Source organism: Pedobacter sp. MC2016-14 (assembly GCF_020991475.1).
Classification (GTDB): domain Bacteria; phylum Bacteroidota; class Bacteroidia; order Sphingobacteriales; family Sphingobacteriaceae; genus Pedobacter.
In genome coordinates, this window is the sequence record NZ_JAJMPA010000004.1 from 57,672 (window position 1) to 115,342 (window position 57,671).

The window sequence follows — 57,671 nt, forward strand, 5'->3', positions numbered from 1 at the left end:
GATGCCTATAAATCTGACAAGAAGTAAGTAATTGACAAAACTTGTAAATGCCCCGAAATTCGGGGCATTTTTTTTGCTTATACTTTTTAGAAATTATGGAAAAACATCAAGAATTTATGCGACTGGCCATCGCCCTTTCTGAACAAAATGTTTTGGAAAGTTTAGGCGGCCCTTTTGGAGCCGTAGTCGTGAAAAACAATGAAATAGTAGCACAGAGTGCCAACAAAGTGACATCAACCAATGACCCTACAGCACACGCAGAGATTGCGGCAATTAGAATGGCCTGTACTGTGTTGAATACCTTTGACTTGACAGGTTGTATAATTTATACCAGCTGTGAACCTTGCCCCATGTGTTTGAGCGCAATTTATTGGGCACATATTGACCAGATCTATTATGCTAATACTAAAAATGATGCAGCAGAAATTGGCTTTGACGATAAGCTAATTTATGAAGAGCTGGAAAAACCTGCAAGTGAACGCAAACTACCCGCTGTGCAATTACTGCGCAACGAAGCTTTAGGTGCTTTTGAGCGCTGGAACCAATCTGCCATGCAAACTAAGTATTAGTAAGATCGTCGATATCTCGCCTGTCTTTTTTTGTAGGTCTTCCTGTTCCCCTATCGCGCTTTAGCATTGGCGCATGGAAAGCAGATTTGTAGGCGTGTGTTTCTTCTAAAGGGGTAATGTCTTTGTACTTGGTGACTGCAATTTTGGCCTCCACTCTGTTGTGCAGCAGCTCTACTACTTCGATGAGTTTTTTTTCTATGCCTTTAGAAACCTGATATACTTCTCCAACTTTAACTACAGCAGAGGCTTTGAGGTTTTGTCCATTAAATTTTATACGGCCTGCCTTACAGGCTTCTGTAGCCAATGTACGGGTTTTAAACAAACGAATTGCCCACAAATATTTATCAATTCTTAATTTTTCCTGTTCTGCCATAAATTCAAAAATACACAGAACCTTCATGAATTGACGAATACAAAATAAAAATTATCAACTTCCATGGCATCAAATGCAAATATTATCTGCCAAAAACGATGCGGGATACATAAAATTGATTTATTTTGTCAAAAATTTAAAATATACGATGATAGCACAATTAAAAAAGTTGGTAGAAGCGGCCTGGGACGACAGAAGCTTATTAGAATACACCGAATATTGCGAAGCAATTGAAACTGTTATTTTGCAACTTGATAAAGGAGAAATGCGTGTTGCCGAACCGATTTTAAACTCTTGGGGTATTAATGAATGGATTAAAAAAGCAGTAATTCTCTATTTCCCAATCAGACAGATGAAGGAAATTGAACTGGGTCCTTTTGTGTACCATGACAAAATGAAACTTAAAACTGATTATAAAGAAACTGGTGTAAGGGTTGTTCCTGGTGCTACCGCACGTTATGGTTCATACTTAGCCAAAGGAGTAATTATGATGCCAAGTTATGTAAATATTGGTGCATACGTAGATGAGGGTACTATGGTTGATACCTGGGCTACTGTTGGTTCTTGCGCACAAATCGGAAAACATGTACACTTGAGCGGTGGCGTTGGTATTGGTGGGGTATTGGAGCCTATCCAGGCGGCACCGGTAATTATTGAAGACAACTGCTTTTTAGGTTCACGAGCTATTGTTGTTGAAGGTGTACGTGTAGAAACTGAAGCTGTATTGGGCGCTAATGTGGTATTAACTGCTTCTACCAAAATCATTGATGTTACTGGTGATACACCTGTAGAATACAAAGGAATAGTGCCTGCACGTTCTGTAGTAATACCAGGTAGTTATACAAAGAAATTCCCTGCGGGAGATTATCAGGTACCTTGTGCTTTGATTATTGGAAAGCGTAAAGAATCTACAGATAAAAAGACATCCCTAAATAATGCATTAAGGGAAAATAACGTAGCTGTTTAACTACGATGAATATTGGTTTTGATGGAAAAAGGGCTGCAAACAATACAACAGGCTTAGGCAATTACAGTCGCTCGCTTATTGAACAACTTGCTCATTTTTTCCCTCAAAACCGATATTTGCTTTATACGCCAAAAGTTAAAAAGACGCGTCAGGTAGATGCTTTTTTTAAACTGCCCCAGGTGTTGCTTCAATTGCCAAAAACAGGGGCAGGTGTACTTGGCAAGCTCTTATGGCGAAGTATAGGCATAAAAAGACAGCTCATGGCCGATAAAGTTGATCTTTATCACGGCTTAAGTAATGAAATCCCATTAAGATTAAAAAATGAGCTAAAAACGGTAGTAACTATCCACGATCTGATCTACCTCCGTTTCCCTAAAAACTACAGATACATTGACCTTAAAATTTACGACTTTAAAAGTCGCTATGCTTGTGCAAATGCAGATCGCATTGTAGCCATAAGCGAACAGACGAAAAATGACATCATTGAGTTTTATGGTACAGAACCCTCTAAAATAGATGTAATTTATCAGAGTTGCGACGATAGTTTTAAGCTGCTGCTGTCTGCTGAGGAAAAGGAGCTGATTAGGAAAAAATATAATTTACCTGAGAAGTTCTTGCTGAATGTAGGGACAATAGAAACCAGAAAAAATTTGCTGCTGGTGGTAAATGCGCTTAAAAATATACCTGCATCGTATAAACTGGTAGTAGTTGGTAAAGAAAAGGACTATGCTACCCAGGTTAAGAAACAAATTGCTTTACAAAAACTGCAAGACCGGGTTATTTTTTTAAAAGATATTCCATTTACCGACCTTCCGGCTATTTATCAATTGTCTTCAATATTTGTATATCCCTCGTTTTACGAAGGTTTTGGCATTCCTATTATTGAGGCGCTTTTTTCTAATGTACCTGTTATTGCTGCTACTGGCTCATGCCTGGAGGAAGCCGGTGGCCCAGGTAGTTTATATGTAAACCCATCAGATGCCAATGAACTAACAGCTGCCATAAACCGGATCATTGACGACAAGTCCCTTCAGGACGAAATGAAATCTGCTGGTTTGCAGTTTGTACAAAAATTTAACAATGACCCGCTTGCAAGACAAATGATGGATTGTTATTTAAAAACCATACATCCTATTTAAAATCCTGCTACTTTTACGGTATGCTAAAAACAGAAGTAGAAAAAGCGTTAGCGGTTCTAAAAAACGGCGGTGTTATTCTGTACCCGACAGATACAGTTTGGGGTTTAGGTTGTGATGCATCCAACGAAGAAGCTGTACAAAAGATAAATTCAATTAAAAAACGTTCGGAGGATAAGAGCTTCATTGTACTGCTGGAATCTGATGCCAGATTACAGAGTTATGTTTCGGAAGTCCCTGATGTGGCCTATGAACTTATTGAATACGCAGAAAATCCACTGACTATTGTTTTTTCCGGTGCCAAAAACCTTGCTCCGGGCGTAATTAATAAAGATGGAAGTGTGGGAATAAGAATTGTAAAACACCAGTTTTGCGAGCAATTGATCCAACGCTTTCGTAGACCGATTACCTCTACTTCAGCTAATATTTCTGGCGAACCTGCCCCTGCCATTTTTGCTGAAATTAGCTCGCAGATACTTGATGCGGTAGATTATGTTGTAGACTGGGAGCAAGAATTATATACGCCCAAAAAAGCATCTACAATTATGAAATTAGGTGCAGGTGGTCAATTTTCCTTTATTAGAAAGTAACTTTTGTTATTTTTGTAGTTCAATCCCCATCATTCCCTTCAGCAAGGCTTACGAAGGGCTATCATATATATGGAAAAACATTTAGTACATCCTGTTTTTAAGGTACTTGCCAGCATTGCGGATAAACATAATATTGAAGCTTATGTAATTGGCGGGTATGTTAGGGACATTTTTTTAAACAGGCCATCAAAGGATATTGACATTGTAGTACTTGGAAATGGAATAGAATTTGCAGAATTGGCAGGACAGCAACTGAGAACAAAGGTTGCCGTATTTAAAAACTTTGGTACTGCCATGTTAAAATTCCAGGATCTTGAAATAGAGTTTGTAGGTGCCAGAAAGGAGTCTTACAGATCTGATTCCCGCAAACCAATTGTTGAGAACGGAACGATTGCGGATGACCAGTTAAGAAGGGATTTTACCGTAAATGCACTTGCAATTTCTTTAAACGCTGCTAACTTTGGACAGCTTATAGATCCTTTTGACGGAGTTATAGATTTACAAAATAAGCTGATGCGCACGCCTCAAGATCCAGAACTTACTTTTTCTGATGATCCCTTAAGGATGATGCGTGCCATCCGTTTTGCAGCTCAGCTAAATTTTGATATTGATGAAATTGCACTTAAAGCAATTTCAAGGCAAAAGGATAGAATTAAAATTGTTTCCAAAGAGCGTATTACAGATGAATTAAATAAAATCATCCTCTCTCCTATTCCTTCTATTGGCTTTAAACATTTGTTTGACACCGGGCTTTTACACCTCATATTTCCACAGATGGCCAACTTATATGGCGTGGAATACATTAATGGAAAAGGCCATAAAGATAATTTTTACCACACGCTACAGGTGCTGGACAATATTTGTTTGGTAACTGATGACCTATGGCTAAGATGGGCAGCCATTTTGCATGACATTGCCAAACCTGCAACAAAAAGGTTTGAAGAAGGGCATGGATGGACTTTTCATGGGCACGAAGATAAGGGCGCAAGAATGGTTCCTCAAATATTTACACAGCTAAAATTGCCGCTGAATGAAAAGATGAAATATGTTCAAAAGCTAGTTCAGCTACATTTGCGCCCCATTGTACTGGCGCAAGAGGTAGTTACAGATAGTGCTGTAAGACGCCTTCTGTTTGATGCTGGTGAAGATATTGAAAGTTTGATGCTGCTTTGCAATGCAGATGTAACTACAAAAAATGAATATAAGGTAAAAAAGTATAGAAATAACTTTGAACTGGTTAAACAAAAGCTGAAAGATGTGGAAGAAAGGGATAAAATCCGGAACTGGCAGCCTCCAATTACTGGAAACGACATTATGAACACTTTCGGACTGACAGCGGGCAAAGAAGTTGGACTGATAAAAAATGCCATAAGAGAAGCTATATTAGAAGGCGAGATCACCAACAATTACAATGATGCACTGGATTTTATGCTTAGAAAAGCAAAAGAATTTGGATTATTACCAGTAAAGAATAACGCAAATTAAAAGAAAATATATTTTATTATTAATTTTATAAATCAGAAAAAAAGCTAAAATGGCAGTTTATAGATTTAGAGTGAGTTTTGAAGAATTTGATGAGATTGTTAGAGAAGTTGATATCAAAACAACTCAAACATTTGAAGATCTACACCGGGCTATTCAGGGTTCAGTAGGTTATAGTCCTGAAAAATCGTCCTCCTTTTACGTAAGCTCTGATCATTGGATTAAAGGAGATGAAATTGCTTATTTACCAAATCAGCGTAAAATAGACCGCGGCGTTACGCTTATGGAAAAGGCAAAACTAAGCAACTTCATTGACGATCCTCATCAGAAATTTTATTACATCTACAACTTTGACAGGCCATTTGATTTTCATGTGCAATTAATTAAAATTATACTGGAAAATGAACCTGGAAAGGTTTACCCATTTATATTCAAAAGTACTGGGGAAGCGCCAAAGCTAATTGAGAACAATGGCGCAGTATCTTACCTTCTTCAGGCTAAAGAGAAACCAGAAGATTTCGATTTCATGAATGAAGCCGGCTTTGAGGCTGAAGATGCGGATGAGCTGGAAGCAATGACAGCAAGAGATTTTAATGCTGGAGAAAAAGCCGAAGATGCACCAGGTGATGATGATGATAAGGATTCAGACGACTACGCTGAACATGGTGATGACGACGAAGATTATAGTATAGACGACAGCAAAGATGATGATTACTAACTATTTGATGTGGATCATAAAACATTAATTGTTATAGTTGGGCCAACGGCGATAGGTAAAACTGCTTTAGCTATCTCTTTGGCCCAACATTTTTCCACTGAGATCATCTCTGCCGATTCCAGGCAGTTCTTTACTGAAATGGAAATTGGAACTGCAAAGCCTTCGGCATTTGAACTTGCGCAGGCTCCACATCATTTTATAAATTCGCATAGCATCAAGCAACTTTTTAGTACGGGCGATTTTGAGCTCGAAGCATTGCGTATTTTGGAAAGCTTATTTAAAAAGCAAGATATCGCAATCCTGGTGGGTGGTTCTGGCTTATATATAAATGCTGTTTGTAATGGACTAGACGAGTTACCAGACACAGATTTGCAGATCCGTGAGGAATTAAACCAACGCCTGGCCGTAGAAGGGTTAGCAACCATTAAAGCTCAGCTTAAACAGCTGGATCCAGAATATTTTGAACGTGTTGATCAATCTAATCCTCAAAGAATGATTCGCGGACTTGAATTCTTTCTTTCTACTGGTCATAAACTATCTTCCTATCAAACCCACACTAAAAAGAAAAGACCATTTAATATTCTAAAGATAGGTTTGAATCAGGACAGGACTGAGCTTTACAATAGAATTAACTACAGAGTTGATTTAATGATGGAGACTGGATTATTAAATGAAGTTGAAGGCTTAGCACCGTATCGGAATTATAATGCCTTAAAAACTGTAGGATATACAGAATTATTTGATTTTCTGGATGGAAATATTCAGCTACAGGAGGCAATAGATCAAATCAAACAAAATACCCGCCGTTTCGCAAAACGACAACTCACATGGTTTAGGAAAGATGAAGAAACAAAATGGTTTGAACCAAGTCAAACCACTGAGATCATCAACTATATACTTTCAAAAAAAGATTAAGCCTGGGCCGCTGGGCCGCCAAAGTTCATTGGGAAAGCAGTAGGCTCATCATGTGTCTTAATGCGACCATTTTCAGCTTCATATCGCTCAACATTATCTATCATAGCTGCTGTAAGCCTTTTCGCATGCTCAGGAGTCAAAATAATTCTGGATTTCACCTTAGCTTTAGGTATCCCAGGCATGATCCTTATAAAGTCAACTACAAATTCCGTATTGGAATGCGTAATGATGGCCAGATTTGAAAATATACCTTCTGCAATTTCCTCAGAAAGCTCTATATTAATTTGATTAAGGTCTTCAGGTTGTTCCATACAACAAAACTAATGCTTTAATTATAAAATTAATCATCCTCCATAAACAATTGCAAAATTATACCATAAAAAAAGTCCCCCAACTTTTAGAAGGGGGACTTGGTATAACATATTTAGTGTTTTTATGCTTCTACTTCTTCTTGTTTAGAGGCAAGTAATTTATCGTATTCTTCCTGAGAACCTACAATAATACGCTCGTATCCACGAACACCTGTACCAGATGGTATTAAATGCCCAACAATAACGTTTTCTTTCAGTCCCAACATATTATCACGTTTACCTGCAATTGCAGCTTCGTTTAATACTTTAGTGGTTTCCTGGAAGGAAGCCGCAGATATGAATGATTTAGTTCCTAATGACGCTCTTGTAATACCTTGCAATACTGAACTGGCAGTTGCCGGTCTTGCATCACGAACAGTAATCTGCTTCATGTCTTTACGTTTCAATTGAGAATTCTCATCTCTTAATTTACGTAATGAAATGATCTGGCCTGGTTTAACGGTATTAGAATCACCTGCATCTTCAACAACTTTTTTGTCGTAAATCTCATCATTTTCAATCATGAAATCCCAACGATCAACAGAGTTGTTTTCAAGGAATATAGTGTCTCCCGGATCCTCAATGTGAACCTTTTGCATCATTTGGTGAACGATAACCTCAAAGTGTTTATCGTTAATTTTCACACCCTGCAAACGGTAAACCTCTTGTACACCATTAACTAAGTATTCCTGTACAGCAGCCGGACCTTTAATTGATAGGATATCGGCAGGAGAAATAGAACCATCTGAAAGTGGCATACCCGCTTTAACAAAGTCATTATCCTGAACCAGGATGTGTTTAGACAATGGAACAAGATACTTTTTAACTTCACCGTCTTTAGATTCAATGGTCATTTCGCGATTACCACGTTTCACACCACCTAAAGTTACCACACCGTCAATTTCAGTTACAACAGCCGGATTTGAAGGGTTACGCGCTTCAAACAACTCTGTTACCCTTGGTAAACCACCCGTAATATCCCGGGTTTTACCAGTAGAACGTGGAATCTTAACAAGAATTTGTCCAGTTTGAACTGCTTCTCCCTCTTCAATTGCGATGTGGGCTCCAACAGGGATGTTATATCCTCTGATTAATTCACCCTTTTTATCTACAATTCTAACGGATGGATTTTTAGTTTTATCACGAGTATCGATGATTACTTTTTCGCGGTGACCTGTTTGCTCATCAGACTCCTCACGGAAAGTAACTCCTTCGATGATCGCATCAAACTCAATTTTACCTGCAAATTCTGAGATAATTACAGCGTTATATGGATCCCATGAACAAATTCTGTCTCCTTTAACAATCTGAGCACCATCTTCAACATATAAAAATGCACCATAAGGAATGTTATTGGTCATGATTACTTTACCTGTACCAGGCTCAATAATTTTAAACTCACCAGAACGTCCTAACACAATGTTGGTATCACCATCTTCAGTTTTGGTTGATACTGTACGTACATTTTCAAATTCAAGAATACCGTCAAACTTAGCAATAATCTGAGATTCAGCAGCAATGTTAGATGCAGTACCACCCACGTGGAAAGTACGTAATGTTAACTGCGTACCCGGCTCTCCGATTGACTGTGCAGCAATTACACCAACAGCTTCACCTTTCTGAACACGTTTACCGCTGGTTAAATTACGACCATAACATAGTGCGCAAACACCTCTTTTATTTTCGCATGTCAATACTGAACGTATTTCAACACCTTCTACAGGAGATTCTTCAATTGCTTTCGCTACATCTTCATCAATATCCTCACCAGCACCAACCAAAAGTTTACCGTCAAGTGGGTTAAATACATCATGTAGTGAAATACGACCTAAAATTCTATCGTACAACGGCTCAACAATATCCTCATTGTCTTTCAATGCAGTAGTATACATACCTCTTAAGGTACCGCAATCTTCAGCATTAACAATCATATCCTGAGCAACGTCATGTAAACGACGGGTTAGGTAACCAGCATCTGCAGTTTTCAAAGCCGTATCGGCCAAACCTTTACGAGCACCGTGAGTAGAGATAAAGTATTCCAGTACAGAAAGTCCTTCTTTAAAGTTAGAAAGAATAGGGTTTTCAATAATCTCACCACCTGATCCTGACTTCTGAGGTTTTGCCATCAGCCCCCTCATTCCGCAAAGCTGACGAATCTGCTCTTTAGAACCACGGGCACCAGAATCAAGCATCATGTAAACAGAGTTAAAGCCCTGGTTGTCGCTCGATAACTGCGTCATCACGAATGATGTTAAACGGTTATTGATACGAGTCCAGATATCAATAATCTGATTGTAACGCTCGTTATTAGTAATGAATCCCATGTTGTAGTTATTCCTTACTTCTTCTACTTCAACTGAAGCTTGCTCCAATAAAGTATGTTTCTCTACAGGAATGTTTACATCCTGCAAATTAAACGACAATCCACCTCTAAATGCCATTTGGAAACCTAATTCCTTAATGTCATCCAGGAATCTGGCGGCACGGGACATACCAGTAACTTTAACTACACCACCAATAATATCTCTAAGAGATTTTTTAGTAAGCAGTTCATTGATATATCCAACTTCTTCAGGCACCATCTGGTTAAACAGTACACGCCCAACAGTCGTTTCAATTAATTTATTAACAATAGATCCATCTTCTTCTTTAACATTTGCTTTTACTTTAATAAAAGCGTGAAGATCAATTTTCTTCTCATTGTAGGCAATAATAACCTCTTCTGCAGAATAAAATGATGAACCTTGTCCTTTAACAACACGTGTCTCATCAGTTTTACGGCCTTTAGTAATGTAATAAAGACCCAAAACCATATCCTGAGATGGTACAGTAATAGGTGTACCATTCGCAGGATTCAAGATATTGTGTGCAGCAAGCATCAATACCTGGGCTTCCAAAATAGCAGCATGACCTAAAGGTAAATGCACAGCCATCTGGTCACCGTCAAAATCCGCATTAAAAGCCGTACAAACCAAAGGGTGCAATTGAATTGCTTTACCTTCAATTAACCTAGGCTGGAAGGCTTGAATACCTAATCTGTGCAAAGTAGGTGCACGGTTAAGCAACACAGGGTGTCCCTTTAATACGTTTTCTAAGATATCCCAAACTAAAGGATCCTTACGGTCTACTATTTTCTTAGCAGATTTAACTGTTTTCACAATTCCGCGTTCAATCATTTTACGAATGATAAACGGTTTGAAAAGCTCAGCAGCCATATCTTTAGGTAAACCACACTCGTGTAATTTAAGGCTAGGACCTACAACAATTACAGAACGGGCAGAGTAATCCACACGTTTACCCAATAAATTTTGACGGAAACGACCTTGTTTACCTTTCAGAATATCTGAAAGTGATTTCAGGGCACGGTTACCTTCAGTTTTTACCGCATTTACTTTACGCGAGTTATCAAATAACGAATCTACAGCTTCCTGTAACATACGTTTTTCGTTACGTAAAATAACTTCCGGCGCTTTAATCTCGATCAAACGTTTTAAACGGTTGTTACGGATAATTACACGACGGTATAAATCATTTAAATCAGAAGTAGCGAAACGTCCGCCTTCAAGAGGCACTAAAGGGCGCAATTCTGGTGGAATAACAGGAACGATCTTAATGATCATCCATTCAGGATTGTTCTCGATACGTGTTTTTGCACCACGGAAAGCTTCCACCACTTGCAGACGTTTCAAAGCCTCGTTTTTACGTTGCTGAGAAGTTTCGTTTGCTGCCTGGTGACGCAAATTATAAGATAAAGAATCTAAATCGATACGTTTCAATAAATCTTCTAACGCTTCAGCACCCATTTTGGCGATGAATTTATTAGGATCTTTATCGTCAAGATATTGATTCTCTTTAGGCAATTTATCTAAAATATCCAAGTACTCTTCTTCAGTTAAGAAGTCCATATATTGAATACCTTCTTCTTCCATTAAACCAGATTGAATAACTACGTAACGCTCGTAGTAAATAATCAAATCTAATCTTTTGGTAGGAAGACCTAATAAATAACCAATTTTGTTAGGTAAAGAGCGGAAATACCAGATATGCGCAACAGGAACCACAAGGTTAATGTGTCCCATACGCTCTCTACGAACTTTCTTTTCTGTTACTTCAACACCACAACGGTCGCAAACAATCCCTTTATAACGGATACGTTTGTATTTACCGCAATGACATTCGTAATCTTTAACCGGACCGAAAATACGTTCACAAAACAAACCATCACGTTCAGGTTTGTAAGTACGGTAATTAATCGTCTCAGGTTTCAACACCTCTCCGCTAGAACGTTCCAGGATATTCTCTGGAGACGCCAAACTAATGGTGATTGAGGTGAAGTTGCTTTTTAATTTATTATCCTTTTTGTAAGACATAGCTCTTTTTCTAGTTGTAAGTTATAAGTAGAAAGTTGTAGGTGCCAAGCATGACTTAACACCTACAACTTATAACCTAAACTTTAGTCTAACGTAATATCCAAACCTAATCCGCGTAGCTCATGTACCAGTACATTAAATGATTCAGGTACACCAGGTGTAGGAAGGTTTTCACCTTTTACAATGGCTTCATAAGTTTTTGCTCTACCAATTACATCATCCGATTTAACGGTTAATATCTCTTGTAGAATATTGGCTGCACCAAATGCTTCTAGTGCCCAAACCTCCATTTCACCAAAACGCTGACCACCAAACTGGGCTTTACCACCCAATGGTTGTTGTGTAATTAATGAATATGGTCCGATTGAACGTGCGTGCATTTTGTCATCAACCATGTGACCCAGTTTCAACATGTAGATAATACCTACAGTAGTTGGCTGGTCAAAACGCTCACCAGTTAAACCATTATGTAAATAGGTTCTTCCTGTTCTAGGCACACCTGCCTTAGCAATCCAGTCTTCAACTTCATCCAGCTTAGCACCATCAAAGATCGGGGTAGCAAATTTAACACCCAATTCCTGACCGGCCCATGCCAATACAGTTTCATAAATCTGTCCAAGGTTCATACGTGAAGGTACACCCAGTGGGTTTAACACAATATCAACCGGCGTACCATCTTCAAGGAACGGCATATCTTCATCACGAACGATACGGGCAACAATACCCTTATTACCGTGACGACCAGCCATCTTATCCCCTACTTTAAGCTTACGCTTTTTAGCCACATAAACTTTAGCCATTTGTACAATACCTGATGGCAATTCATCACCAACACTAATCGCAAATTTATCACGTTTGTATGCACCAAGCTCTTCGTTTACACGAATACCGTAGTTATGGATTAATAATTTGATCTGATCATTTTTATCATCATCAGTGGTCCATTTGTATGGGTTGATATGTGCAAACTCAAGATCAGAAAGGCTTTTCTGTGTAAACTTAGCACCTTTAGGGAACAACAGTTCTTTATAAACGTTGTAAATTCCCTGAGATGTTTTTCCATTTACAATTTGGAACAGCTTATCTACCAACTCATTTTTTAAATTAGTTGTAGCCAATTCGTAACCTTTATCCAATTTTTCTATAGCAGATTTCTCTTCCGCTTTAGTAGTTTTCTTAGCTCTGGAGAACAATTTGGTATCAATAACCACACCTTTAATAGATGGAGGCGTTTTTAATGATGCATCTTTAACATCACCAGCTTTATCCCCAAATATCGCACGCAATAGTTTTTCCTCCGGCGAAGGGTCAGACTCACCTTTTGGCGTAATTTTACCAATCAGGATATCGCCTTCTTTAACTTCCGCACCGATACGAATGATACCATTTTCATCCAAATCTTTAGTAGCCTCTTCAGAAACGTTAGGAATATCTGGTGTCAACTCCTCTTCTCCACGTTTCGTATCACGCACTTCCAATTCAAACTCTTCAATGTGTAATGAAGTAAAGATATCTTCACGTACAATACGCTCATTGATTACAATCGCATCCTCAAAGTTATATCCCTGCCAAGGCATGAATGCCACTTTTAAGTTACGACCTAATGCAAGCTCTCCATTTTCAGTAGCATAACCTTCGCACAATACTTGTCCTTTAACAACATTCTGGCCTTTTTTAACAATTGGCTTCAAGTTAATACAAGTATTCTGGTTGGTTTTTTTGAATTTAATTAACTTATAAGTTTTGCTATCTCCTTCAAATGAAACCAAACGGTCTGAATCGTTACGAACATACTTGATGGTAATTTCGTTTGCATCAACATACTCAACAACACCATCGCCTTCGGCATTAATCAATGTTCTCGAGTCACGTGCAACACGACCTTCCAAACCAGTACCAACAATCGGCGCCTCAGGACGTAACAATGGTACGGCCTGGCGTTGCATGTTGGATCCCATCAGTGCCCTGTTCGCATCATCATGCTCTAAGAAAGGAATTAATGAAGCAGCAATTGATGTAATCTGATTCGGCGCTACGTCCATTAAGTCTAATTTCTCAGGCTCAATAATCGGGAAGTCACCCTCATAACGTGCTTTTACACGTGGAGTATCAAAATTACCTTTATCATCATATGATGCGTTTGCCTGTGCAATTGTTTTACCATCTTCATCTTCAGCAGAAAGATAAATAACAGGCTCATCCATAGCAACTACACCATCGATAACCTTTTTGTAAGGAGTTTCAATAAACCCTAAGTTGTTGATTTTAGCGTGAACACAAAGAGAAGAAATCAAACCAATGTTTGGTCCCTCTGGTGTTTCAATTGTACACAACCTACCGTAGTGGGTATAGTGAACGTCACGCACCTCAAAACCTGCTCTTTCACGTGAAAGACCACCCGGACCTAAAGCTGAAAGACGACGTTTGTGCGTAATCTCTGCCAGAGGGTTAGTCTGATCCATGAATTGCGACAATTGGTTGGTACCAAAGAATGAGTTAATAACCGACGATAAAGTACGGGCATTGATCAAATCCGTTGGTGTGAAAACCTCATTGTCACGAATGTTCATCCGCTCACGAATTGTACGGGCCATACGTGCTAAACCTACACCAAACTGAGCATATAACTGCTCACCTACGGTACGTACACGACGGTTAGACAAGTGATCAATATCATCAACTTCTTCTTTAGAGTTGATCAATTTGATCAGGTATTTAACGATTGCAATAATATCCGCTTTTGTCAATACCTTAACATGATCCGGAGTATCCATTTTCAACTTACGGTTGATGCGGTAACGACCAACATCTCCCAAGTCATAACGTTTATCCGAAAAGAACAAACGCTCAATGATACCTCTTGCAGTTTCTTCATCAGGTGGTTCTGCGTTACGCAAAGCACGATAGATGTTTTCAACAGCCTCTTTTTCAGAGTTTGAAGTATCTTTTTGTAATGTATTATATATAATGGTATAATCAGCTTGACTGGCACCATCATCTTTAGACAAGATGATCGTTTTAACACCAGCATCGATGATCATATCCACGTGGTCTTCTTCTAAAACAGTATCCCTGTCAAGGATGATTTCATTTCTGTCAATGGAAACTACCTCTCCGGTATCCTCATCAACAAAATCCTCCACCCATTTCCGTAATACCCTTGCAGCAAGTTTACGTCCAACGTATTTCTTTAAACCAGATTTGCTAACTTTAACCTCATCAGCTAAATCAAAAAGTTCAAGGATATCCTTGTCAGAATCGTAACCAATAGCACGCAATAACGTAGTAACAGGGAATTTTTTCTTCCTATCAATGTAAGCATACATCACGTTGTTAACGTCTGTAGCAAACTCAATCCAGGATCCTTTAAATGGAATTACTCTGGCAGAATAAAGCTTGGTACCATTAGTGTGACGGCTTTGGCCGAAAAACACTCCTGGAGACCTGTGCAATTGAGATACAATTACACGCTCTGCACCGTTAATCACAAATGTACCTTTAGGAGTCATATAAGGTATGGTTCCTAAATACACATCTTGAATGATGGTTTCAAAATCTTCGTGTTCAGCGTCGTTACACGAAAGCTTTAATTTAGCTTTCAACGGAACACTATAAGTCAACCCACGGTCAATACACTCAGGTATATCATAACGCGGTGGGTCAATAAAATAATCAAGGAATTCTAGAACAAAAATGTTCCTTGAGTCTGTGATTGGAAAGTTTTCAGCGAACACTTTAAACAAACCTTCTGTATGACGGTTATCTGAAGTAGTTTCGATTTGAAAAAACTCTCTGAATGATTGCAACTGCACATCTAGAAAATCAGGATAATCTATGATATGCTTACTTCGTGCAAAATTTACTCTTTGGTCGACTTTATTTGCCAATGGACTAAAGTTAAATTACTTTAAGAATAAACTATTTGTTTGGTTTTCAATTACACCGTTTTCATCAACCAAGCCAAATGAAATGTGTATAAACAGGGATAGACACCGACTAAAAATAGTCGGTGTCTATATTTTTTAGTATTAAATTAAGTGATTACTTAATTTCAACTACAGCTCCAGCTTCTTCTAATTGAGTTTTCAAAGCAGTAGCTTCGTCTTTAGAAACACCAGCTTTCAATTCTTTTGGTGCACCATCAACTAAATCTTTAGCTTCTTTCAAACCTAAACCAGTTAAGTCTTTTACTAATTTAACAACTGCTAATTTAGAACCACCAGCTTCTTTCAATATTACATCAAAAGTAGTTTTTTCTTCAACTGCAGGAGCAGCATCAGCAGCAGGGCCAGCAACAGCAACTGCAGCAGCAGCTGGTTCAATACCATACTCGTCTTTCAAGATTTGAGCTAATTCGTTAACTTCTTTTACTGTCAAGTTTACCAATTGCTCAGCAAACGCTTTTAAATCTGCCATTTTATAGATTTTTAAAAATTTACGTTATAATAATTATTTAATATTGAACTTTTAAGGTGTTCCTTAACCTTCTCTTTCTTGAAGAGTTTTAACAATTCCCGCAATTTTGCCACCGCTCGATTTTAAAGCCGAGATCACGTTTTTAGCTGGCGACTGTAGTAATCCAATGATACCACCGATAAGCTCTTCTCTTGATTTTAAGTTCACCAAGGTATCCAAGTTATCATCTCCAACATATACCGATGAATCGATGTAAGCTGCTTTAAGCACTGGTTTATCAGATCCTTTTCTCAACGATTTGATCAGTTTCGCCGGAGCGTTGCCTGTTGTTGAGAATAATAAAGCTGATTGTCCTTTAAGTGCTGCATAGATTTCAGATGCGTCGCCTTCCAAACCTTCAATCGCTTTTTTGATTAAAGAGTTTTTAGCAACCTGCATTTCAATCCCGCTTTCAAAACATTTGCGACGGATATTATTTACTTTCTCAACAGATAAGCTTGAGGTATCAGCAATATAAAAATTGCCAAACTCCTGCATTTTCTCTTGAAGAGCTGAAACTAGTTCGTGTTTTTCTTCTCTGTTCATAATTAGATCCCCGCTACTGATTTAGTTTCGATTGCAATTCCAGGACTCATTGTAGAAGAAACATGAATGCTCTTAAAATAAGTTCCTTTTGCAGCAGATGGTTTCAATTTAGAAATTACCTGAAGTACTTCTAAAGCATTTTCATATATTTTCTCTGCCGGGAATGACACTTTTCCTACTGAAGCGTGTATGATACCACTTTTGTCAACTTTAAAATCAATCTTACCGCCTTTTACGTCAGTTACTGCTTTTCCAACTTCGTTGGTTACAGTTCCTGATTTTGGGTTTGGCATAAGGTTACGTGGACCCAAAACGCGGCCCAGTTTACCTACTTTTGCCATACAAGCAGGAGTAGTGATAATAATGTCAACATCAGTCCATCCACCTTCAATCTTAGCTACATATTCGTCTAAACCTACAAAATCTGCTCCTGCTGCTTTAGCCTCTTCTTCCTTGTCAGGATTACAAAGTACTAATACACGTACAGTTTTACCTGTTCCGTGTGGTAAAGTAGCGATACCACGTACCATTTGATTCGCTTTACGCGGATCAACACCTAAAGCGATGTCGATATCAACCGAAGCATCAAATTTAGTAGTCGTGATTTCTTTTACCAAAGCAGACGCATCCTGTAAAGAATACGTTTTACCAGATTCTAGTTTAGCATGTGCCTTTTTTTGATTTTTTGTTAATTTAGCCACTGTTGTAAACTGTTTTTTGTTAATTAATTTGTCCAGGGCGCATCACCGCTAACGGTAATTCCCATACTGCGTGCTGTACCGGCAACCATACTCATCGCCGATTCGATAGTGAAAGCATTTAAATCAGTCATCTTATCTTCAGCAATTGACTTAACCTGATCCCAAGTCACCGAACCAACTTTCTTACGGTTGGGCTCAGCAGAACCACTCGCTAATTTAGTAGCATCTTTTAACTGGATGGCTACAGGAGGGGTTTTGATGATAAATTCGAAAGACTTGTCAGCATAAACAGTAATTACAACTGGTAATACTTTACCGGGCTTATCTTGGGTACGAGCATTAAACTGCTTGCAAAATTCCATTATATTCACCCCCTTAGCACCCAATGCAGGTCCTACTGGTGGCGATGGATTTGCAGCTCCACCCTTGATCTGTAATTTAACAAGTGCACTGACTTCTTTTGCCATTTTTGTTTTTGTTAATTGTAATACTCAATGTTAAATATTGGAAGCATGTAACATTTAAGATCTATATAAGCACTTTATCCCATATCAGGAACTCACGTTCAATATGGGATAAATTTGCTAATTTTTATTCTTTTTCAACCTGCATATAGTTAAGCTCTAAAGGAGTTTTACGTCCAAAAATCTTAACCATAACCTTCAGTTTTTTCTTCTCTTCGTTTACCTCTTCAATCACGCCGGTAAAACCGTTAAATGGTCCATCCATTACTTTAACGTTCTCTCCAACGTAGTAAGCAATGTTCATGGTTTCACCTTGCTGGCTCATTTCATCAACCTTACCTAAAATACGGTTAACTTCAGCCTGACGCATTGGAACCGGATTGCCTCCATTATCGCCAAGGAAACCAATTACACTATTCACATTTTTAATAATATGCTCAAGCTCACCGTCCAATGAAGCTTCTATCAAAACATATCCGGGATAAAAATTACGTTCTTTTGCAATTTTTTTACCTTCCTTCATCTGATAGTATTTTTCCATTGGGATCAATACTTGCGGTACAAGATGAGAAAAGCCCAATCTACTGATTTCAGAATCAATGTATTGTTTTACCTTTTTCTCTTTACCGCTAACCGCCCTTACGACATACCATTTTAACTGATCGTTCATTTTGGCTGTTTAATTAGAAAGTGACTTATAAAAAGTATCTAAAACAAATGTTGATCCTTTATCCATTGCAAAAATAACAACTGCAATGATAAGTGAAGCAACCAAAACCAGCACTGCAGAATTTTGCAATTCTCCCCATGAAGGCCAGGTAACCTTCTGGGTCATTTCTTCGTACGATTCTTTTATAAATTCTACTACTTTATTAGCCATAATAAATTTTTTGCACGGGAACAAGGATTCGAACCCTGATCAAAGGTTTTGGAGACCTCTATTCTACCATTGAACTATTCCCGTAGATTATAAAGTACTTAGACGGCGGCGATACACCGTGTCTAAGTACTTTTATATCATATTCAGTACTTACGTACTAAATACTATTTTACAATTTCAGTTACCTGACCAGCACCTACTGTTCTACCACCTTCACGGATAGCGAAACGTAAGCCTTTTTCCATTGCAATAGCGTTAATCAATTTAACATTGATGGTAACGTTATCACCTGGCATAACCATTTCAGTTCCTTCAGCAAGGGTGATTTCACCTGTTACGTCTGTGGTACGGAAATAGAATTGTGGACGGTATTTGTTAAAGAATGGAGTGTGACGTCCACCTTCTGCTTTTGACAATACATAGATCTCAGCTTTGAAATCAGTGTGGGGAGTAACTGAACCTGGTTTACAGATAACCATACCACGACGGATATCAGTTTTCTCAATACCACGTAACAATAAACCTACGTTATCACCTGCCTCACCATAGTCAAGGATTTTACGGAACATCTCAACACCTGTTACAGTTGATTTAAGATTTTCAGCACCCATACCTAAGATTTCAACTGGATCTCCAGAGTTGATTACACCACGCTCAATACGACCAGTTGCAACAGTACCACGACCAGTGATCGAGAATACGTCCTCAACAGGCATTAAGAATGGAAGGTCAGTTAAACGTGGAGGAATTGGAATGTAGCTATCTACAGCATCCATTAATTCCATGATTTTAGCAACCCATTTAGCATCACCGTTCAAGCCACCAAGAGCTGAACCTTGAATAACAGGAATATCATCACCAGGGAAATCATAGAAAGATAACAATTCACGAACTTCCATTTCTACTAATTCAAGTAATTCCGGATCATCAACCATATCCACTTTATTCATGAATACAACTAATGAAGGTACACCTACCTGACGAGCCAATAGAATGTGCTCACGAGTTTGTGGCATCGGACCATCTGTAGCAGCTACAACGATGATAGCTCCATCCATTTGCGCAGCACCAGTAACCATGTTTTTCACGTAATCCGCGTGACCTGGACAGTCAACGTGTGCATAGTGACGGTTAGCAGTTGAATACTCAACGTGAGCTGTGTTAATAGTGATACCTCTTTCTTTTTCCTCAGGAGCAGAGTCAATTGAATCAAATGAACGCGCCTCAGATAAACCAGCATCAGATAACACTTTAGTGATCGCTGCTGTTAAGGTTGTTTTACCGTGGTCAACGTGACCGATTGTGCCGATGTTTAAGTGCGGCTTGCTGCGGTCAAACTTTTCTTTTGCCATGTTTTTATACTTATTAGTAGGTTACTTTTATTTATTTTATTGTTTTGATATTATTTCAATACAAAAAACCTTGCCTATTCTACATTTATTGCAGATTTAACAAAGCATTTACTTTTTTATGAGCCAAAGATGGGACTTGAACCCACGACCTCTTCCTTACCAAGGAAGTGCTCTACCGCTGAGCTACTTCGGCTTTTTAATCTTCAGCTCACACTGATTACCCTTTCAATATTAAGAGCGAAAGACGAGGTTCGAACTCGCGACCTATAGCTTGGAAGGCTATCGCTCTACCAACTGAGCTACTTTCGCTTCTTTATTGTGGGGGGAGAAGGATTCGAACCTTCGAAGTCTTGCGACAACAGAGTTACAGTCTGTCCCATTTGGCCACTCTGGTATCCCCCCATTCTTTTAATGCCTCACGTATCACTACGCTTAAATTAAAAGAGCCTCCTATCGGGATCGAACCAATGACCTACTGATTACAAGTCAGTTGCTCTACCAGCTGAGCTAAGGAGGCTTATATGATACTTTACTTTTTCAAGTTTTGTACCGATATGTTTTAAACTTTCATAGAACTCTTCAAATCTTTAGAGGCGACGACCTCCCTGAAATGGAATGCAAATCTACAAGAATAAATTTGTCCTGCAAACTTTTTTTTCAAAAAAAAGCTGGCAAATATTACTTGCCAGCACATTTTTTAGTTTTAAAAAAACCAGTCCTCTAATAATCAGACACTTCATCAGCACTTAATAATGCCTTATGTTCACTAAGTTTTTCTCTCGTTTTATCTTTGTGCTTGGTAATTTGCTTTCTTAACGACTCAATTGCCAGATCCGTTGCTTCCTCAAAAGATTTACATTGCTCCTTTGCAAACAAAACTCCACCGGGAACACTCAACTTTATCTCACTTATTTTGTTGGCCTCATCTTCCACATTCTCTAATTTCAAATAAACTTCTCCATTAATAATCTGATCATGGAACAACTCCAGCTTATCAACTTTCTTCTGAATAAACTCCAACAACTTATAGTCTGCGGTGAAATGGATCGATTGAACTGTAATTTTCATGTTTTCCTCCTTTTTTAGGCCTTTGGATGGGCTTGTTTATATATTAATTTTAATCTTTCTATTGAATTGTGCGTATAAACTTGTGTAGCAGCCAAACTAGCATGCCCCAGCAATTCTTTTATCGCATTGATATCAGCACCCCGATTTAACAGACTGGTAGCATAGGAATGCCTTAAAACATGCGGACTTCTTTTATCCTGAGTAGACACGTAAGACAAATACTGGCGAACAATCTTATAAATCATTGGATGAGTTACACTGGTTCCTTTATTGCTAACAAATAAGTGTGCGGATTTGTTGGTAAAATTCTGAGCATCTTTTAAAGATATATATGCTGACAGTTGATTTACAAGTGATTTGGTTATCGGAATAATTCTTTCTTTGTTACCCTTGCCCAGTACTTTTAAGCTTGCATCGTAACTATTTAAATCTGTATCCTTCAACCCTACCAATTCAGCAAGCCGGATCCCCGTACCAAAAAAAGTCTCCATAACCATTTTATCCCTTACAGAAGGAAAACTGTCATCAAAAAAAACATCGGAGTCTAAAAGCTCGTCCATTTTCTTCTCATCTACAAATACAGGTAAAGGCTTAGTTACCCTCGGTGCTTTAATCAGCACCATTGGATTAACTGATAGCACAGCCGTACGACGCAGAAATTTGTAAAAGGACCGCAATGCAGAAAGCTTTCTACCAATTGAATTTGCACCGATATGGTCTTCCATTAAGGTGGCGATATAATTTCTAACCTGATCATGTGCCACACTTGCTAAATCCATTTCGAAAGTTCCCAACACATATTGCTCAAACTGTAGCAAATCTGTCCGGTAAGCTTCAATGGTATGCGGAGAATATCGCTTCTCATGTTCTAAATATGTCAAAAATGACGCTATCAACATAGGCAGGGTGATCAATAATTGGTTAAGTGAATATACGAAAACTTTATATTAACAAAGCTTTAATCAAAAAAAAAGCATCACCAGAAACTCTGATAATGCTTTTAGTTGTTTAAACAACTCTATGTTAGATCTTTTAGAAACTAAGCGTTTCCTTCAAGATGCATATTCTGGATATAAACAGCGTGTTTTACTTCAGTTCTGCGAGTAACAGATTTCTTTTCGTATGCCTGACGACTACGTAGTTCTCTCAAAACTCCTGTTTTTTCAAACTTCTTTTTGAAACGTTTCAGCGCTTTATCTAATGATTCGCCGTCTTTAATGTTGATAATGATCATAACGTAAAATACCTCCTCTCGTTGTTTTTGGGACTGCAAATGTAGAACATTTATTTGAAATTCAAACTATTAAATTAAAAATAGAATTTCCATTTCAAAAAAAATCCGGTGCCCTACAGGTGCACCGGATAAATAGTATATTTGGTTAGAATAGTCGAAATTATATTTTTGAGTTTGTAAGATTAAGCATTTAATATTTCTCTTGCAATAACTATTTTCTGAATTTCAGAAGTCCCCTCGCCAATAGTGCACAATTTGCTGTCTCTGTAAAACTTTTCTACGGGAAAATCCTTCGTATAACCATATCCACCAAAGATTTGCACTGCATCGGTTGCCACCCGCACCGAAACCTCCGAAGCAAAATATTTTGCCATTGCAGACTCTTTTGTCATTTTAAGTCCTCGGTTTTTCATATCCGCAGCCTGGCGAATTAACAATTCGGCAGCTTCAATCTCCGTGGCCATATCCGCAAGTTTAAAACTAATAGCCTGAAAATTTGATATGGCTTGTCCAAACTGATGTCTTTCCTGTGCATATGCCAAGGCCGCCTCGTAGGCACCTTTTGCAATGCCTAATGCAAGTGCCGCTATAGAAATCCTGCCGCCATCCAGCACCTTCATTGCTTGTTTAAAGCCATCACCAACATTACCCAGCAAATTGGCTGCTGGCACCCGGCAGTTGTCAAATATCATTTCTGTAGTTTCAGAAGCACGCATACCCAATTTGTTCTCCTTTTTACCGGCAGAAAAACCAGGTGTACCGCGCTCTACAACAAGCGCAGAAATACCTTTAGCACTTCCTTTATCTCCGGTCCGTACCATCACAACAGCCACATCACCAGATTTCCCATGTGTAATCCAGTTCTTTGCACCGTTTATCACATAATGGTCTCCGTCCAAAATTGCAGTGGTCATCATCCTCAAGGCATCAGAACCGGTATTTGCTTCCGTTAAACCCCAGGCTCCAATCCACTCTGCCGTGGCCAGTTTGGGCAACCATCTTAATTTTTGTTCCTCATTTGCAAATGCAAGGATATGCCCCGTACACAAGGAATTGTGCGCAGCTAATGACAATCCAATAGATCCACATACTTTAGCAATCTCTACAATCACATCAACATACTCCTGATATCCAAATCCAGATCCTCCATATTCCTCTGGAACCAATACCCCCATCAAACCCAGCGCACCAAGTTTTTTAAATACATCAACAGGAAAATACTGATTTTCATCCCATTCCATGAGCTTAGCACGAATGTTCTTCTCGGCAAAATCTTTAACCATCCCCCTAACCAGTTCCTGGTTTTCGGAAACAGCAAAATTAAATCCTGGAATATGATCAATCATTTTTTGCATATGTTTTTCTTTGAACGGGACAATGATAAACAAATAAAATCACACGGTTAGCAAGCAAAAAATAAGCTTAAAAACAGAACGAAACGGTATTCAGTTCATTAACCGCATTCCTGTTTTAAACCATATAGATTAATATGCCAAAAAAGGAGGAAAAAAACTTATATTTTTTTTGAAGTTAATATGCTGCAAGCGCAAAATGATTGGGAGAGTAGGCCATCAACCGCTCCTTTCCATTCAAAAAATCCAGAGAAATGATAAAAGAATACCCAGCAACTACAGCATTTAATTTTTGAATCAATTCAGACGCTGCCACTACTGTACCGCCTGTAGCCAGTAAATCATCATGAATCAAAACACGTTGACCCGGCAATAAAGAATCCTCATGCAATTCCAGTACCGCATTTCCATATTCCAGTGCATAAGCATACTGGATGGTTTTGTGTGGCAGCTTCCCCGCTTTCCTAATTGGCACAAATGGCACGTTCAAGGCCTGCGCCAGAGACATCCCAAACAGGAAACCCCGACTTTCTATACCTGCTACCACATCAATCTTCAATCCGTTAAGCTGGTTCGCCAATGAAGCGGTAATCTCTGCACATAAGCGTGAGTCTTTTAATATAGGAGTAATGTCTTTAAATACGATTCCTGGTTTGGGAAAATCCGCCACATCGCGTATGGCTTGTTTTATTTTAGATGCTATCATCATTTAAAAGAAAGATAAGGTTTCAGCTGCACAATTAATTCCGGGGTCAAAATGGCCACCTTTTTTAAGTCCTCAATATCAGTATAATTTCCATGCTGTTTTCTGTATTGTATCAATGCATTTACTTGTTTGTAGCGGATGTAAGGATGATTTTTAAAATCTTCCACAACAGCGCTATTGATATTGATCCTTCTAAGCAATGATACATCTATATCAACCTGATTTTTGATTTCGTCAAACTTCACCGAATCCAGTCCAAAAACTTCCATTAACTGTTCCTTTTTGTAAAATCCTCCAAGCCTATCTCTATATTTTATAATTCTTCGTGCAAAAACCGGCCCTACACCCTTTATTTTATCAAGTAACAGCGTATCGGCACCATTCACTTCGATGATTTCAGGATCAGATTTTTTAGCCAAATAAGCCTTGTTAGTGCTACCAAAACTTCCGTAATTAGTCTTTGCAGTCACAGTCTCCATCCTAATATAAGGAAGGAGCTCCGCATACTTGCTTCTACTTATGGAATACATTTTTTTTAAATCGTCTGGATTGCGAAATTTGCCCCCTTTATCTCTGTAATTTAGAATTACCCGGGCCTGTTTCTCTGAAAGTCCAAGTTTCTGCCAGCCATCCAATCCAATAGTATTAGGGTCAAAAAAATCCAAATCTCCAGTTTTTTGACCGTCTGCTTTTTTAGCATGAGGATATGGCTCAGAATTCTCGAGTTCAAGTTCCTGAATAGCCAAATTTTCGGCTGCCACATTGTGCTGGTATGGAAAAAGAAGGTTAGAAATTTCGGGTGCTGCCATTACAACAATTAAAATAACCGCTAATGACATCAATCCATTAAACTCGCGTTTACTTAAATCGAAGTATTTGTACAGCCATTCTTTTACCATTTTCAGCACATTAATCAAACTCTGCTAATGTACTACTCATATTTAAGAATATTAATCTTATTTTTGAATTTGCTAACAAATTCATTATACAAACAATCTGGATGAAGATCATAACAACCAAAGAGTTCGCTAAAGCTACCAAAATAGATAAACTGGGCGTTCCAGGACTGGCGGCCTTACTAATGGAAGTAATGAAATTAAATGACATTAATAAAGTTTTCTCTCAAAACCAACATTTCAATGGCTTAGAGTTCGTAGACAAAATTCTGGAAACAATTGGGGTGTCAATCGATTTTGATCAAGACGATTTTAAAAATATACCTAAAACAGGCGGTTTTATCGCCATTGCCAACCATCCATATGGAGGTATTGAAGGACTGGCACTGGTTAAGTTACTGTGTACGGTAAGGCCGGAGGCAAAAGTTATGGTTAATTTTATCCTGAACAAAATCCCTAACCTCACTGAGTTCTTTGTTGCAGTTAATCCATTTGAGAATGTACAGCACTCATCCAGCATCAGCGGATTAAAAGCTACTTTTGACCTCCTAAAAGCTGGTACACCTGTCGGCATTTTCCCCGCAGGAGAGGTTTCAACTTTTAGTTTAGATAAACAAGAAATCACCGACCGGATCTGGCATCCTGTAGTTGGAAAACTCATTGCAAGAGCAAAGGTACCAGTAGTACCCATTTATTTTCATGGCAATAATGGCGTACTTTTTAATATCCTTAGTTTCATACACCCTACACTTCGTACCGCTAAGTTACCATCCGAATTCCTGAACAAACAAGGCCTTAAAATAAAAGTAAGAATCGGAAAACCCATCCATATTGAAGACATCTCGTACCGCAACAACACGAATAAATTACTGGACTTTCTTCGTGCCCGCACGTATGCCTTAGCTACAGGTCTGGAACAGGAAAAGAAACTGTTTAACCCCATTAGCCTTTTTAAGATTAAAAAAAAACCGGAAGCTGTTATCGCAGAAACATCACCTGAGCTTCTTGCCGAAGAGGTGGAACAACTGGAAAGCTTCAAGTACTGGTCTGAAAAAAACTATGAGGTATACATTACCCCAACAGCCAACATACCTAATATTTTAAGGGAAATCGGCCGGCTGCGTGAAATCACTTTCCGCGAAGTTGGTGAGGGTACAAATAAAAAAATAGACCTTGATAATTACGATATTTACTACCATCATCTTTTTATCTGGGATAAAGAAAAGCAAAACATAGTAGGCGCCTACCGTATAGGCAAAGGCGACGAAATCTTAAACACCATGGGCAGAAGAGGTTTTTACCTCTCAGAATTGTTTAAAATTAAAGAACCGTTTTATCCTATTTTAAGGCAGGGTATTGAGCTTGGCCGTTCCTGGATCAGGAAAGAGTATCAGCAAAAACCCTTACCACTTTTTTTACTGTGGAAAGGTATTTTAAAGTATTTACTAGATAATCCCCAGTATCGATATATGTTTGGGCCTGTAAGCATTAGCAATAATTTCTCTAAATTATCAAAATCGCTTATTGTAGATTACATAACGAAAAATCATTTTGATTATGACCTTGCTCACTATGTAAAGCCAAAAAACAAATTTAAAGCAGACCTTTCTCCTATAGATACCGATCTTCTTGTTGAAAGCAGTGAGTCACTGAAAGACCTGGATAGCCTTATTTCTGATATTGAGAACAACCATATTAAAATACCAGTGCTGTTAAGGCAATATATGAATTTAAATGCCAAAATCATCTGTTTCAATATAGACCCTAAATTTTCTGATTGTCTGGATGGATTTCTCGTTGTAGATACCAGGAACATTCCCGCTGAAATGCTGGAGAAAATTGGTAAGAACCTGTAAGATGAAATTTTAGCTAAAAAAATAAATGCCCAGGACATCCATCCTGGGCATTTTGTTTATCAACTAAACCTAAACTTTATAAATACTAACCAAATATTTATGCCACAAAAGTAAGGGCCTAAAATTAAGCCGGTGTTAAGTAATCATTACTGTTATCACGATCAATTTCGGGACATGATTTAATAAATCACAGATCAATCACACATCAATCGCACATAAATCACACATCAATGGCACATATTGTATGCGTTTGATGTGTGATTTATCTGTCTTCTAACTGCGATTAATCTGTGATTGTTTAAAACGTGGTAGGCTGCGGGTCATGATAAGATGAAAAACACTTTCTCTTGTTATGTGTTAAATGAAAAAACAGATCTTATGAAATTTAGAAAAGTTGACTCGTCATTGCCCGCGGTGGCGTTAATTACCGGCATTGCCGTTGGTGCAGTAATAAGTACATTGTTTACCCCACAAAGCGGAAGTAAAGCAAGAGGTTTTGTTTCAGATATTTTTACAGACCTGACAGGTATCTTTAAAAAGAGGAAATCGTTAGAGATAAAAGAGCATCTGGTAGATGATATTAGAAGCCATGTTAAAAAGACGGCAGATCATTTAACAGGAAGCCCGGAACTAGTCCAGGATCCTGTTAAACATACTTTAAAACAAACAGGCCCTAAATCAAGACAGTTGCCTTTAGAGCAGGTATAAATGAGCATTTAAATTAATTTATCTGGTGTAATAGGCAAATGCCTTACGCGTTTGCCTGTTGCATTATACACAGCATTAGCTACTGCCGGTGCAACACCTATTATGACCACCTCACCCAAGCCTTTAGAACCCATTGGATTTAGGTAGGGATCCTTTTGATTTACAAATATCATTTCCATTTGCGGAATGTCGGCATTAACAGGCACATGATAATCGCCAAAACTGGCATTAACCGTACGCCCGCTGCGGTCGTCAATTACAGCTTCTTCCATTAAAGCCATACCTATACCACCCACAATCCCACCCATCAACTGGCTTCTGGCTGTTTTCGGACTTACTACAGTACCGCAATCTACTACAGAAACCGCATTTTTTATTCGCACTACGCCCGTAAGTTCATGAACATGGGCTTCTATAAAGTGAACAGAATAAGAATAAAATGAGTATTTGTTCTTTTCATCACCTTGGGCTGCGCTACCTTCTACAATTAGTTCTGTTGCTCCAGATTCAAATAAAGAACTTAAGTTTACTTTGGTTGGTTTATCATAAGTATTTACCAGCAAACTGCCTTCAATTTTTACATTTTCTGGTAAGGCATTCATCCAATCTGGTTTTTGTTTGGCAGCACGTTTGGCAAGTTCCAACTTTAAATTTGTACATGCTGCCACAGTTGCAGATCCAACTGTAGCCAGTGAATTTGATCCTCCCTGCATTGGTGCTTTAGGAAAGCTGGAATTGCCCAGTTGGAAGGTGATTTTCTCTACTGGTAATCCAATATGCTCGGCTGCAATTGCAGTCATGGCAGTAGCGGTTCCCGGTCCAATATCGGCAATCGCTGATTGCAGCAGCAAAGAACCATCTGGATTTAAAATTGCTTTTACCGTAGCGGCACTCCTAAACGCTCCAAATGTACCCGTAGCCATTCCATATCCTATTTTCCACTCGCCCTCCTGCACACTGCCCGCTATAGGCCTGCGTTTATTCCAGCCTATCTTTTCCGCTCCTAAACGATAACATTCCTTCAGGTAATTGCTGGACCAGGGTAATTTTTTATCCGGATCTTCTGCAGCATAGTTAACTATCCGCAATTGTATCGGATCCAGATCCAATTGATAAGAAAGTTCATCCAATGCGCACTCCAGTGCAAAAGATCCCGTAGCCTCTCCGGGCCCGCGCATTGGTGCAGGCGTACTAACATTTAAAGGCACAATTCTGTATTTCGTATCAATATTTGGCACATCATACATCATCCGCGTCATTTGCAATACATTCTCCGTAAACTCTTCATACATGGAGGTTTTACCAAAAGATTCATGCGAAATACCCAGCAATTTGCCGTCCTTTGCAGCACCGATCGCAACTTTTTGTATAGTATGCGGCCGGTAGCCTACCATATACGACATCTGGTTTCGGTGCAAAACGAGTTTTACCGGCTTTTTAACCTTTTTAGCAGCTAAAATAGCGATAATCTCATGCGGCCACACGCGTAATGCTGATCCAAAAGCACCACCAACATAGGTAGCCAGTACTTTTACATTTTCTACAGGAAGCTGGAAAGATTTAGCAATGCTGGCTGCAGTTTGCTGTGAACCCTGAGTTTTATCTACTAAGGTCAATTTGTCTTCTGCTTCCCAATTTGCAATGATGGAATGTAATTCCATAGGATGATGAACTTCCGAAGGCTGAATATATTCTTCTTCCAGTTTAAATTCCGCATCCTTCCAGGCGGCCGCTTTACCCCGTACAAAATCTGCAGTAAAGGCTTTAGGATTTGCTTTCGCATTTTTTGGCGCTGTAGCCCTCGCCAGGTTCGCTTCCAGATTGCTGATATGGATTTCTTTTGCATAGGTAACTTCTACTAAGGATGCCGCATATTGTGCGCGTTCCAGTGTGTCTGCTATAACAACTGCTATAGGTTGACCATTAAAATAGATGTTTGCGTCGTTAAAAACTTTTAACTGTTTCTGAGTTTTACTTTGATCTGGTAGTTTATATTCCGGTACGCCGGGAGTATTCAAATGTGAAATCACAGCTATAACCCCCGGTGCCCATTCTGCCTTTTTAGTAGCTAAATTTTTAATCGTACCCTGTCCAATTGTACTTTCTACCAATACGGCATAAGTTAAGTCCGGCAATTGTATTTCGGCTGAATATTTTGCTGCACCTGTAACTTTGGCCCGGGCATCTACCCTGTCTATAGTCATTTTTTCCATGGTTATGCTTTTATTCCTGATGCTGTTTTTAAGGCCTGAAGAATTGAATTTGGGGCAAGTTTAAGTTTAAAAGCATTGTGTTGATACGCTTTTGCTCCCTCCATAGCTATTGCTGCGGCCATTTTAAAATTGGCAACTGAGGCTATTTTGCCTTTTAGTAACTGTTCTGCAGAAAGCAGACGCCATGGCTTGTGGGCCACCCCTCCCATCGCCAACCTTATATCTTTGATCACAGCGCCTTCCATTTCTAAAGCTACCGCTACTGAAACTAGTGCAAAAGCATAAGAAGTACGGTCGCGCACTTTCAGATAAGTAGTCTTACTAAGTTTATGATCTGGAATGCTGATTACAGTAATGATTTCTCTTTTGTCAAGCGTACTGTCAAGCTCGGGATTATTGCCTGGCAAGCGGTGAAAGTCTGCCATGTTAATTTTACGTTCTCCTTTTGGTCCGGTAACTACAATAATCGCATCAAGTGCTACTAAGGCCACGTTCATATCACTCGGATTAACCGCAATACAAGAATCGCTTGCACCAAAAATAGCATGCATCCTATTGTATCCTGCTAATGCACTGCAACCAGTACCTGGTGTTCTTTTATTACATGGGGCACTAGTATCGTAAAAATATGGACACCTTGTTCGCTGCAATAAGTTACCTCCCATGGTTGCTTTATTCCGCAATTGAGCGGAAGCCCCTGACAACATAGCCTGCGAAAGCAATGGCTGGTGCTGTAGTACAAGTGGATTCGCTGAAGCTATGCTGTTTCGCACTGTGCTACCAATGTGCAACATACCGTTACTTTTTACCACTTCATTATAAGGCAGCTGGTTGATGTCAATTAATCTGTCTGGTGCCATAACACCATATTTCATCAGGTCTATCAGGTTAGTACCACCTGCAAGAAGTTTGGCATTTGGCTTTTTAGCCAACTCCGCTAAAGCTGATGATGGATTATTAACCCTGCTGTATTGAAAATTGTTCATGACCTGCCCCCCTTTACTTCCTGTATAGCGTTCACTATATTCGCATAGGCACCACAACGGCAAATATTGCCGCTCATAAATTCTCTGATCTCCATTTCCGAATTGGCATGCCCTTCCTGTATACAGGCCACTGCAGACATGATTTGTCCCGGCGTGCAGTATCCGCATTGTAAGGCATCATGTTTAATAAATGCCTCTTGCATGGGATGCAATTTCCGGCCATCTGCAAGTCCTTCTATAGTCGTAATTTTGGCGCCTTCATGCATAACTGCTAAAGTAAGGCAGGAGTTTGTTCTTACGCCATCAATGTGCACTGTGCATGCACCACATTGTCCCTGATCGCAACCTTTTTTAGTACCCGTAAGTTTAAGTTTCTCCCTTAAAAGATCCAGTAAAGTGGTACATGGCTCTACCTTAAGCTGATAAGGCTGGCCATTAATTTGAAGGCTCAAAGGCATTTGTTCTATTGCATCCGAAAATTTTTCGTCAAGCCTTAGATCTGAGGCTTTCACTGCAGCAGCTGGCGTGAGTGCAATAGCAGTAATAACTGAGGACTTTTTAAGGAAATCACGCCGTGAACTGCCCTTCTTTGGATCTTCTACCAGGGATTTATTTTCTAACATAACGGAATAATTATAGAGGTTATAACCTCAAAATTGAGGCTTTTGTTTAACTAAGCCCCAATCGTCACATAGAAAATACTGCGTAGAATCAATCTATTGTTTCGCAGAAACAGTCTCAACCATCAACTTACCCTGACGGATAATCCCCTTAGCAATCCAGTAAGAGCCTAGTTGCAGCACAGCCACAATAATGATGGCATAACGCAATGCAATTTCATTGGAAAAGGCATAAGCCATCAGCAAAAATGTTCCGGCACCAGCTAATCTTCCTACATACAATCCTGCTTCATGATTTAGAAAATAAGCAAACTCATTGCGGTTTTCCTTTTTGCTCAGGATATCAATTACACTAAACTGTATAGGAAAATAAGCCAGATCCAACAGCGGTTTAGCCAGCAAAAGAAATAACATAAACAGCATTACGCCCAGAGTACTAAACAAAACCCCATTAATTAACGCCGCTACGGTAAACAAAACCAAACCTGTTCCAAAAACATATAACCTATGTGAGGGTTGCGTATTGCGTCCAATGATATACATGAGTACAGCAGCAAAAATAGCCCCTATTGACTGTATAGTGCCTAAAGTACCCTCATTTCCTACAAGTAACATAATGAGCATTGCAGGAGCCGTAACCAAAAATCCTTGCACCAATCCTTTTAACACGGCCAAAAACATTAACTTATACCAGTATGGATCAAACTTTAGGTATAAAAACTTTTTCTGCACCGGATTTTTAAATTCTCCCTTAAAGCACATTATAGAAGCACCCAATGTAACTATTAGCACTACGCCAGTGATCACTTTATAGGCAAACTTAGAATCGCCAACATTGGCATATACGGCGATGTACCATCCTATTAAAAAAGGGATCACTACCGCAATAATGGTATAAAAAAAGGTCTCCAAACCATAATAGTAATTCCTGTTTTTATCGTCTGTAGTAGCCAGGGCAAGAAAATCCCTATTGGCCCAATAAAATCCAAATGACATGCCCATCACAATACCCGCAATACCAATGCCTGTAATGTCCAGCGTTTTTAAAGACATCATGATCATCATAGATACCCCGCTAAGCACCATGCCCAAAGAGTATAATATCTTGATAGGGAATTTGTTCAATAGCCAACCATTTATTAAAAAAGTGATCGGTATACCTGTATAAATTGTCAGTTGATACACCACCACTTTAGAAGGGTCATTAGAATTTCGCATTACATACGCTGCCACAAAAATATCAATAACAGGGAGTACTATCCCATACACAAGATTGGTAAGGGTAAGTATTTTAAAATTATGCGATTGATCTTTAAAATGCTGAATTTCAGCTTTAAGTTTGTTTAGCATCATCATAGATTAACGCGGATAAAACCTCCGCAATTGAAAATTTTGCGCCGCAGACATACTCATCAGCAGCTCCATAATAAATCGTAATTTCATCCCCATCCACCACATGTCCATTCGTAAAAACTACATGTCCGAAAAAGCCACTCGTTTCGTAATTTTCAATTGGTACCATGATGGGATCGTCTGTTCTCGCCAGTAAAATAGAAGGGTCATTAAGGTCTAACAAAAAAGCACCCAGACAATACCTATGCTCTGCGTTTGCCCCGTGGTAAATTTCCAGCCAGCCTTGAGCTGTTTTAATCGGTGCGGCACCAGCACCAACTCTCTTGCTGTCCCACTGTCCAGCCCTTGTTTTTGCAATACATTTATGTCTACCCCAGTGTATTCCATCCGGAGATTCTGCCAGCCAAATATAATTACCTCCAAGATCTACACTGCTTGGCCGGTGCAGTGCATAGAACTTGCCATTAATTTTCTCTTCAAAAATAGCACAGTCCTTATTATGAGGAGGAATAATCATTCCTTCTGAATGAAAGGTTTTCCAGTCTTTTGTAGTTTTTAAACCTACACCTACACCGTCTTCAGAAACTGAGGTAAAGGTGAGGTAATACGTATCTTCTAACTTTGTTACCCTACAGTCTTCTATACCAAAAGTTTCCTGCTTGCCTATACCCTGCAACAATGGATAACCTAGCGGTTCGGTAAAGTGCAGGCCATCCTCACTGCTCAATAACCTCAAATGAGATAGCGTAGTTAGAAAGTCAGCATTTCTATAGCGGATCACCCTTGGATCATCAGTATTCAAATCCGGGTCGTCAAGTGACAGTTCAATGATGTCTGTTCCATTTTCTGTTAATACTGGAAACGAAATGAAACCATCCTTTTGTGCAGGACGTTCTGCAACACGTACAAGCATCCAGGTTTTACCCTGAAAGGTAAAAACACCGGGGTTTAGCAGACAAGTAATTTGCAGTCCCGGGCGACTAGGCTTTAAGTCTAAAGGGCTCAATAATGGATTTTGCGGAAAACGTTTTGCTAGGTCTTTCATTTTAAAGGAATTATCAGGTCTTTATGTATGGTATGCTTAATGGTATTTATTACCGTGATACCGTTTATACCATGTAACATTAGCTGATAAGTTCTGTTTTCAGGCGCTTTAGAATAAAAGCCTTTTGCAGCTTTCACTATAACCTGACTACCCTTATCATTGTACAAAATTTCAGTAAACCTTCTTTCGTTTTTAGTTTTATAACGCTCGGTTAGTCCATCATCCTCATATAGCGTATATGCACCATTTTTGCCTGGATAAATATCTAGTATTAATGTACCTGGTTTAATCCAAAAAGTACTTTTGGCAAATGCATGTTTAGGAATAATTGCGCCTTCTTTTACAAATACGGGCAACTCTCCAAACTTTGCGGGAAACTGAATCACCTGCCCGCCATTGAATTTTTTGTCGTTCCAAAAGCTATACCAGTTTTGCCCAGCAGGTAACCACACAGACACTATAGAATCTCTGGAAGAGGTATTTGGTGCTACCAGCAGTGCATCTCCCCACATGTACTGCTGATCATGCGCCCAGGCATCTTGTTGATTTTGGTAATCTACTACCATTGCGCGGGCCATAGGGGTACCTTTTGCATATGCCTGATAGGCCATGCTATAAATGTAAGGCATCATCTGGTAGCGTAGCGTGGCATATTTTGTAGCCGCATCCTGACATACTTTAGATCGGTCTAAAGGCCAGCGCCTGTTTTCTCCCATACCATGAGGGCGCCATATTGGAGAAAAACTTCCCATCGCCAGTGCCCATTGAATATACATTCCATCATCCGGCCCAGGCGCTCTAAAGCCTCCCGCATCATGGTTAAAATAAGGAAAACCAGATAAGCCCGATGTCTGCATCCCACGGATAGTCTGCTGCATCCAGCTATAACTGCACTTTAAATCACCAGACCAATGGGTAGCATAGCGCTGTCCACCAGCCAGCATTCCCCTGCACCATGCAAAAGGCCTTTCGGCTTCACCTATACCTGCAGGGATGTTTTTATTTTCATTGTCCCAACCTTCCTGCACCACCGCTTTTGCAACCAGAAATGGGTAATAGTTTCTATTTTCCGCCCAACTTCTTCCATCCGCACAAATGCTGGTATCCGGAATATTTGTCATTTCATCTATCTCGTCCATCCATATGGCATCACCAGGATATTGCAATGCCGGGTTTAAGGATTTTTTCCAGAAGAGTGACCAAAGCCAGTTACGTACTTCTTTACTTGAGTAATCGGGAACAGAAAATGGTTCCCTTACTTTTTCTGCATTTCGCAAATTATAGGAAGGCTTATATCCTTCACTAGCAGAAGTGATATTTCTGTTCAAATCCAGGGTTACAGTAAGGCCGTTTTTTTTGCACCACGCTGCATATTCCTTTGGGTTTTTATACCTGGTTTTATCCCATTCAAACCAGGATCCCGACCATCCACCGGTTCCTGCCCTCCAGCGGTTATCATTTACTACGTGATCCAGAGGGTATCCCGCATCACGATGCTCCTTAACCTTTTTCTTCCACCAGTCTGCACCTTCATTATCAGATGCACCCTTATCTGACAACTGTAGGCCAAACATTGATTTTTGTGGCATTCGTGGCTTCCCTGTAAGGTTGGTATATCTTTCTAAGATTGTTTTAAATTGAGGCCCCTGAATGAAAAAATAATCCATCTGACCTTTAAAACCACGAGTATCAATTTTAAAACCATAGTTATTAGCCTTCCCAAAATTAAATTGATGTGGAAAAGTGCTGTTTACAAAGATGCCGTAACCTTTACTGGACATAAAAAATGGAACTGTCAAAAATGCTTGCCCTGCCCATCCATCTTTTGAATTTTTGTCCTCATTAAAATCAAAATCACCATAGTTGCACCTCGCCGTTTGTCCCTTTAAATCTAAAGAAGGTACTAACCCGAAGGACTGGTGTCCCATTCCGCAAAAATGTTCATTCTTGTCGGCCGCAAATGCTGCAGATATTTCCGTTCCCGTCCAGTTAATACCTTCACTATCTTTTAAGTAGGAGGTATTGTTGGCCAGATTATAAAATTCAATTTTAAAAGGAGCTTTGTAAACCCTGATCCCAGTTCCGGTAGCAACAGGTAACGTTGCAATCTCAAAAACGCCAGGTTTTTCAGTAAATTTGAGCTGACCTGTCATTTTATGGGAAGCCACCATTTCATAATGGTTATCTTTTAAAAACTCCTCCCCATTTTTTGCCACCTGAACTCTAATTACCTGATCAGTATAGGCTTTAATACTAATCCTGTTACCTGTACTTGTTGTAAATACTATTTGCTGCGGTATTACCTGTATAGTTTTATAATTGCCTAAGCTCTGGGCCAAGCCCGAAAAAGCACTTAGCCCGCAAAGTAATGCAGTATAAATTATCTTGCTGATCCAATTGTCCATAATCTAAAGTTTAAGGTCTTTTGCTGTTCCTTGCAAAGTGATGGTTGTCCTTAATACGTTTCCTGTATCTTTAGCATCCAGCTCTGGTTGCTTGCCACCTGCATAAATTGTAAATGATCCGGGCTTAACCGTCCTTTTCCCTTCCTTGGTGATGACAGAAAAGTCTTCAGGTTTTAGCTCAAATGTAACTACTGCGCTTTCCTGGCTTTTTAAAAAAATCCTTCTAAAAGCTTTTAAAGCATAACGTTCCTGATGTTTTAAGGGATCTGGATTGTTTACATATAGCTGTACAACTTCTTCACCATCGCGTTTTCCTGAATTTTTTACTTGAATGCTAACCGCCATTTTTTGACCAATAGGCTGTTTTGTATTTGCCTTTAGCTGACTGTAGGTAAAATTGGTATAACTTAAACCGTAACCAAACTCATATAGTGGTTTAGTTTGCAGGTAACGGTAAGTTCTGCCTCGCATATCGTAGTTTTCAAATGGTGGAAGCTGCTCTTCAGAAGTATAAAAAGTAACAGGGAGCCTGCCAGATGGATTATAGTTACCAACCAACACGTCCGCAATTGCATTCCCCGCTTCCTGGCCGCCATACCAGGCTTCCACAATGGCAGGAATGTTTTCTTTCTCCCAGTTTATGGCCAACGCACTACCATTGACCAGCACTAAAATAACTGGTTTTCCAAGTGCCCGTACTTTTTTGATCAGCTGACTTTGCACATCAGGAAGTTTCAACTTAGTACGGTCTCCTTTATAAAACCCATCCACTTCAAGGCTCATTTCCTCGCCTTCTAATCTTGGAGAAAGTCCCATAACCATCACCACGGCATCTGCTTCTTTACAAATAGCAAGAGCCGGCGCTTCCAGTTCCTCGTCTGGTCTTGACCATTTTAACTGGATCAGCGGTGCTGCTTTAGTGCTAATGTAATCAATTCTGATTTTATAGGTTTGTCCCGCTTTAAAATCCAGGTTTTTATAATCCTGGTAAGGTTCATGCGGACTATTCACGGTAGCAATCAGACTGTCGTTTACATATAACTTACAGTCATTGTACCCATACAAACCCAAACTGTATTTTCCGCTTACCGGGGCTTTCAGGTAGCCATTCCATTTCACGCTAAAATTTTCTCTGTCAAAAGTGTTGTCGGGTAAAGAATTGATCCAATAAAAATTTATGTTTTTGTCATTTCTGCTAATTGCAGCACGACCAGTAAAATCTATACTTTTAAAATATTCCGCTGTCATTCCGTGTTTGGTAGCCGCAGCGTTTGTATATAGAAAATCTGCCGGAATAACTTCCAGGTTCGGCACTTCTGCCGCATGGCGACTTCCTTTGGCATATAAGATCTTTGTACTTGGTAACCTGTTTTTCAAGCCTTCAAGTGGTGTAACCACCTGAGAGGGATAGCCATGGTAATTTGCAAGCAAGATATCGCCATCATCTGCATTTGGCCCTACCACAGCAAGTGTTTTTATATTTCTTAACAGCGGAAGCAGATTGTTTTGATTTTTTAGCAATACAATAGATTTCTGCGCAGCTTTTAAAGCGAGTGATTGATGCGCTTTCGATTCTACCACGCTGTAAGGGATGCTGGTATAAGGTGCTGCACCATCCTTATCAAAAAAACCGAGTTTAAACCTGGCAGTAAATAGACGTTTCAATGCCACATCCAGTTCGGCCTCGGTAATCAGCTTTTTAGCAAGTGCCACATCCAAAGCCGCAAAAGAATCACCACATTCAAGGTCAACTCCGCTTTTTATGGCCATAGCCGAAGCTTCTTCAGGGCTTGCAGAGACTTCATGTGAACCTTTAGTATAAAAATCCGCCATAGCCCAGCAATCGGTTACAATAAAACCTTTAAAGCCCCATTGGTGCCGTAAAAGATCACTTAGCAAAAAGCTGTTACCGCAGCAGGGCTGGCCTCTAAAACGATTATACGCACACATCACTGAATAAACCTTTGCATCCTGCACACATTGTTTAAAAGCAGGCGTATAGGTTTCAAAAAGATCCCTGTCGCTCACTTCCGCGTTAATACTATGTCGTGTAGCCTCGGGTCCGCTGTGTACCACAAAATGCTTTACCGTGGCAATGGCTTTAAAATAATTGGGGTTATTTCCCTGAATCCCTTTGATAAATGAAGCCGACAGGGTGCCGGTCAAACAAGGATCTTCTCCATAGGTTTCCATTCCCCTGCCCCACCTGGGATCTCTGAATATATTGATGTTGGGAGTCCAAAAGTTTAAACCCTGGTAAATTCCCCTTTTTCCATTTCTTGAAAACTGTTCATATTTGGCACGTGCCTCATCAGATATTGCAGAGGAAATTTGGTTGATCAGGCTTGTGTCCCAGGAGGCAGCCATCCCAATAGTTTGCGGAAATACGGTTGCCTTTCCAGCCCTTGCAACACCATGAAGACATTCGTTCCACCAGTTGTATGCGGGGATTTTTAAACCGTTACTATCAATTTCCGTCGAAGTATACCGCAACAACTTAATTTTTTGAGCGGTACTTAATCTGGAGACCAGATCAGTTACCCGCAATTCTGTAGCCAATTTTGTATTTAAATATTTTGGTAGTTGTTGCGCGATTGACTCGGTTTTTACTGTTAAAAAGACCACTAACAGCAAACTGAAAATAACATGTTTATACAGATGGTTCATCTTGATATATTTGGATACAATAGTAAAATGCCAGGTGTATAAACAACCCGGCATTAAAGAGAGGGGTTTGCGTTAAATTATTATATGCTTTTGTTATAGTCGTCGATTGCTTTTTTCATTTCATCCACTTTTTTCTTTTGTTCTTCAGTAAGCACTGCCAACTGGGCTTCTATCACCTCTTTATTGATCTTAGCCCAGGCTTGTGATCCCTTCCACCTAAAGACGTGATTCTCCTTCGCCAAGGCCAATAATTTAGGTTCTACTTCAGGTGATACACCAAGGTCTTCACAGGCTTTTTTATTTAAGTTAAAGGCTTTTCCCTGAGCCGTTTTAAGTTCAGCTAACTTTACCCGCTGAGGTGCTGTAAGCAAACTGTCTACACTTTTATCAAATGCTGCAGCAGCCACTTTACCATCTTCCTGTATTTTCTTTACCTTTTGAGACGATTCAACTTGTATCGCCTTGATCTTATCTCTCTGTTCTTGCGTAAAGTTCAGTTCGGTCATAGTCCCGGAATTAAAACCAAAACCCGGTTTCTTTTTTTTTGCAGGATCTTGTGCATGGCCAACAAGCGTAAAAACAAGCATAAATGCCGCTGTGATTGTTAAAATTCTGTTCATGATTTTATTTGGTTAAATTAATATTGCTTCATCGATTTGTAGGGCGATTGAATTAGTATAAAAGTACTGCCTGTACATTAAAATGAACTGTACCATAATCCCATTTTAATGTACAGGCTTAACAAACGCCTCCCTAAATCATTTAAATTCCCATGTACCCCATAATCCGGGACTTAATTCTGCTTCAGCAGGCACGTCAGAAACAATTCCAGTAGCCTTATTGCTCCAGTACACCCTTGAAATGGTCTGTGCACCATCGCCACGTAAAATACCGATATCACCTTTAATCAGCATGCCGGGCATTGGCTTAAGGTTCAATACTGACAATGGCACAGAAATTTCGTAATCTCCATTTTTACCGGCAGCAAAACTAAGTTGTGCTGTCACATCTTCCACACCGTCAAAAGTAATGGTACGCCAAGGAGAGGCAAAGGGAACTCTGTCGGCAGCTTTACTACCCGCAACTACTGCGCGGTAAAGCAAAGCCTTAGGTTTACCTTTAACCAGGGTAACTAATAAACGTATGTCTCCAGCCACGGGAGAACTGCGATCTGATTTTGCAGTTGCATCCGCACCAATCATTAGATCTAATGCTCCGCCGGTTTTAAAAGGCGCAACTGGCATTTCACCTGTATTTTTAAGCAGTTCTGCATCTCCTGTACGGTAGGCCACATATAATTTATCGCCAGAAACAGTTACAGCACCAGTAACATTGTAAGGCTTGGAATTTGAATTAAAATTGGCCTTAACGCCACTCTTGTCAATATCTACCCAATTTGCATCCTTCCAGTCGTCAACCTTGCCATCAACTACCAATGTTGCTTTGCTTAAAGCAACGGTCAACACCCCACGGCCTTCAGCCTTTTGACGCTGTGACTCTGATTTCACCTGGTAAACACGACTTTTATCAAGATCTGCAGTAGTTACATTAAGCGTACTTACAGGTAGCCTGCTTATATTTTTTAAGCCATCTACACGGACCACGCTACTCCTGGCGCCATCTACAAGATACACTTCGCCGGCTTTGGTTTGCGTAATGCTTGGCCAAAAATTCTCCTCACCAAGGCTAACTCCTTTTAAACTCATACCCCTTTCAGCCACTGGCATCCGCCAACGCTTTCCGCTGCGCATCGGTTCAAATAATGTGGCCACAAATAAACCATCTGTGGTAAATACATAAACCATACCGTGGTTGCTGTTTACTGCCCAGAGCGGGCCGGAATCTGCACCTTTGATGTCCATTAGTCCACCAAGTAAACGTGTTGGGCCTATTAATTCACCACTAAATGAGGGTAAAGGAGCTTCATGAGAAGCATGCAAACCAGGCCACATATTTGGATAACTCCAGCGGGCTTTCCCATCTTTGGCTCCGCTGATGGAATATTTATGAAAAGGCGCCATTCCCTGAACGGCGACCGTCCAACCATTTGCATCTGTGAGTACCTGATTACCACCAGATGATGCCGGAGAAAGTATACCGGCAGCAAGTACCTTAGCATTACCCAACTGATAAACCGGGCTGCCCTTTGCTGAAAAACTTACTGGTGCAAACTGAGTAGCTTTACCATTAAGTTGCGCGATAATAAAAGAGAGATCCGACATCACGGTTACACCGCTTGCGGCTCCTTTTATAAAGCTAACCTCATTGGTTTGCACCGCTGCATCTTCATTTATATCCGTCCACATAAAAAAAGCAAGTACTTTTTCTCCTTTGCCATTCAAATCAACATCTGCCGGCAAAACAGATTTAAACCGCTCTTCCTTTAAAATTTCCCAGGCATCTGCTCTTCCCATTGCAGCTGCAGGATACGCGATCCCATCTCGGTCTACAAACAGAAATGCCGTTGGCTGCCCTCCTGTAGGATTTGAACTGTAACAATTGGTAAAATACCGTTTACCTTTATAATATAAAGCTGTTTCCGGGCCCGAGCTCCTGAATGCTAAATCCAGGCTACCGGGCGTTTTACGGTAAATGACTTGTTTTAATTTGTTTTCACCAGTTTGCCAATCCAGCGCAAATTCCATTGCTCCTTTTGTCTCCTCAGAATAGTAGAACTTAGTTTTATCCTCTGGATCTACAGTACCGCCCCCTCCGTATTTTGAAGGGCCATAAAAAGAACGGATTAATTTACCATCCAATGTCCACACACTAACTCGTTTTGGCAAATAGTCATTTTCCGCTACCCAAAGCTGCTGTTTGGCATCTACCGTAATTCCAGCAGGGTTATTCATGTGCAAGGGATCGTATGGACCAGCTTTAGGCGCGCCAGGGCGACCAATTGCGGAGACAAATTTTCCAGATGCGGTAAATACTTTTACCTGGTGACTTTTCCCACCGTCGCTGATCAGTATACGGTCATCCTGAGTAAAGGTTAAACCTACCGGAGCTTCCAAACCTGAAGAGATCACCGTTTGTACCGCAGGTAATTTATTGATATCACTGATATTACTGTACTTCAGCAATTTATTTTCAGACAAAAACAACAAGCTGCCTTTTGAATCAAAAGCCAATCCCATAGGCGCGTTTGCAAGCGTTGTTCCAAGAACTTTACCCAATTTTACATCAATAAAAATCAACTGGTTCTTTTTGGTTAAACTTACTACAGCAATGCCATCACGTACTGCAAGGCCACCAATTTCGTCTGATTTGCTTGCCTTGGGTGCGAAAGGACCCAGCGCATGAAGGATAATAGGCTTATCTGCGCCCGCGGTTAATGCGGTAATACGCAATTCTGCTTCGCCAGATTTTTTACCTGTCTCCCATACCGATCCCACATATGCATAAACATCTGTTGCTGCTTTTTCTCCTGCATCCCTTGCCAAATAAGGTGCTGCTGTCCAGGCACCACCAATCCATTTTTTTCCTCCTAATTTTTTCCCATCAAGATCTACCCAAGCCAAACCATCAGGGCCTTCGGTTACATAATTACCCAAAAATACTGCTGGCTGTCCTGTAGGGGATTGTTTCGCAGGCACAAACACAGCCGCCTGGGGTGCGCTATGGTTGGCAAGCCATCCACCAACATGATCGTCTGTGCTCCAGGGAGGAGTTCCTGTTGTATATACAGGAAATTCATACGTAGTGGTTATTTCTCCTCTAACCAACCCCCGCACTTTATATTCGCCGGGCACTACAAACTTGGCCGGAATTTTATAAACACCATGTTTTGCGGCTTCTATATCACGGCCCAGATCATCCAGCCCATCCCACCAGGCTACATTTTTTCCTGCGTTAAACCAGGTTTCAGAGATCAGGTTTCTAACCCTCATTCCATTTTTATCTTCAATCACCAGTGTAACGTATCCTGCCTCTTTTAAGGTGAAGGGAACCGCAATAGGTGGATTTGGCAGTTGAGCAACCGCAGCAAGAGCTCCACCAGGGGCGGAAAGGGGAAGGTTCCCTAAGGATTGCAGCGCCATAATTTCTCCGAGCCAAACCCGTCTCCCTTCCATCACTTTGTCTTTTAAATTTCCAACACCTTTTAATGGTGCTGTTATTTTAAGGCGCACACTTGTTGTGGTCACTACTTTACCAAAATCCAGGTAATTGGGCCATAGATGAGGAGTAGTGCCCACAATTCCACTATAGACGGCTATTGACTGCCATTGGTTTTCACGGGCATCCCTGGGGTGCTGTCCGGCAGGGCCAGTAAAAGCCTGTGCCTCTGCAGCACTAAATCCAGCCCACAAAGCAACAAGCCCACTAATTTTAACCGGCTGTGCCCATGTTAGTAGAATCCATTCTGCATTTTCTGCAGATATCACCGGCTGATTTGCTGGAGAAGCTTCCTTATAATCTATGTTTTCCCAGGCTGCCCAATTATCAGTTAAGCCATTATTCAATAGTTTTGCACGCTGATTAGAGGATTTAGCCGAAGTAATAGCTTGTCCGGAAATATTACTGAAACGCTCTTCCGCCAGCAAAGCTCCGGTTAAAAAACCTTCGTAAGCGCCGTCAGAAGCATCTGGCACATGACTAAAACGGAGCGCCCGGGTTTTGGTTCCTGCAGGAAAAACCCAAATTCCATAGTCGCTTTTGTCCAGTTCTTTGTCTGAAACCTGTCCGTCCGCCAATCTTTTTGCAGGAATCCACTGTGTTTCATCAGCCATATTACCGGGATAAGCTGCACCAGGTTTCAATACACTGGGGCGCCCCCCTCCGTCAGCGATTATACTACCAACAGGTATGGCGGTATGGAAGCCAATCCGAAGGTGGCGGGGGCCAGATTTTTTTGAAAATCCAAAGGTAACGCCAGAATGCCCTGGCTGCGTCTTATCCGTCCACAGCACCCATTGAGGTGTTTTTGCCTTTTCTTCCTTTGCCATTACTGGTTTCTCATTACCATCTACCCAATCTGCGTAGGCTGCAGGATCTAAATTATCTAATTTGACACTGGATTTGAAGGCCAGGTCTGGTTTTGGAACAGTGATGGCCTTTGTTTGCGCCAATGAAAAGGATGTACAAACTGTCATTGAAATTGCGAAAAAACAAAGGAGGCTATTGATGCTTCGTGGAAATGTCATAGCGTTCATATTTTGGTTGAATGTTTGAATATTTTAATTGGAGCAGCCAGCCTGATTTGTAGTTGCTTAATTTCATGTAAAAAGTAAGGAGAATGGCGGTATTCAGGATTTTGTCCCGCCCATCCTGCGATAAAATAAAAGGTAACAGGCTGATTGTTTTTAGCAAGTATTTTTGCGTAATAAGTTTGTGTAACTCCCGAACCAGAGAGGGCTGCACCGCTGTCGCCCAAAAAATGCGACTTCTCCACAATTAAGGCCATATCCAATGCATCTCCACTTTCAGCCTGCAGACCATGAGTACCAATTGCGGTAAAGACGGGGCTATCAACGCGAAAACGTGTGCTTGGCTTTATTTCAGCTATTCCACTCACCAGAATCTTTTGCCCTGTAAAACCAGACAGCCACACTTTACTTTGGTAGCCTGACATGCCCGCCCAAATGGTGATCTCCTGCTTTACATCATAGGTATACTGGCCAACAGGAACACTTAGGTAGCTTAACCTAAAGACAGATCTAACCGGCCCCCTGGAAACCAATTTATAAGTGGTATTTTTTGCCCCGGTTACCCGATATAGTGAATCAGCCTCATATATCGCTAGCCCCCCGGCTCCTAAAGAACCGGCTACCTTCAAAATATCCATTCCCCAAGGCTGCATGGTCATGTATTCTGCAATTTTTTCATCCAGGTCGGTTTTATCTAATATCATTTTGGGTGTCTTCTTGCCAAAAATATCCATGGCATTTCTGGAATCAAAATAGTTCCTAAAGCCGATTTTATCATTTTCCCAACCTGGTCCTTCCAATTGGTAACGTTGCAAAGTACGTTCCACAGTATGATCTTTGGGCATAGTTTCCTCTTTAATTTCCTGATAACCACCTTTTCCATCCTGTTTCGCAAAACGAACATTGGTTCGCTGGGTGTAAACAGGTAAATCGGCTGGACTCACGTAACGGCAATTGATCCTCGCAGCTGCTTTAGGTTTAAAAGAATAGACCAGTACCAGTTCATCCCAAATGCCATCTTTATTCAAATCATCTGTTTGTGAGGCTATTGCCGTACCTGTGCTATCTGTCAATTCCGGTACTTTTCCAAAAGGAATCTCACCAAACAGATCTGCCAGTTGTTGCCTGCTGATCACTATAGGTTCATCTACCCTGCTCAGCATTGAGGTATTGCTTAAAGTCAAGCGATCCATTCGCTCCGGAGAACAGGCTTGTTGCAGCAACAATACTGCACAATACACTACGGCTATAGCCCGGAGAACTTTACTTGCTTTCATTATTGACTAATTTTTCCATTTCTATACCTGCAAAAATCAATCCGATGATTCCATGAGAATCGTCATCAATTTTTGGCCGGTTCATATAATCTTCTACCTTTTCGCTGCTCATAGTACCCACGCAAATGTTGTGTACCGTTCCATCTGTTTCTACGCAAGAATTGATATATGCCCATCCTTTTTTGGCGTATGGCAGGTAGGCAGCCTTTTTTAGCCAGCCATTATTAATGCCTCGGGCAATGCCCAAAGTAATAATGGCTGTACCAGAAAGTTCCTGATAAGAATCCGGGCGGTCCAACACATTGTGCCATGCTCCTGATGCTGTATTCTGCAATTTAACCAGTGCATCTACATGCTTTGTATAAACCTGCAAAATTTGTTTACGCAAAGGATGGTTCTCCGGAAGCCTCAGTAAAACTTCGGTAGTAGCCCATATGCCCCAACCATTGGCACGTGACCAATATGGGAGTTTTGCCTTACGTGGCGAATATTGTGCATGCTGATAAAGGTTCACAGAGGAATCAAAAACCTGTTTATTAAATGCCAGCACCTGTTTAGCAGCATCATCTAACAAAGCTGCTTTTTCTTTCGGGTCACTGGTTTCAAGTGCCGCCTGAATAATGAACGGGATGCCCATATACATATCATCTGCCCAGGTGGTATATTTCTCCGGTGTCTCCCTTGTAAAATTACCCTCAGGAAGCCTGATTTGTCTCTTAATTACATAATCTTTCATGGTTTTTACAAAATCTACATATTCCTTACGGTTGCTGAAATCTTTGTGTGTAACCAGTCTGTGAATAAATGGTAACGAAGGGGCCGCTGTAAAGTCAAGTAATGGTGTATTAAAAAGCTGATGGTGTGTAGACTGAAAACCATTCAATGTGTTGACCTGGTAACCTATGAAGGGCTTTTTTTCCAGCATAAAATCCGTCCAACGTTTCGCATAATCATCATATTTTTGAGTGCCCGTTGCTTCAGATAAATTGGCCATTGCCCAGGCAACGCCACCTGTATGGTAATTCCAGTTGTAATAGGTTCCCCAGTAAGGTTTAGGATCAATTACATCGGCAAAAATTTCAATTTTAGGAATCGTCCATGAGGTGCTTTTTGTTCCATCTGTATAAAGTTTACCAGTTTCAAAACCATTTTCTATGCTGTAAGCCGCTGGCTTTTTTGCCGAACCGCCCGCAAAAGGTCCCATCACCAACCAGTTGGTCAATTTCGCTACATCTGCACTAATGCCAGGAAGGCCGGCTATGGTCAGTTCTGGTGCCCAGGCCATTCGGTCTTCAATAAGCGCGCCTTTAGGCTGAATGTAGAAGATCCATTCGTTTCCCTGAGTTTCTGATTTAACAAGAATATTGTTTACACCCTTTTTAAGCCGTACAGGGAATTCGCTTTCCAGTTTAATGTCACGTTCACGCGGTTCTATATTTACTTTCCCAGGTCCTTCTTTTTTATAGGCCACTACATTGTTAATCCATAAGGTTAAGTCGTCATTGTGACTCACCTGAATTGTGAAAGCAGTATCGGTTTTACTAATCAGCTGGCTCATTGCATAGGCAACCGCGGGTTTACCCAGGCCAAATGTCCTGCCCAGGTCAACATGCTGTATAAAATCAAACTGACTTGTATTGGGCCTCAATGACAATTGAAATTTAAAAGGCGTTTCGCGAATAATTTTATCGGCAACGTTTTCAATTACTTCAATTGGTCTCAAATTAGTTTTAGCGCTGGCTTGCTGTGCATGCAGGGAATGAAAAGGCATAGCCAACAAACCTACAGACAAAGCAACTTTAAAAAAGTTTGTCATATATATATTTCTATAATTATCTATTTAATTACCGGATAGGCGATTACAGGTTTTTTATCTTCTATAAAAGGATTAAACTCCATGAATCCGTTTTCATGATCCTCTGTATCCCTTCTAAAACCTTCCCTGGGTTTAGGCGTCCAGTTATTGAATCGCAATGGATCCGTATCGATGATGTTGCTAAACTTACTCGCTCCATTACCGTTAATGGCAGTTACTGCATATTCGTAAATGGTATTTGCTGCAGGCTTCTGGTCCGCAAAGGCAGTTAGAGGCCCTTCATATATTTTAGTAAATGAGGTTTTTGTTTTCAGACTTTTAATCCGGCGGTAAAGTGTATACTTCCCGGCCCCTAACACAGTGCCCCAGGTTATCCTATTTTGCACACCAGTAAGGTCTACCAAAAGTCCTTCCGGTGCATGTGCTGCCTGATCGGTTACATATACAGGATATTCATCTGAGGGATCTCCGTTTCCGCCTTTTGCATTTGCAATTACCCGAAGGTGAATTTTAGTCCCATTGGTTAAAGAAGAAAGTGATTCCTCAGTTTTAGTAATGTTCTCTTTCACCGTGGCCCAGTTCGTTCCGCCATCTTCACTCAATTGCAAGTTATAAGTCAGCGCACCGGGCACAGCTGCCCAGCTTACCAGCACACCTTTATTTTTAACCAGGGTTGATGTTATGGTACTGCTTCCTGGTATTACGCCATTACTGCTCCATTGCCAGGTATGTTTACCTGGCAGAACATTAATCCGTACTGTATTGTCAGTTGGCATATTGGGTACAGCAACACCATCCAAATAAAATGTTGAAGGGGATGTAACCGCAGTAAGAACAAGTTGCACTGCTTGCTCAACCTGAATTTGACCTTTAAAACCAGCAGCATTTTGCTGAAGGCTTAGCCCAGCTTTATTGCCTCCGCTAATTTCTATTTTAAGACCCGGAACCTCAATTTTAGATCCTGCAAATAATGCCGCACTATAATTTCCTTTGCTGTCTTTTTGAATAATTCCCGAGCTGCCTGTAAAGCCTAATCCATCCTTTTGATATGTAGTGGTTCCGGCAGACCTGAATACAAGGTCCAAACTGCCATCGCCTTTTTCTACGGTGCAGCCAAAATCAGCTTTGTTCACTTTAATTTCCGGTTTGTGGGTTACTATAGTTAAAAAACTCCCTTTACCATCATAGTAACGTCCCTTGGTAGGCATTACAGCCGGGTCTTTATGATAATTACTTTTTGAAGGTTTGATATCAGCATCACGACCAATAGCTCCCGGTAATACCTGATGAATAGACGGAAAATCATCTTCCGCACCCACAAACCATGAAAAACGGCCTTCTGTATCATTGCTCGCTACGTCGTCATATACTGCAATATAATCCGATCCCGATTGCAGCACACTGCGCGACCGATAGTCGGCAGCTATAGCAGCCTCAGCTTTCACACTGGCAAATTGTGCAAATCCAAAGTCATATAAAGGTTCAGTAAGATCGTTCCTGCCCACACTGCGGTAAGGTCCCAGAGCACGATAGCCCCCTGCTTTTTTAACACCAAAATTGCTAATGCGTTCTACATCTCCAAAAGGGCCATCGCCAACATCCTCTGATCCGTTATGGCTATAGCGTTTTCCCTGGGCATAATAATAAATCACCCCGTTTCCACCCATAGCTGCGCGTCCCCATCGGTAATTCGGCCCTTCATCAATTTGCTGAAGGTTTACATACATTTCATCTTTAGTACCAAAAGCACTTCTCAGGATATTTCCATAACCGGTATATTTGGCAGATTTTAAATGTGGATTGGTCCCTTTATTTTTTTCCCATTCGCCATGCAGCAGCGCTGTCCAGGCTTTATCTTTCTCCTTATTACTTTCAAAAGGACTGTCTTCCGCCGAAGTAAACCACAGCAGGTTTTCAGCAAGTATGGGGTTATAATAGCTAAGCTCCTGACCAAGTAATCGCAATGCATTTGGCGGTCCATCTCCGTATGCATGCGAATGTGCACCTTGAGGCGGATACAAACGTCGGTTTTTTTGACTGGCTATTGGTGACGTGGCAGCATTTACCAACCAGTTTCCATACTGTGAAACACCTGGCTGTAAATACCTGTTCTTTCCATCATAATTATGATTTAATAAATAACTAGTCCGCAAAACTGGTTTTAATGCCGCCCAGGTATAAGTAGCCAGGTTTTCTGTCCACCTGCCACCTTTGGCATCCCATAAAGGCACGTCCGGACGGGTATGGTAATTAAAATTAAGGTTTACGACTTTCTCAAAGTGGTCTGCCATTTTAGCCGCTTCCGGATGGTTAGGAAACAGAAATGCCATTAGTCCCACAACTCCCTTAATGTCACCCAAAAAATTAGGGTGGCCGCTTAAGAGTTTACGCATGGGCATAAGCGTTTCATCCATATATAAATAGCCTACAAACAACTGCCAGGCACGCAATTTACGATACTGCTCGCTGGACATTTTAGCGGCATTAAGATCAAAAGCAGGGATGATGGCATCGTAATAAATCCTTGAACCCACTGGATTTGGCCCTTCAACACGCTCACTTCCGGTGCCAATGCTTTTGAGTGCATTAAACAATTGGTTGTCCAGCTTTGGGAGGGTTAAAGTCTCCCCGTTTTCCGGTTTAAAATACTTCGGATAGCCTGTTTCAGGCAAGTCATAGTTTAAGACCCAGTTTTTAACTTTATTCAATGGCATCCAACCATACCAACGCCTTAAATCATCGATGTATAATAAAGAGTTTAAATTTTTATTCACCACATCAACGTCTTTCTGATGATTGTATGCAGCAATTGCAGTAGAACGGGTACCATTTACCAGTGGAAAAGTATAGTCAAGAATATTGTTGTTCCAATGAAAGCAGATGTTAAGATTTTGTTTCGAGCCCCATATCGCATATAATCCATCATCCCATTTCTCCATATCTTTGATAAACAACCCTATGGTGCGATGTTCTTTTTCACTCCAGAATGCTGCCGTAGGCAATCGCCACCAGCTCATCCAATTGTCATAGGGCGATATCCGAAAAGGAAGTTTACCATCTTTACCATTTTGCTGATCGTAACTTAAGTCTGGGTGCTTACTTGCATCTGCGGCTACAGGCAAACCTTCCATCGGTTCCCAGCTAAAATTATCGTAAGTGTCTTTAAGTTTGGTATTAATTTTATTAGAACGTGTAGAGGCATACCGGTGATCTAAAGAAATGTTGTCCCAGATCAGGTTCCATACTTTACCCTCATTAATGTCAAAACCTAACATTTCTTCTTCCAATTCGGCAAAGTCCATACCCGCAGCCAGGCTAATTTTCACCTGATATGTTTTGTTATTTCCAAACTCGTATTTAACAAGGTAAGCTACTTCAACTGGGCCTGCGCTCAACTCAGTTACTGTCATTTTTCCTAACGTGAGGCTTGCAGGAAGTACCCCATGCCCCAGCCATTTGCCGGCATTTCCATAACGTTTAACAGGTGCCGCAATTTTAGCACCCTGTAATGGAACTTCTATCTTTATTTTTCCATTGCTAATCAGGTAAGCGTCGGTAGTTTTCGCTACTGCTACTGCAGCCACATCAGCGACCATGTCCTTCCCTTTTTTACCTTTAGTTTTAACCAAGCGAAATAGTTTATTAGTGCCGGAGGGAAGGTCTGACATAAAGCTGAGCGTTGCTTCTTGCAAAATGCCATTTTTTAATACTGGACTACTAAGTTGAAAAGCAACTTCTTTACCAGTAAGCCCCTCTGTCAGGTTCAATTCATTTTGCTTTACACTTGCCGCCGTAAAATCTATTCTATACTGTAGTACACTTAACGGCCATGAAAATGCAGCATGGTTCAGGTCATCCTTTAACAAGATAGAAATTCCCTCTGCTTTCCATTTCAGTGGTGTCGCATGGATAGGTTCAAACACTACCTGCGCTCCTGCTATATTACTAAACAAGACAGCATAGATAAAAAGAAAAAATACCGATCTGATCTTTAAATACATTTACTTGGTTTTAGATGGTAATATAACTGTTCCCTTCGCCTCTGTAATAGGGGTTTTCACATTTTCAAAAGTGGCATCCTTTATAATCGTTTGATCTATATTGTGGTACAAGCGGTAACCTATGTCGGCATTTTCAACCTTATTATTTTCAAATATTGTCCCAATAATACCTGTCGCCTTATTCTTCAGAGATCCTGTAGTATAAGTTGGATTTTTCAGCAGTACTTCGTTAAAATAACCCTCTCCCCGCACAAAAGTTCCAGAGTTAGGCATATGCGCTTTTACATAATTTCTTCTAATTTCTACACCAATACTTCCTACACCAAATAAGGTATCAGGCTTTGTACCAATGGCCAGTACATTACATACAAAAGCAGGGCGAAAACCATTCGTATTTATAACCTCGTTATCATTAATACTTACATCCCAGCTTAAATTGTAACGTCCCATCATTAAACGCTGGTCTGAGCGAAGATATATTCCTTCAGAATTGGCTAATTTGTTGTTTACAATCGCCAAATCTGTAGCTCCGCAGTAAAACCAAATACCACGGTTATTGTCTTCCAGAATATTGTCTTTAACCAGCCAGTCTTCTGCCGACCAGCGCATTATTGAATAATGGCTCGTTTGATCTGGAACAACATCCCAGGCTTTTTCTATTTTAACAGTATTCGCTGTGTTACTCAACAATCGCCGCCATTGTCCGGTACCTTTCCCTTCTATGATGGCAATATGGTCTGCCGAACCCAAAGATTCCATTCTAATCCGTGCCCAATGTTTACTGGTGTCTGTTATAGAAGTTGCAGTTGCAGAAGAAACTTTACCCACATCCATTTGCTCTGCATTACATCCCTGACTTAAAATGGTTTCTCCCTGGTTGTGGTTTTCAATTTTCCCACCCTCTACATCCAGGCGGTTACCCAACACCACTACATCTTGTGCATAATCTATATTAAAGCCTCCGGTTTCTCCTTTATAATTGGCCAAATTGGCAATTCGGGTAATGTGGTTATTTTCTACAATCCCGTTGTAACTGTCGTTAAAACCGAACCGCCCGGCAGCATAGTGCACCCTGTTGTTACGCACAACAAAGTTTGTAGAACCGTTGCAATGCCATAACCATGGCCAGGTAACCTGGGCTTTACTGTCAAAAATACAATCCGTAATCAGCACACGGTCTACATATCCCCATGAAAGTCCCCATGCTACTGCAAAATCAAAACGGCACCTGGCCGCAAAATATTTAGAACCTGCAGCGCCGGGTTTTTTAACAGCCGGTGCAAGATTTTTTAAACTGTGACGCCAAATACCACTTGTATTTACGTTTTGCAGGCACAAATCATACAAGCCTGTTAAAGTAGTTTCTAAAGGCCATAAAATAGCCACACCTTCTGTTGTTGCATTTGGCCAGCCATCTTTACCTATTGGATTTGGGTATGGTGGAGGCGTTCCAAATCCGTATTGAATATAAGTTTTATCTAATCCCTCACCTTTTAATACAACCTTTGATTTCATTACAATTCCGCTTCCAGACGGGATTTCCAGTTTGTATTTTCCGGCAGGGAAATAAACTACACCACCACCATTTTTACTGGCTAAATCTACGGCTTCCTGTATTGCCTTGCGGTCATCCGTTTCTCCATCGCCTTTGGCTTTTAATACTAAGCGTGGATCTGTTTTTACATTGTATAAGTTACCCGCAAAGGTAAACTCTGTTCCCCAGGGCACTTTTAAGGCGAAGGGATCTTTTGCTGAAGCTATACAGCTGATGCCTTCTTCAGACTCCGCTTCAGAAAAACTGCCGCCAATTCCATTGCTTACTATGATCTTATAACTATTGCCTGCCTTTAAATCTGCCGGTGCTTGAAGCGTTAAAATATAGGCTTCGGCACTGCTAACTTTTGCCGCAAAACTGGCCTTACTTTTCTGGTCTACAAAACGCGCTCTTGGTGTGCTTCCGACAAATTTGAAGTTACGTCCAAATATGCGTAAGGCTTGGTTTGGCATAATCTGATCGTACTCTATGGTTACAACACGTGCTTTATTTAAAAATACAGGCTTGCTTAAGGCTTTTCCGTTTTTTACCCAAAGTGCAATTAAACTTCCTTCTTTAATCAACTGTTCATTAGGCACAAGGGCCGAAATGTTTCGCTTAGATTGGCTCAGGATCTTAAACTGACCCGATGGCTTTAAAACTTTGTCGCCTTCTTTAACAATCGAGTACCAAAGTTCAGGCTTTTCGCCAAATCCATGCCCCTGCACACCAAATACTTCGCCTGCTTTTACAGTTTCATTGCTGTTAAAGATCACAGGTATTTCTGCGGCATAAGCGCATGTAAATAATAAAACAGTTAGTAAACCTGCTTTTAAAATCGTTTTAAAAAGAAAAATAGTCACATTCATGGTATAATTGCTTAGACGTAGATTTATTTTAATTGCTGGATTAAACTAGAAACCGATACCGTATCTTTTCCCAATTTGGGGTTGTTGTCTGTAACCAGTACATACCAATCCAGGGGCTTACTGGCCAGCGCTGCCGGTATTGTTGCCCGGTAACCTTTCCCATTTGTAATAGCATCTACTGATGACCAAATCCGCTCTGTCCATACAGGCTGGTCTGCCGGGCTGGTATAAAATACTTTAGCGCCCACTAGTTTAGCCGCCGCTGCAACGGTATAGTTAATTTGAAATGAGCCATCCTTTAATTTCTCTGATTTACCTAAAATAACTTTAGGGAGATCTGGTCCTCCTTTTAGGTAATGATTGAGGAAAGGAGTCATCAGGCTGCTACCCTGATATTTCATGGCATGGTTATCATTAGGAGAATAAAAAGTATACACTGGACCTTTTACATCGGCTAATGTAGCTTGTACGGCCATCCATGACCAATGCCTGTCGTTAGATGCCGTTGCAATTAAATACGGTTTAGTGATGTTTTTTGCCCTTGACCCCGGATCCAGGTATTTGATCCATTCTGCCCGTTCTGCATCGGGAAGCTTTTCAATATGACTCTTTTCATAAGCTCCTTTTAAAAAATTACCCGATCCATAAGCAGAATAAGTACCGGCAATGTCCTTATCCAGAATGCTGGCAACCATGGTTGCGGTATAACCACCCCAGGAGGCCCCTGCAATGGCGATCTTTTGCTTGTCAACATCTGGTTGGGCACGAAGCAGATAAAATGACTGTATAGACGCTAGTACAGCGTCAAAAAGCGCACTATTTGATGCTGTCGGCTTCGCAGCTATTTTAGGGATTTTTTCCCATGATATTGTATTTTTAAGACTTTTAGCTTTTCCTGCTACACCGGGAATATCCAATACCAGGGATACATACCCATCTTTAGCAGAACCTATAGCAGCAGGAATATCGGCATTACCTCCACCACCATGCAAACGTACAATTGCAGGAAAGGGGCCTTTACCGGCAGGGTGTACAATTACTGCGTACACCAATGAAACTTTAGGTCCTTCAGGGGTTTCTACAGTTCTGGATTTAAAAACCAGCTTATGAATCTTAAGCCCTTCCGGTGTGGTCTCTGTACCTAGATCTTCAGAAATGACCGGAGCTTTACCCGTTAAAAAAGGCAAAAAGGGATCCTGGCCAAAAGTATGAAACGAAGTAAATAAAAGCAGCACCGCTGTAACGGATATTTTAACTTTTGATAAAGCCAGTTTAAGCATATTATATTTGGTTGTAGTCTGATTTCGTTTATCAAAGGTATTTTCATTCACCCGGCATCCGCTATACTATACTGACATTGTACTGCACTATGTTTTCAAAATCAAGAATATGGGGTGTACAAGCCTTTAAATGTACTTATAATTCAAATGGTATGATTAACTATTATCTTCAACATTTATATCAAAATAAGCATTAAAAAAGGGCTAGACATTCTCTGTCCGCCCTCCTTTTAAGTTTTACAGCCGCAGAGGCTGCAAATTTTTCTATAAATCTGTTCTAAACGGTGAAGCCGGAATATCCACTTCGTTGTAGAGGTTTACATCTGGCACATTAGTCCAGCCGTATCTTACAGCGGTGGGTGCAGCTACATCAGGACTGTATACCACCAACTTATTGCCTTTAATTTCTGTTTTGGCATCTACAAACTTTTTATCTGTACCGGCAATTTGAAATCCTTTTAACTCCCCTCCTTTTGCAACCAGGTTTTTAGCATGGCTAAAAGTTAATACCGCTTTTGAATTGTCTACCTGCATAGACTGATACACTGGTCCAGAATATTCTATTTTTTCATTGTAAGCCAATGCCCTTGCGGCCAATGCTAATCTTGCGCCAACGGGTTGTTTAAAAACAGGATGAATGTCTTCTGCATTTCCACAGTCTATGGTTACCGCCATAGCTGTATTTGGTACTTTTTGTGCGGTAAGAAATTGTGCTTCACGGATTTCAGGACTCATTCCTTTATGAGGAGCAATTTGCACAAAATAGAAGGGAAAGTCGCCCTGTCCCCATGCCTTGCGCCAATCGGCAATCATCATCGGAAATAATGTTTGGTATGCCTTGCCCCTGCCACTATTTGCTTCTCCCTGATACCATATTGTACCTTTTATGGCAAAAGGCTGCAGGGGTTTAATCATTGCCGCATATAAGCCCCCGGCACCTCCGCCTTTTGCAGGATCTTGTGGAGCGCTTGGTTTATTGGGCAATGGTTTACCTTCTTTTCTCGCAGTTGCGGTATCCAGTTTATATTTCTCTAATATTGCTGCCTCTTCATTCTTATACTTTTCCAATCGCATCGGATAGGTTGAAACCCCATTTTCATAAGAAGATACGATGTTTTTAAATTCCGGGCTACTTGATAGCGCCTCGCGACTGGTCCAGTTTTCTACTGGTGTTCCACCTACGGCAGACAAGATAATACCAAAGGGGATGTTCAGTTTTTTGTATAAATCGCGTGCAAAGAAATACCCTACAGCAGTAAAGCCAGTGATGGTTTCTGGTGAACAAACTATCCATTTGCTCCCAATATCCGTTATTTGCTGGCCAGCTTTGTTTGGCACATAGTATTGTCTTATTTGAGGATATTTTGCATCTGCAATTTCCTGCACACCATTGGTAACCCGGGTAGCCATTTTAAAAGCCATGTTAGACTGTCCGCTGCATACCCAAACTTCTCCTACCAGGATATCGTTAATGGTCACGGCATTATCCCCTTTAATAGTCATTACAAATGGACCTCCCGCTTTTAATGGCTTTAACTTAACTATCCATCTACCATCTGCGGCAACGGTTTCCGCCTTTTGTCCGGCAAATTCTACGGTAACTTTCTCACCGTTCCTTGCTGTCCCCCAAACTGGTACGGGCATGTTTCGCTGCAAAACAGCATGTTCACTAAAAAGACTGTTGGGCACAACTTCCGCCTTAACCGAATAGGATTGCAAAGCAAATACTGCAACTGCAAATCCATTTAAAACAATTTTGTTCATATTAATCATTACTAGTATTTAAATAAAATGGCATCAGCAACAACTATCCCATCTGCATGTTTATTTGAGATTTCAACATAATTACCTCTTCCTTTTTTCATATCAAATGTTCCCAGGGGCACCCAATCTCCTGAATCCTGACCCAATACCACAATTTCATCAAGCTTAATCACAATCTCTTTCTTCACTTTTCCATTAAACACGGTTACAATGGTTTGGTTAGATGCGTTTTTTAACTTAGGAAAATAAGCATACACACTCGTTGCACCAGAGTTTGGTAAGTTTGGTATAAATCTAACAGATTTAACCTCATTGTGCAAGCTATCGGTAAGGCAAGATGGACCAAAAGTTCCGTTCTTATGAACAGCCCAGCTGCCTTGTAAGCGCACATCATTTTTATCTTCATTATCGATAATCATTTCTGCTGCTGGCCGGTTGTCTGCCAAAGGATAATCTTTAAGAACCTGCTGAAGCTTACGAACATCTAAAGCTTGTATAGCAACCTTACCATCAATAGCTAACGCGGCTGCAAGCCCTGCGGACTGCCCAAGCACCATAAATACTGGTTCCATACGTATAGAACCATAGGCAATATGACTGGCTGACAGGCATACAGGAACGATTAAGTTTTTACACTCGGAGGCTTTTGGCACAATTGACCGGTATGAAATAGGATAAGGCGGAAAACCCACCACCATTAAATCACCTTCGTTTTTAACCATACCATTGACCACAACACGTTGTGAATGGTGTGAATCCATGGTATACGCGGCCATTCCGATCCCATCTTCTGCAACTTTTTTACCTTCACAGTTGGCCTGGGTCATCACATAATCGCTTACCATTCTTCGCGCTTCTCTTACATAAAGTTGTGGCGACCAGTTGCCATTGTCCTGATATTCATCTTTAGGATAGCCCCAAAGCTGCATGGTATCTCTGATGTTTTTAGCAATACGGGGATCCTGACTTAGAAAAAAAAGCATTCCCTTTGTATAATCTTCATGTG

43 protein-coding genes and 5 tRNA genes (2 of these 48 cut by a window edge) are annotated in these 57,671 nt (G+C 40.4%); 10 read left to right on the plus strand and 38 right to left on the minus strand.

Features of this window, described 5'->3' with window-relative positions; genetic code table 11:
- Positions 1–27: the 3' portion of an OmpH family outer membrane protein gene (locus tag LPB86_RS18775; RefSeq protein WP_230692957.1), read on the plus strand. The gene continues 573 nt to the left of window position 1, outside the view; the window shows 27 of its 600 coding nt (coding positions 574–600); its start codon lies off the left edge, out of view; it ends in the stop codon at positions 25–27.
- 68 nt (positions 28–95) lie between these two features.
- On the plus strand, positions 96–569 hold the full coding sequence (locus LPB86_RS18780) for a nucleoside deaminase (protein WP_230692958.1): 474 nt from the start codon (positions 96–98) through the stop codon (positions 567–569).
- On the opposite strand, the gene LPB86_RS18785 is transcribed toward LPB86_RS18780, so the two are convergent.
- A complete protein-coding gene (locus LPB86_RS18785) occupies positions 559–942 on the minus strand; it encodes an RNA-binding S4 domain-containing protein (RefSeq protein ID WP_230692959.1) in 384 nt (127 codons plus the stop codon). The two genes, LPB86_RS18780 and LPB86_RS18785, sit on opposite strands and share 11 nt — an antisense overlap.
- Positions 943–1,090: 148 nt before the next feature.
- On the opposite strand from LPB86_RS18785, the gene LPB86_RS18790 reads away from it, so the two are divergent.
- The 6 genes from LPB86_RS18790 (at position 1,091) to miaA (ending at position 6,750) form a co-directional block, all read left to right on the plus strand.
- Entirely contained in the window at positions 1,091–1,909 is an 819-nt protein-coding gene (locus LPB86_RS18790) for a 2,3,4,5-tetrahydropyridine-2,6-dicarboxylate N-succinyltransferase (RefSeq protein ID WP_230692960.1), read from the plus strand.
- A 5-nt stretch (positions 1,910–1,914) separates the two neighbouring features.
- Positions 1,915–3,048: a glycosyltransferase family 1 protein gene (locus LPB86_RS18795; RefSeq protein WP_230692961.1), complete on the plus strand. Its 1,134-nt coding sequence runs from the start codon at positions 1,915–1,917 to the stop codon at positions 3,046–3,048.
- A gap of 20 nt (positions 3,049–3,068) precedes the next feature.
- A complete protein-coding gene (locus tag LPB86_RS18800; RefSeq protein WP_230692962.1) occupies positions 3,069–3,635 on the plus strand; it encodes an L-threonylcarbamoyladenylate synthase in 567 nt (188 codons plus the stop codon).
- A gap of 69 nt (positions 3,636–3,704) precedes the next feature.
- Positions 3,705–5,120 (plus strand): CCA tRNA nucleotidyltransferase, encoded by a 1,416-nt coding sequence (locus LPB86_RS18805; RefSeq protein WP_230692963.1) that lies wholly within the window; start codon positions 3,705–3,707, stop codon positions 5,118–5,120.
- Between the two features lie 49 nt (positions 5,121–5,169).
- A complete protein-coding gene (locus tag LPB86_RS18810; protein ID WP_230692964.1) occupies positions 5,170–5,835 on the plus strand; it encodes a plasmid pRiA4b ORF-3 family protein in 666 nt (221 codons plus the stop codon).
- Between the two features lie 9 nt (positions 5,836–5,844).
- Complete coding sequence (gene miaA / locus LPB86_RS18815) at positions 5,845–6,750, plus strand: tRNA (adenosine(37)-N6)-dimethylallyltransferase MiaA (protein WP_230692965.1); 906 nt, start codon at positions 5,845–5,847, stop codon at positions 6,748–6,750.
- Here the strand turns inward: miaA and LPB86_RS18820 are convergent.
- From LPB86_RS18820 to LPB86_RS18920, 21 genes are all read right to left on the minus strand, one after another.
- On the minus strand, positions 6,747–7,061 hold the full coding sequence (locus LPB86_RS18820; RefSeq protein ID WP_230692966.1) for a DUF3467 domain-containing protein: 315 nt from the start codon (positions 7,059–7,061) through the stop codon (positions 6,747–6,749). The two genes, miaA and LPB86_RS18820, sit on opposite strands and share 4 nt — an antisense overlap.
- Before the next feature lie 122 nt (positions 7,062–7,183).
- The gene (rpoC, locus tag LPB86_RS18825; RefSeq protein ID WP_230692967.1) at positions 7,184–11,470 is read right to left on the minus strand and encodes a DNA-directed RNA polymerase subunit beta'; all 4,287 of its coding nucleotides are present in this window, start codon (positions 11,468–11,470) and stop codon (positions 7,184–7,186) included.
- An 83-nt stretch (positions 11,471–11,553) separates the two neighbouring features.
- Positions 11,554–15,357: a DNA-directed RNA polymerase subunit beta gene (rpoB, locus tag LPB86_RS18830; protein ID WP_230692968.1), complete on the minus strand. Its 3,804-nt coding sequence runs from the start codon at positions 15,355–15,357 to the stop codon at positions 11,554–11,556.
- A 154-nt stretch (positions 15,358–15,511) separates the two neighbouring features.
- Entirely contained in the window at positions 15,512–15,886 is a 375-nt protein-coding gene (gene rplL, locus LPB86_RS18835; protein WP_230692969.1) for a 50S ribosomal protein L7/L12, read from the minus strand.
- 63 nt (positions 15,887–15,949) lie between these two features.
- On the minus strand, positions 15,950–16,471 hold the full coding sequence (rplJ, locus tag LPB86_RS18840; protein WP_230692970.1) for a 50S ribosomal protein L10: 522 nt from the start codon (positions 16,469–16,471) through the stop codon (positions 15,950–15,952).
- A 2-nt stretch (positions 16,472–16,473) separates the two neighbouring features.
- Positions 16,474–17,172 carry a 50S ribosomal protein L1 gene (gene rplA / locus LPB86_RS18845; RefSeq protein ID WP_230692971.1) on the minus strand — a complete coding sequence of 233 codons (699 nt, stop codon included), beginning with the start codon at positions 17,170–17,172 and terminating at the stop codon, positions 16,474–16,476.
- 23 nt (positions 17,173–17,195) lie between these two features.
- Positions 17,196–17,639 carry a 50S ribosomal protein L11 gene (gene rplK / locus LPB86_RS18850; protein WP_037443979.1) on the minus strand — a complete coding sequence of 148 codons (444 nt, stop codon included), beginning with the start codon at positions 17,637–17,639 and terminating at the stop codon, positions 17,196–17,198.
- A 124-nt stretch (positions 17,640–17,763) separates the two neighbouring features.
- A complete protein-coding gene (gene nusG / locus LPB86_RS18855) occupies positions 17,764–18,306 on the minus strand; it encodes a transcription termination/antitermination protein NusG (RefSeq protein WP_230692972.1) in 543 nt (180 codons plus the stop codon).
- 9 nt (positions 18,307–18,315) lie between these two features.
- Entirely contained in the window at positions 18,316–18,516 is a 201-nt protein-coding gene (secE, locus tag LPB86_RS18860; protein ID WP_230692973.1) for a preprotein translocase subunit SecE, read from the minus strand.
- Positions 18,517–18,529: 13 nt separating this feature from the next.
- A tRNA-Trp gene (locus LPB86_RS18865) sits at positions 18,530–18,600 on the minus strand.
- Positions 18,601–18,680: 80 nt separating this feature from the next.
- A complete protein-coding gene (tuf, locus tag LPB86_RS18870; protein WP_230692974.1) occupies positions 18,681–19,868 on the minus strand; it encodes an elongation factor Tu in 1,188 nt (395 codons plus the stop codon).
- A 121-nt stretch (positions 19,869–19,989) separates the two neighbouring features.
- A tRNA-Thr gene (locus tag LPB86_RS18875) sits at positions 19,990–20,061 on the minus strand.
- 43 nt (positions 20,062–20,104) lie between these two features.
- Positions 20,105–20,177 (minus strand) — tRNA-Gly (locus LPB86_RS18880).
- A 10-nt stretch (positions 20,178–20,187) separates the two neighbouring features.
- Positions 20,188–20,270 (minus strand) — tRNA-Tyr (locus tag LPB86_RS18885).
- Positions 20,271–20,312: 42 nt separating this feature from the next.
- Positions 20,313–20,385: transfer RNA gene (locus LPB86_RS18890), tRNA-Thr, on the minus strand.
- Between the two features lie 203 nt (positions 20,386–20,588).
- On the minus strand, positions 20,589–20,936 hold the full coding sequence (gene hpf / locus LPB86_RS18895) for a ribosome hibernation-promoting factor, HPF/YfiA family (protein WP_230692975.1): 348 nt from the start codon (positions 20,934–20,936) through the stop codon (positions 20,589–20,591).
- 14 nt (positions 20,937–20,950) lie between these two features.
- Entirely contained in the window at positions 20,951–21,817 is an 867-nt protein-coding gene (locus tag LPB86_RS18900) for a tyrosine-type recombinase/integrase (RefSeq protein WP_370632864.1), read from the minus strand.
- Positions 21,818–21,975: 158 nt separating this feature from the next.
- A complete protein-coding gene (rpsU, locus tag LPB86_RS18905) occupies positions 21,976–22,170 on the minus strand; it encodes a 30S ribosomal protein S21 (protein WP_230692977.1) in 195 nt (64 codons plus the stop codon).
- Between the two features lie 182 nt (positions 22,171–22,352).
- Complete coding sequence (locus LPB86_RS18910; RefSeq protein ID WP_370632870.1) at positions 22,353–23,516, minus strand: acyl-CoA dehydrogenase family protein; 1,164 nt, start codon at positions 23,514–23,516, stop codon at positions 22,353–22,355.
- Positions 23,517–23,700: 184 nt separating this feature from the next.
- Positions 23,701–24,228: an adenine phosphoribosyltransferase gene (locus tag LPB86_RS18915; protein WP_230693219.1), complete on the minus strand. Its 528-nt coding sequence runs from the start codon at positions 24,226–24,228 to the stop codon at positions 23,701–23,703.
- Positions 24,228–25,127: a ComEA family DNA-binding protein gene (locus LPB86_RS18920; RefSeq protein WP_230692979.1), complete on the minus strand. Its 900-nt coding sequence runs from the start codon at positions 25,125–25,127 to the stop codon at positions 24,228–24,230. Before LPB86_RS18920 ends, LPB86_RS18915 begins: the two co-directional genes overlap by 1 nt.
- A 101-nt stretch (positions 25,128–25,228) precedes the next feature.
- Here LPB86_RS18920 and LPB86_RS18925 point away from each other — a divergent pair, with 101 nt between their 5' ends.
- Together LPB86_RS18925 and LPB86_RS18930 are read left to right on the plus strand one after the other, a co-directional pair.
- On the plus strand, positions 25,229–26,980 hold the full coding sequence (locus tag LPB86_RS18925; RefSeq protein WP_230692980.1) for a lysophospholipid acyltransferase family protein: 1,752 nt from the start codon (positions 25,229–25,231) through the stop codon (positions 26,978–26,980).
- Positions 26,981–27,358: 378 nt separating this feature from the next.
- Positions 27,359–27,688: a YtxH domain-containing protein gene (locus tag LPB86_RS18930; protein ID WP_230692981.1), complete on the plus strand. Its 330-nt coding sequence runs from the start codon at positions 27,359–27,361 to the stop codon at positions 27,686–27,688.
- An 8-nt stretch (positions 27,689–27,696) separates the two neighbouring features.
- Here the strand turns inward: LPB86_RS18930 and LPB86_RS18935 are convergent, their stop codons facing one another.
- The 16 genes from LPB86_RS18935 to LPB86_RS19010 all read right to left on the minus strand — a co-directional run.
- Complete coding sequence (locus tag LPB86_RS18935; RefSeq protein WP_230692982.1) at positions 27,697–29,901, minus strand: xanthine dehydrogenase family protein molybdopterin-binding subunit; 2,205 nt, start codon at positions 29,899–29,901, stop codon at positions 27,697–27,699.
- Positions 29,902–29,903: 2 nt separating this feature from the next.
- Positions 29,904–30,887: a xanthine dehydrogenase family protein subunit M gene (locus LPB86_RS18940; protein WP_230692983.1), complete on the minus strand. Its 984-nt coding sequence runs from the start codon at positions 30,885–30,887 to the stop codon at positions 29,904–29,906.
- Positions 30,884–31,510, minus strand: coding sequence for a (2Fe-2S)-binding protein (locus LPB86_RS18945; RefSeq protein WP_230692984.1), 627 nt, complete (start codon positions 31,508–31,510; stop codon positions 30,884–30,886). The genes LPB86_RS18940 and LPB86_RS18945 overlap by 4 nt, the downstream gene beginning before the upstream one ends.
- 93 nt (positions 31,511–31,603) lie before the next feature.
- Positions 31,604–32,863, minus strand: a complete 1,260-nt coding sequence (locus LPB86_RS18950) for an MFS transporter (protein WP_230692985.1) — start codon at positions 32,861–32,863, stop codon at positions 31,604–31,606.
- Complete coding sequence (locus LPB86_RS18955) at positions 32,841–33,905, minus strand: glycoside hydrolase family 130 protein (protein ID WP_230692986.1); 1,065 nt, start codon at positions 33,903–33,905, stop codon at positions 32,841–32,843. Before LPB86_RS18955 ends, LPB86_RS18950 begins: the two co-directional genes overlap by 23 nt.
- Complete coding sequence (locus LPB86_RS18960; protein WP_230692987.1) at positions 33,902–36,310, minus strand: TIM-barrel domain-containing protein; 2,409 nt, start codon at positions 36,308–36,310, stop codon at positions 33,902–33,904. The genes LPB86_RS18955 and LPB86_RS18960 overlap by 4 nt, the downstream gene beginning before the upstream one ends.
- Positions 36,311–36,313: 3 nt before the next feature.
- On the minus strand, positions 36,314–38,977 hold the full coding sequence (locus tag LPB86_RS18965) for a glycoside hydrolase family 3 protein (protein WP_230692988.1): 2,664 nt from the start codon (positions 38,975–38,977) through the stop codon (positions 36,314–36,316).
- Positions 38,978–39,057: 80 nt separating this feature from the next.
- Positions 39,058–39,597 carry a hypothetical protein gene (locus tag LPB86_RS18970; protein WP_230692989.1) on the minus strand — a complete coding sequence of 180 codons (540 nt, stop codon included), beginning with the start codon at positions 39,595–39,597 and terminating at the stop codon, positions 39,058–39,060.
- Positions 39,598–39,735: 138 nt separating this feature from the next.
- A complete protein-coding gene (locus tag LPB86_RS18975; RefSeq protein ID WP_230692990.1) occupies positions 39,736–44,121 on the minus strand; it encodes a hypothetical protein in 4,386 nt (1,461 codons plus the stop codon).
- A 5-nt stretch (positions 44,122–44,126) separates the two neighbouring features.
- A complete protein-coding gene (locus tag LPB86_RS18980; RefSeq protein WP_230692991.1) occupies positions 44,127–45,401 on the minus strand; it encodes a DUF4861 family protein in 1,275 nt (424 codons plus the stop codon).
- Entirely contained in the window at positions 45,388–47,217 is a 1,830-nt protein-coding gene (locus LPB86_RS18985) for a glycoside hydrolase family 105 protein (protein ID WP_230692992.1), read from the minus strand. Before LPB86_RS18985 ends, LPB86_RS18980 begins: the two co-directional genes overlap by 14 nt.
- Before the next feature lie 20 nt (positions 47,218–47,237).
- A complete protein-coding gene (locus tag LPB86_RS18990; protein ID WP_230692993.1) occupies positions 47,238–51,218 on the minus strand; it encodes a fibronectin type III domain-containing protein in 3,981 nt (1,326 codons plus the stop codon).
- Positions 51,219–53,621, minus strand: a complete 2,403-nt coding sequence (locus tag LPB86_RS18995; RefSeq protein ID WP_230692994.1) for a glycosyl hydrolase family 28-related protein — start codon at positions 53,619–53,621, stop codon at positions 51,219–51,221.
- A 23-nt stretch (positions 53,622–53,644) separates the two neighbouring features.
- The gene (locus LPB86_RS19000) at positions 53,645–54,952 is read right to left on the minus strand and encodes an acetylxylan esterase (RefSeq protein WP_230692995.1); all 1,308 of its coding nucleotides are present in this window, start codon (positions 54,950–54,952) and stop codon (positions 53,645–53,647) included.
- A gap of 213 nt (positions 54,953–55,165) precedes the next feature.
- Entirely contained in the window at positions 55,166–56,665 is a 1,500-nt protein-coding gene (locus tag LPB86_RS19005) for a sialate O-acetylesterase (RefSeq protein WP_230692996.1), read from the minus strand.
- Between the two features lie 11 nt (positions 56,666–56,676).
- A protein-coding gene (locus LPB86_RS19010; RefSeq protein ID WP_230692997.1) for an FAD-dependent oxidoreductase crosses the window boundary here: on the minus strand, positions 56,677–57,671 show its final stretch. 1,003 nt of this gene lie beyond the right edge of the window; 995 of the gene's 1,998 nt are visible here — the last part of the coding sequence; its start codon lies beyond the right edge, outside the window; the stop codon is at positions 56,677–56,679.

What these genes read in the sequence shown, in the direction of transcription:
- LPB86_RS18940 (WP_230692983.1), bottom strand. Translation starts at nt 30,887, where the DNA reads ATGAACAATTTTCAATACAGCAGGGTTAATAATCCATCATCAGCTTTA.
- LPB86_RS18925 (WP_230692980.1), top strand. Translation starts at nt 25,229, where the DNA reads ATGAAGATCATAACAACCAAAGAGTTCGCTAAAGCTACCAAAATAGAT.
- LPB86_RS18960 (WP_230692987.1), bottom strand. Translation starts at nt 36,310, where the DNA reads ATGGACAATTGGATCAGCAAGATAATTTATACTGCATTACTTTGCGGG.
- LPB86_RS18935 (WP_230692982.1), bottom strand. Translation starts at nt 29,901, where the DNA reads ATGGAAAAAATGACTATAGACAGGGTAGATGCCCGGGCCAAAGTTACA.
- hpf (WP_230692975.1), bottom strand. Translation starts at nt 20,936, where the DNA reads ATGAAAATTACAGTTCAATCGATCCATTTCACCGCAGACTATAAGTTG.
- LPB86_RS18805 (WP_230692963.1), top strand. Translation starts at nt 3,705, where the DNA reads ATGGAAAAACATTTAGTACATCCTGTTTTTAAGGTACTTGCCAGCATT.
- nusG (WP_230692972.1), bottom strand. Translation starts at nt 18,306, where the DNA reads ATGAACGATCAGTTAAAATGGTATGTCGTAAGGGCGGTTAGCGGTAAA.
- LPB86_RS18790 (WP_230692960.1), top strand. Translation starts at nt 1,091, where the DNA reads ATGATAGCACAATTAAAAAAGTTGGTAGAAGCGGCCTGGGACGACAGA.
- LPB86_RS18965 (WP_230692988.1), bottom strand. Translation starts at nt 38,977, where the DNA reads ATGAACCATCTGTATAAACATGTTATTTTCAGTTTGCTGTTAGTGGTC.
- LPB86_RS18950 (WP_230692985.1), bottom strand. Translation starts at nt 32,863, where the DNA reads ATGATGATGCTAAACAAACTTAAAGCTGAAATTCAGCATTTTAAAGAT.
- secE (WP_230692973.1), bottom strand. Translation starts at nt 18,516, where the DNA reads ATGGCTAATAAAGTAGTAGAATTTATAAAAGAATCGTACGAAGAAATG.
- tuf (WP_230692974.1), bottom strand. Translation starts at nt 19,868, where the DNA reads ATGGCAAAAGAAAAGTTTGACCGCAGCAAGCCGCACTTAAACATCGGC.
- LPB86_RS18980 (WP_230692991.1), bottom strand. Translation starts at nt 45,401, where the DNA reads ATGAAAGCAAGTAAAGTTCTCCGGGCTATAGCCGTAGTGTATTGTGCA.
- LPB86_RS18920 (WP_230692979.1), bottom strand. Translation starts at nt 25,127, where the DNA reads ATGGTAAAAGAATGGCTGTACAAATACTTCGATTTAAGTAAACGCGAG.
- LPB86_RS19005 (WP_230692996.1), bottom strand. Translation starts at nt 56,665, where the DNA reads ATGAACAAAATTGTTTTAAATGGATTTGCAGTTGCAGTATTTGCTTTG.
- rpoC (WP_230692967.1), bottom strand. Translation starts at nt 11,470, where the DNA reads ATGTCTTACAAAAAGGATAATAAATTAAAAAGCAACTTCACCTCAATC.
- LPB86_RS18800 (WP_230692962.1), top strand. Translation starts at nt 3,069, where the DNA reads ATGCTAAAAACAGAAGTAGAAAAAGCGTTAGCGGTTCTAAAAAACGGC.
- LPB86_RS18930 (WP_230692981.1), top strand. Translation starts at nt 27,359, where the DNA reads ATGAAATTTAGAAAAGTTGACTCGTCATTGCCCGCGGTGGCGTTAATT.
- rpsU (WP_230692977.1), bottom strand. Translation starts at nt 22,170, where the DNA reads ATGATCATTATCAACATTAAAGACGGCGAATCATTAGATAAAGCGCTG.
- LPB86_RS18810 (WP_230692964.1), top strand. Translation starts at nt 5,170, where the DNA reads ATGGCAGTTTATAGATTTAGAGTGAGTTTTGAAGAATTTGATGAGATT.
- LPB86_RS18795 (WP_230692961.1), top strand. Translation starts at nt 1,915, where the DNA reads ATGAATATTGGTTTTGATGGAAAAAGGGCTGCAAACAATACAACAGGC.
- LPB86_RS18975 (WP_230692990.1), bottom strand. Translation starts at nt 44,121, where the DNA reads ATGACATTTCCACGAAGCATCAATAGCCTCCTTTGTTTTTTCGCAATT.
- LPB86_RS18945 (WP_230692984.1), bottom strand. Translation starts at nt 31,510, where the DNA reads ATGTTAGAAAATAAATCCCTGGTAGAAGATCCAAAGAAGGGCAGTTCA.
- LPB86_RS18955 (WP_230692986.1), bottom strand. Translation starts at nt 33,905, where the DNA reads ATGAAAGACCTAGCAAAACGTTTTCCGCAAAATCCATTATTGAGCCCT.
- LPB86_RS18820 (WP_230692966.1), bottom strand. Translation starts at nt 7,061, where the DNA reads ATGGAACAACCTGAAGACCTTAATCAAATTAATATAGAGCTTTCTGAG.
- LPB86_RS18995 (WP_230692994.1), bottom strand. Translation starts at nt 53,621, where the DNA reads ATGAATGTGACTATTTTTCTTTTTAAAACGATTTTAAAAGCAGGTTTA.
- LPB86_RS18915 (WP_230693219.1), bottom strand. Translation starts at nt 24,228, where the DNA reads ATGATAGCATCTAAAATAAAACAAGCCATACGCGATGTGGCGGATTTT.
- rplL (WP_230692969.1), bottom strand. Translation starts at nt 15,886, where the DNA reads ATGGCAGATTTAAAAGCGTTTGCTGAGCAATTGGTAAACTTGACAGTA.
- LPB86_RS18785 (WP_230692959.1), bottom strand. Translation starts at nt 942, where the DNA reads ATGGCAGAACAGGAAAAATTAAGAATTGATAAATATTTGTGGGCAATT.
- rplJ (WP_230692970.1), bottom strand. Translation starts at nt 16,471, where the DNA reads ATGAACAGAGAAGAAAAACACGAACTAGTTTCAGCTCTTCAAGAGAAA.
- LPB86_RS18985 (WP_230692992.1), bottom strand. Translation starts at nt 47,217, where the DNA reads ATGACAAACTTTTTTAAAGTTGCTTTGTCTGTAGGTTTGTTGGCTATG.
- LPB86_RS18780 (WP_230692958.1), top strand. Translation starts at nt 96, where the DNA reads ATGGAAAAACATCAAGAATTTATGCGACTGGCCATCGCCCTTTCTGAA.
- rplK (WP_037443979.1), bottom strand. Translation starts at nt 17,639, where the DNA reads ATGGCAAAAGAAGTCAGTGCACTTGTTAAATTACAGATCAAGGGTGGA.
- LPB86_RS18990 (WP_230692993.1), bottom strand. Translation starts at nt 51,218, where the DNA reads ATGTATTTAAAGATCAGATCGGTATTTTTTCTTTTTATCTATGCTGTC.
- LPB86_RS18910 (WP_370632870.1), bottom strand. Translation starts at nt 23,516, where the DNA reads ATGATTGATCATATTCCAGGATTTAATTTTGCTGTTTCCGAAAACCAG.
- LPB86_RS18970 (WP_230692989.1), bottom strand. Translation starts at nt 39,597, where the DNA reads ATGAACAGAATTTTAACAATCACAGCGGCATTTATGCTTGTTTTTACG.